This is a genomic window from Oceanobacillus timonensis, from assembly GCF_900166635.1.
Lineage (GTDB): Bacteria > Bacillota > Bacilli > Bacillales > Amphibacillaceae > Oceanobacillus > Oceanobacillus timonensis.
This window is the reverse complement of the sequence record NZ_LT800497.1, coordinates 472303-529973: the sequence shown is the minus strand read 5'-3', so window position 1 is coordinate 529973 and position 57671 is coordinate 472303. Positions and strand designations below refer to the sequence as shown.

Here is a 57671-nt window from a genome sequence, read left to right as displayed (position 1 = left end):
GAAGTTAACCGGGCTTCCATGCGTTAAATGCCCGCCATGGTTTAAATTCATTCCCAATACCGTATCTCCAGGCTCCAGAAAAGTGAAATATACTGCCATATTCGCTTGAGAACCGGAGTGAGGCTGTACATTGGCATGATCCGCGCCGAATATTTCCTTCGCACGGTCCCTAGCAATATCCTCTACAATATCCACATACTCACAACCGCCATAATAGCGTTTATCCGGGTAGCCTTCCGCATATTTATTGGTGAGTATGGACCCCATTGCATCCATAACCGCCTTGGACACAAAGTTTTCGGAAGCAATCAGCTCAATTTTATTATGCTGACGCTCCTTCTCTTGCATCATCGCCTGAAAAACTTCATTATCTGCTTGTTTTACATATTCCATCATTACTGCACAGCCTCCTATATAGGGTGAAAATTTATTATTATTTGTTGTTCAAACGAAAAGGAATGACTTATCTCGCTGGGTTTTCTCCGTAATATGCCCGATGACCGCCGATTAATTTCGGACGAGTACGAGCTGCCCTTACCCGGGCTTGGCCAATCGTGCGCTGTTCTAATTTCAGCGGAACAGCCACTGGTTTTAAATGCATACCAATCATTGTTTCGCCAATATCCAATCCGGCATGAGCGCTTATATTTTCCACAACAACTGGATGTTCTATTTGTCTATAAGCATAACTCGCCATGGATCCACCTGCTTCTGGAACAGGTACAGCAGCAACTTCTTCCAGTCCATATTGCACAGCTGTCTCCCGGTCTACAACAAGTGCACGATTCAAATGCTCACAGCATTGAAAAGCCAAATGCACACCTGTTTGCTTTTGAAAGTTCGTCATCTGCTCATAAAGGCTTTTGGCAATTTCCGTACTTCCGCTTGTTCCAATGGGCTGACCAGCTACTTCACTTGTTGAACAGCCAATAACAACAATCTCATTTTTTTGCGGGCTGCTTATCGCCAGCCATTGATTCATAACTTGTTCTAAATCTTTCGTTATCATCATGACACACCCTTACTCTTTATCAGCCTGTTTGAACACCTGCTTATCGTCCTTCTGTTGATTCGTTTGCCACAGCAACAAATAATAGAATCATTTATAGCATACCATGATTTTTTTAAAATTACGATACATCTTGATGCCTGTTTTCAACTAAACTGTCCCCATTGCTATCCGAGCGCCTTCCAGGCATTTCGCGGGCAGGTTCCGTCTCTTGCTTCACATTAAATTGGTTAATCTGTTCTCTTAGACTTCCAGCATGTTCTTCCATCTGCCCTGCTAATTGATCCACGTGTTCCATGGTACCGATTTGTTCTTGAATTGCGGCGTTGACTTCCTGCGTCCCTGCAGATGTTTCTTCCGCAATAGCCGCTACTTCCTGCGATTGATTTGCTGTATTTTGAATCGATTGCAGCTGCTGTTCTACCAGTTCGTAAATCTTATCTACCTGTGCAGCTGTCTCTGTTACCGTCGTCCCCATTTCCGTAATGGTATGGTTTGTATTTTCACCACGGCCAACTTCCTCCCGTGCAGATGTCGCATTGATATTAATTTTTTCGGCCAACTGTTTCACGTCTGTTTGAATCGAAAGCAGCAGCCCGGAAATATCATTTACTGCCTGCCCGCTTTGATCAGCCAGCTTCCGCACTTCTTCAGCCACGACTGCAAACCCTTTTCCATGTTCCCCTGCACGGGCTGCTTCAATGGAAGCATTCAATGCCAGTAAGTTGGTTTGTTCCGCAATCTCGCCGACTAAAGTGATAATCCCTTCCACTTCCATCGTACTTTGTCGTAAATGATTCACATCTTCCAAAGAGACTTCCTGCTCCACAGCGATACGCTCCATTCCGTCAACTAATTGTTTCACTACATTTTGTCCTTCTTCCAGCATATGGATCATGGCATGAGACTGCTCTTTCGATGTTTCTGCTTTATGTTGTACTTCATTAGCTAATTCTGTTGCGATTTCAATTGATCCGACCGTTTCCTGGGTTGCACGAGATGAATTTTCTGCTCCATCTGAGATTTCACCGACAGATTCACCAATAGCTGCCGCGTGTTTTGTCGCGGTATTCGAAGCTACTTTTAGTTCATGAACCGTTCGATTTGTTTCCTCGAAGTGCTGATCAATATTTGTCACCATTTTATTTAAACTTTCAAGCATACTGTTTACAGCAACAGACAAAGATTTAATCTCATCATCCGACTGCGGAATTTCTGCCCGCACTTCCAGATTTCCCTTTGCTGCTTCCCCGGTTATCTTTTCTAGTTTTTGCAATGGTTTTGTAATCCATCTTGCAGCAAAAAAAGCCAGGATGCCGGACCACATAACACCGGCCAGCAATGTCAAAATAACAAAAGTCTGCTGCGATACATTGATCCAGGAATGAATATAGTCAAATAAAATGTAAATAAAGAAAGCACTTGTTGAATATGTAATAAGTGCTAAAAAGGTGGTAAATACAACAAGCTTTAATCTAAGACTGAATCGATATCTTTTTCCCATTAAAATGCCCACTCCTCCATATTTTTCATATGTCTATTTTCAAAGGAAAGCACTAAGCAGCAGAAAAACCCTATTCTAAAAATGGGAAGACCCTGGAATGAGCGCTAATAACCAGGGTCTATTCTTCTCTTCAACTGTAAACATTCCATAGAATGCACAGGATGCAGTCATCTACTTCTTTTTTTAAAGACAAAAGCGCATGTTCTATACCCCTGTTTTTTTGTTTATGTTGGTTTTTGGAAATGTAAGAGTTAGTAACATGTTTTTAAGAGGATAACCATTGGTTCAGACATGCTTCAATTTCCTGCTCTGTCCTCAAGTAATCCATAGCCAATCCTCCAAACGGATCTGCGATATCCGAGTGTGTCAGCTGTTTTTTTAAATGTTGAATGGTTTCTATTTCTTCCCGGCAGGTTTCATACACGAATTCGCCTTGTTTTGCCGGGTTTATTTCGGAATCGTTATGCTCTAAATAGCGCCTTCTTTTTTCTTCCAAATCTGCATAGGCTTTTTCTAATTGGTCCCATATTTGTATATCGGCATGTAGGGCAAATTCTTTAAGTGTATATATTTTTTTTCTGTATTCAGGAAATTGGAACCAAAGTGTTTCTTTATGGGAAGCGGTCATGGTCAGAATCAAGTCTGCCCACTGAACGAGATGTTCATTGATTGGGGTGGCCTGGTGATCCATCTCAATCCCTTGTTGTCTTAATACTTCTTTTGTCTGGCTGCTCATCTGTCCTCCCGGCATAGCCGTAATTCCACAGGATTTCACTTGCATATCCGCTGGCGCACGATTCTTTAGCAACCCTTCCGCCATTGGACTGCGACATGTGTTTCCTGTACATACAAATAGCACATTCATAGGTATATCCTCCTGTTTATAACATGCTGGGTACATTTTTAATAATATATTTTCATTTATCATATCATAAAGTGAAACTTCCTTCAGTGGTGGGTTTCGACGCAGAGGGATGTGCCAGTGCAGACGTTACGTCTCAGGCTCCTTTGTGGCTTACGTCCTGTAGGCAGGAACGAATCGGGCCGTTACTGGCTGCTCTATCCCCAAGCTGCGATAAATGGAGAAAAACCCGCACCTCTTTGGAAATACAGGTTTTCTATATCACGCCGGGCTATGGCAGGAAATGCTTGCAAAGGGGATAGATTTTTCTTGATATTTTACGAATGACAACGGCGTCGCTCATCAGCTGAATAACATATAAATTCCAAAACAGGAAAGAATAAGCCCTCCAAACATTTCACTATAGCTGCCCAGAAAGCCTTGCAGGTGTCTTCCTAATAGCAAACCTGCCCACGTCAATAAACAACTTACGACTCCAAAAATAATAAGCGTAATAACGATGGTTACGCCTGAAATCCCAAGACTGAAACCTACTGTGAAACTGTCCAGACTGACACTGCCAGCTAATATCCATAATCCGATACCGGCTGGCTGCCAGCGATATTCATCCGATATACGAAAAGCAGAGAAAAACATATGGGCGCCAATAAAGAATAACAAGATTCCTGAAGCGAGTGCCGTCCACTGTCCTACCTGTTCGGATAATGCATGTCCAAGCAGCATGCCTGCCATCGGGAAAAGCATATGGAAGCTGCCAATTACCAGACCAATTATCGCAATCCGTTTCAAGCGTATCTTATTCATTCCCAAGCCTAAGCTGATGGAGAATGCGTCCATGCTTAAACCGATTGCGAGTAAGGCTAATGAAAGTAGTTCGATAGAAAAAAACATCCATACATCCCCCTTTAAAGCATGCTTGTACAACTTATGCTTTAAAAGGATGGAATATGAATGCTTTTCATGAATACTGTGTTTATTTATTCCTCTATAACACGGTCGGCTGCCTTTCGCAGACGGTTCATTACAGCTTGGCCGATTCCATTTTCAGAAAATGTTTCACAAATAATTTTATCCACATTTGCTTGTTTGAAAAAGCGTAAACCATCATATAATGAAGATGCAATTTCTTCTATCGTTCTTCCCAGCTTGTGGATATACACTTCTTCTGTAAACATAGCAGCTGTTTGATCAGACATCAGCACACCCACTCTGTTTCCTGCTTGCATTTCCTTATCCACATATTGCCGGAATGCCTGGCTGGTACCTGCGAATAAATAAAGCGGAACTTCAGGCGCATAGTGTTTATATTTCATCCCAGGCGCTTTCGGCCGATCTTCAGACGATTTAACAAGTCCCGGATCCATCATGACCGTACCTGTCACCCGCTCCAATTGTTCTTTCGTTACGCCGCCAGGACGCAAAATAACCGGGATTTCTCCCGTACAATCGATCACGGTTGATTCCAAACCAACGCCCGTCTGTCCACCATCAATCAAACCACTTATTCGTCCGTTTAAATCTTCATACACATGCTCTGCAGCAGTCGGACTAGGCTTTCCGGACACGTTAGCGCTTGGTGCTGCAACCGGTTTTCCCGCTGCTTGAATAAAAGCTAGGGCAATCGGATGACTGGGAATTCGTACACCAATTGTGGATAACCCTGCTTTAACATTATCTGCACAGTCATCACTTGCCGGTAAAATATATGTTAATGGGCCAGGAGAGAAGGCTTGGATTAACGTATACACATAGTCTGGAATACATGTCACAAGTTCTTTTAATTGATCTATAGAGGCCACATGGGCAATCAATGGATTATCTTGCGGCCGTCCCTTTGCCTCAAATATTTTACGGACAGCTGCTTCTTCCGTGGCATCTGCTCCCAGCCCATATACGGTTTCTGTAGGAAAAGCAACAACCTCTCCTGCTTTCAATATAGCTGCTGCTTCTTTTAAATCTTTATCCATTATATTTTCTGCGTCCATTCTCCATACTTTCGTGTGCATATCTTTCCCTCTTTTCTACGTTTCTATTTTAGTTGATACACAGCAGAAACGCAAAAAAGGTCAATCTCCGTCTATTTATACACATTATCCACGGATTTTATCCACAAATAAATAATTGCTCACATATATCCCCTAATTATACACAGACCCCTGTGAGTAGTGTGTATAATTTTTGCTTGACAAACAAAACAGAATGTCATTCTGCTTATAGCAAGGGTTGATCATTTTCAAATAGGCTAAGAAACTTGATATGCCCACCAATTCCCTGTTTTTTCTGAATTTATATTTTTAAAAGTGACATCGCTTTCTCTTTTGAATTGTAAAGACTCCAACAAGATATCCACAACTGGGCTCTGATTATGCACATATACACATTTTATATTATTTTCTCGGGAAATAACGAGCACAGATTCAAAAACAACAAACAATTTTTGAACGTGTTCTTTCGTTAAATATAATTGCTTCAGCCAATACGTTGAATCATCGACCATATACAGGTTAAAACAGCCTTCAATCTTTCCGTTAATCTCTACCACGTAACTATCTTTTGTCAATTTTTTGCCGGAAAGCCCTTCATTCTTTTGAATAAATTCCTCCATCAGCTCTATCTTCGCTTCTTTGACTTGGTAGATTTGCATGTTCCATCCTCCATTCTTGAGATATCAACCTGATTCACGCAATCCTCGTTCTGTGGATAAAATGTTCCGCTATATCAAGTTCCTCTTTACTACAAGCTTATGTCTCCGTGAACAAAACTATGACAACCCTAACCATTTAAATAGAAAGAATTCTACTTCGACTTCTTCTTCTTCCTCTTCTGCTTGCGCCTGTGCTTCTTCTCCCTCTGCTACTGATGTACCGTTAAAGAAATCTAAAAAGCATAACGGCGGAAACAGGACACACCACCAGTTCGCACCAGAACCTTCTCCTATCGTGACTAAAATCGCTTCATACTCTCCTTCTGGATAAAGATAGTTTCCATATAATTTTGCAGGAAAGGAAACATCCTCTCGATACTCCAGTTCGAAATCTTCGTCACTGTTTTCTTTTTTTAGTGTATCCTTAATCACTTCTTCTAATTCAGGGAGCCGGTCATTAATCAGCTGTCTCGCCTCTTCAATATCATCTATATCTTTCACCCATTCTGTAATAACTTCATTGACTTCATCACGTACCTTGTGTTTGACGTCCTGATCTTTCTCACTGTCACTGTTGGCCAGAATGCGCAGCCTGATTGCTTCGTCCGGGATAACTTGATAGTCGAGCTCTTTATTTTGCATTTCTTTTGCTACACTAATTACAGGAATAATAGATAATAATAAAAATAAAAGTCCAATAGCAAACCATACTTTTTTCATAAAAAAATCTCCCTTCCGCCTATTTATGAAATAGTTTGGACAAGGAGATTTCGGCTTATACAAGATTGATAGAAATATATATTTGAAATCAGAGTATATTATTTTATGATATGGGGCATGGAGATATCAGCTGAAATGCGTTGCCAATACGATGCGGTCTTTTCCATTTATATCCTGTTTGATTTCCACATGACTTCCCGGAAATGCTTGTTTGATATATTGTTCAACAAGTTCCCCCTGCGTATGGCCGATTTCCAGAGCAAGCAACGTATCCTGTTTCAAGGGCATCCGTTTCATTTGCTGGATAATCTTAAGGTACGCAGCCATGCCGTCCGCTTCTGCAAACAGAGCCAGTTCCGGATCAAAATCACGGACTGTATCGCTTAACGCCTGTGCTTCTGATTTTGCAATATAAGGCGGGTTGGAAACAATCACATCAAATGGGTTGGTATCATGCAATAGAGGGGCTAAAAAATCCCCTTGTAAAAAAGTAACATCCGCTTGTAACTGTATCGCATTTTGCTCGGCAATCTGAAGCGCTCCAGCCGAGATATCTGTAGCGAACACTGCGGCATGCTTCCATTCCAGCGCCAGTGTAATGGCAATAACACCACTGCCTGTACCAACATCTACAATGCGTACAGGTTCTGCTTTCACACCGAGGTATTCTTTTACCGCCAGCACAAGCTCTTCCGTTTCCGGACGCGGTATTAAAACATCCTTATTCACTTGAAAGGTACGCCCATAAAATGCTTCATGTCCAGTCAAGTGCTGTACAGGAATTCCTGTTTCCGCATGTTTTCTAATATCTGCAGCTATCTGCTTCTGTTTATCTTCCGGAATCGGATCACGTAAAGCAAGCAGCCATTCCTGTCTGGATAATCCTAAGTGATGCTGTATTAAGATTTCTGCTACTTTCGGTTCTCTGCCCGCTTTTTCTAAAAAAAGAGAAGCCCAGTTAAGGACTTCGTAAATTTTTGTCTGGGACATGCATTATTCCCCAATCTGTTCTAATTTTTGCGCCTGCTCTTCCATAACCAGCGCCTCGATAAATTCATCCAGCTTGCCTTGCATAATCTGATCCAATTTTTGAATCGTTAATCCAATACGATGATCCGTTACCCGGTTTTGCGGGAAGTTATACGTACGAATACGTTCCGAGCGATCCCCTGTACCAACCGCTGATTTACGGTTTTCATCATATTCTTCCTGTGCTTCCTGCTGAAACTTATCGTAAATACGGGCACGCAAAACTTTCATCGCTTTTTCTTTATTTTTAATTTGTGATTTTTCATCTTGAATAGAAACCACAATCCCGGTCGGCTCGTGCGTTAAACGTACCGCTGACATCGTTGTATTTACACTCTGTCCACCTGGTCCGCTGGAAGCAAACGTATCTACACGAATATCCTTTTCATGCACGTCTACTTCTACTTCTTCTGCTTCAGGGAGCACAGCAACCGTTGCCGTGGAAGTATGAATCCGTCCGCCTGACTCCGTTTCCGGGACACGCTGCACACGATGTGCACCATTTTCATACTTCAACTTCGAGTAAACGTCTGCACCATCAATCATAAAGATAATCTCTTTATAACCGCCTACACCTGTAGAACTGGCTTCCATCACGTCAATTTTCCAGCCCTGCGCTTCCGCATAACGTGAATACATCCGGTATAAATCCCCCGCAAATAAAGCAGCTTCATCTCCACCGGCTGCACCACGAATCTCCATGAAGACGTTTTTATCGTCATTCGGGTCTTTCGGAAGCAGGAGAACCCTCAGCCGTTCCTCCAGCTCTTCTTTTCTGGAGGATAATTCAGATACTTCCATCTTTGCCATTTCCAGCATTTCATCATCTGATTCATCTTCCAGCATTTCTTTCGCATCTGTCAGTTGAGATGTCACTTCCTTATACTCACGGTAGGCCTGGACAACGTCTTCCAGCCCAGCCTGTTCTTTCGAATACGCACGCAGTTTTTGTGTATCACTGATTACTTCCGGATCACTTAACATTTCATTTAATTTATTATACCGATCTTCCAGTGTCTGTAAACGATCTAACACGAGAATACACCTCTTTCTCTATAACAGTCTAATTATATTATAAGGGAGAATCAAGGTCAATTACACATTTGATACGAAAGAATTTGCACTTTCCGTATTCCTTTACTGATTCGACATACCTGTTCATTGTTCGCTATTTATCACCGCCTGATATTTGCTCCTTTTTCCATTAAAAAATGCTGACTTAGACAGAGTCAGCATTTTTTATATTATCGGTTCGTTTGTTTTTCTGCTTTGTTTGTTATCTTTACTTCCGGACGATTGGGTACTTCATGATGGTGACGGCAGCGCGGTTCATAAGATTCAGAAGCTCCAACCATAATAACAGGATCATCATAAGATGCCGGTTTACCATCAATGAGACGCTGGGTTCTGCTTGCCGGCGAACCGCAAATCGGGCAGATGGCGTTTAATTTGGTTACCGATTCCGATAAAGCCATGAGCTGCGGTACGGGCTCAAAAGGAACTCCCCGAAAATCCATATCCAAACCGGCAACAATGACCCGGATATCTCTATGAACAAGTTCTTCAATCACGTCAATCACATTGTTCTCAAAAAATTGCACTTCGTCAATAGCTACAATATCCATATCCGGTTCCATTTCCTCTAAAATTTCCGCCGCATCCCGTATGGACTTTGCAATAGTTGTTGTCCCATCATGAGAAACTACTGCCTTTTCATCATAACGCGTATCTATAGCCGGTTTAAATACACATACATTTAAATGTGCAAACGTTGCTCTTCTGACACGACGGATTAATTCCTCTGATTTTCCGGAAAACATACTTCCGCAGATTAGTTCAACCCACCCGTTCCGCTTCATTATATGCATTTGGAGAAACTCCTCTCACGAATTGATATATAAGTATATTCAAATAGAAACTCTTCTCAATGCGCAATATACAAGAAAGGACATTAAAAAGAGCAAGTATATGTTTTATTTCACTAAGAATCGAAACCATACTAAATAAATGGAAATTAACGTTTTACCTTCTGACATTCGCTCTGGAAAAACACTCCGCTAGTTAAAGTGTTTAACCTTGAAATAAATGAATTCATTTTTCAAATACAAAAGGTATATTTATTAATTCAATTTATATAAATCGTGTACCTATTATACACCTTCATGGGCTTTCATTGAAAGGAAAAGACAGGCAAAATGAGACATTCTGCCTGTCTTTTCCGGTTCCAATCCTTACAAAAATCTTTTCAACCGGCATTGCCCGGTCAATCAGATGATTAGCTAAGATTATATTTTTTCTTAAAGCGATCCACACGGCCGCCGACTTTGTCAGCTTTTTGCTTCCCAGTGTAGAATGGATGTGAATCAGAGCTGATTTCAACTTTTAATAGCGGGTACGTATTACCGTCTTCCCACTCAATTGTTTCGTCTGATTCTCTTGTTGATCCGCTTAAGAACTTGTAATTCGTACTAGTGTCCAGAAAAACGACTTTTCTGTACTCTGGATGAATATCTTGTTTCATGTTCTTCTACTCCTTTTTGCCCTGAGTCCCTTGGAAACAGAGTTATTCGAAGAGTCGTTCGTGATGCAGAAAGCACCCTACCTAAACTCACATAAAGAGATTATAACAGTGTATAGAGTGAATTGCAATAGCAGGTTTTCTCTTCTACTTTGCTTTATTTTCTTTTACACTGGTTTACGTCCTAACAAATATCATGCAGAAGACCAATCCGTTTTTGTTTCCAATTTTTAATAGGAAGTGTACACAGGGAACTCCATCGCAGTGTACATTTTCATTCTCCTTTACCTTTGCAAACACCTAATTCGTGAATCTTCATATGCCACTGTTCTATCTCCCACCGTACCTTCCCATTTTTTCAACCAAAGCGGAGCATCTAAATCAGCATAAATAATGTTCCGATGTCCGCAAGCAAGATGTGCAGCTGCTGAAACAGAAATCGGTGATTCCATCATGCTGCCGATCATGCAGGGTATACCGGCAGCCTCCGCAATATCTGCTATCACAATCGCTTCCCGGATTCCTCCGGACTTCATCAGTTTAATATTAAATAAATCACAGGCACTCATTTGAACCAACCTCAGTGCATCCGCTGGAGAAAAGAGACTTTCGTCTGCCATAATTGGTGTATGGACATGATTGGTTACATAAGCCAATCCTTTAAAATCAGCTGCCTTTACCGGCTGTTCAATAAATTCAACATCAAGCTGCTCCTCCTCAAGCATTCGGATAAATCGGACGGCAGTCTTCGCATCCCAGCTCTGATTTGCATCAATTCGTAACTGAATGGATTCACCAACTGTCTGACGCAATCGTCTCATACGTGATAAATCCTCTTGAAACGCACCCCCAAGTTTTATCTTCAATGCTTTAAATCCTTGTTGCACCAATGTCTTTGCTTTTACAGCCATATCATTTTCTTCTCCAATACTTAATGTCATATCTGTCGTAATCTCACTTTGATACCCACCTAGAAATTGGTACATAGGAAGTTGGTCTTTTCTGGAAAACAAATCATACAAAGCAATATCAACAGCTGCCTTTGCACTTGTATTACCAATACAGGCATCTCTTACTTTCGTAACTAAATGTTCCAAGGAACTTAGCGGCTCTCTGATGATTGCTTGTTTAATTGGACCCGTGATAGCACTCTGTATGCTTTCTAAGGAATCTCCTGTTATTTTTAAAGTTGGCGATGCTGCTCCAACTCCATAAAACCCATCATCGGTTTCCATTGTTATCGTGAGTGACTCTATTTCATCCACACTTCGAACGGCTGTAATGAATGGCTCTTTTAACTTATTTCTCGTATGTGTTACTGTTACATCTGTAATCATCGTTAACCTCCTGTAAAACACTTGGATTTAGATAGGGTAATTATTTTACGTTATATCATGGAAAGTATTTGGGAAACTAAAAGACCAATATATGTGCCAAGGAATGAACCCAATAAAGCCATGATGACACCAACGGGTATAAGGGCACGGTTATAGTAGCCTGCAAGCATTGGCGCAGATGCCATTCCACCAATATTGGCAAGGCTCGCAATCCCTAATGTAAATAAATCAAGCCTGAAGAGTTTTCCTAACAACACCATTACCACTAAATGAATAAATAAGATCAGAAATCCGCTGATAATATAAATTGGCGCTTGAAATAATTGACTAAAATCTGCATTGGATGCAATCAATGCAATGATGATGTATAACATTACATTAGCGATGTCCATAGAGCCAGCTATTTTTGAGAATCGTGTTGTTGCTAATACAAGTCCGATGACAGCAGCAATCGTAATGGTCCAAGTAGTAGCATTAATTACAGTACCTATTTCAGGTAAAGCCTCTCCAATTCTGGCACCAATAGCTGAAACAAGCAGCCCAAATGCGAGCATAACCATCATTTCCTTAAAACCCACGGACTGGTTCGTATCATCTTCTTCCAAATCAGCTTGAACCTGATCAAGATGTTCCGTTTTAGCACCTGTCCACTTATTAATTTTTGGTGCAAATGGGACAAGCCAGAATAAAAACATTACCCAAACAGAGTAATTGACTGTATCCATAATCAAAGCATATCCAAAGATATTTTCAGGAACATCCAATATACCTTGAATGGCGACCATATTTGCGGACCCGCCTGTCCAGCTGCCAGCCAACGCACCGAATGCCTGCCATGTATCCGGGGCATACCAATTGCTGAAAATGGTATAAACAGCCGTAAAACCTACTACAATACTGATAGCAGCCGTCGCATATCCAAGGAGCATCTTCCCTCCTACTTTACGAAGTTTTCGCAGGTCACAATTAATCAACATAAGAACAACCATAGCTGGAAGCAGGATGTCTCCGAGATTTGAATTCGCTTCACTCATCATCTCCGTATCCCCAAACACTCCAAATGTCCGAAACAGCGCAGCGGTCAAATAAAGTAGAACAATACCGGGAACATATTTGAAAAATTTACTCGACGTTGATTTCTCTATCCAAACAATCACTGCTGCTAATGCAATTAATACACTAATATATAAAAACGTATCCTGTATCATTTGCTTCATTCCTCCTTTTTAATTAAAAAAACCCAGTATATAACAAATGTCCACATTTGTTATATACTGGGTTTCACTTGTTTAATGTAGTGAAGCAGTATCGGAAATGATTTGTTTATATTTCTTCAATGCATCCTTATACGCCACGATGATTCCTTTTTGTGATGAGCCGAAATATCGGGATTCTATCTTGTTAATAATCGTGGAAGTATCTATCATTTTTTCTTTTATAAACAAAGATCTTAGAAAACGAACGGTTAATTCAATCGTAGCCGAGCAATCAAAATCAACAATTTCATGTGTTTCTTTATTAATGACCAGCCCGATAAAAAATCCATTATATTGTTTTGTAATAGGATTATTGGAGGGAGCCTTGGCGTCTCCAATAATATAAACCATATGATCCTCATACATATCATTCAACTCCATCTATGTATGCGTTTTCAATTATATTAATAATTTACCCTAGTCTGGAATAGTTGTCAAGAGACTTATTGGCTTAGCGTTACCCTTTTTACGTCTAAAAAAAGAGATTTTTCATATTTCTCAAGTTATTAGTGACAATCACCTTGTATTTTCTTTCAAATGATAAACTGTCATCATCGCGAATATCCTCTAATTCAAATTCTTTAACATGCGAAGCATTTTTACATTCTTTCTGAGTGTAAAACACAAAATAGCAACTAACATTCTCATTTCCGTATGAGAATGTTAGTTGCTATCTATTCTTCCATAAATAAATTGATGGCACGGGTAAGCATCATGTTTTTCCGTAGCGGTTGTTACTAACAATCGTATAACCATTTACCATCCATCGATTTGGGTAAAGAGCAGCGATTATTTATTTAGAGAAGCCAGACCCTTTCCAGTTTGACACAGCTCTCCATTTTCATTCCCTAACCTCTTCTATTGACGGTTCATTCCTTTTCGTTTCATTTCCTCATCCATCATCTGTAAAAACTCTTCGTTATTCTTCGAGTTTTTCATTCGTTTTAAGAAACGATCTAAGAAATCATTGGAGTCTTGCATCGTTTTCCGCAACAGCCACATTTTATCTAAATGTGCTTTATCTACTAAGAGCTCTTCTTTCCGGGTTCCAGAACGCAGAATATCGATAGCAGGGAAAATTCGGCGGTCTGCAAGGTGCCGGTTTAAATGCAATTCCATATTCCCGGTTCCTTTAAATTCTTCATAAATGACATCATCCATACGCGATCCTGTTTCTACCAATGCTGTAGCCAAGATGGTAAAGCTGCCGCCTTCTTCAATATTTCTAGCTGCTCCAAAGAAACGCTTCGGACGGTGGAAGGCTGCCGGGTCAATACCGCCGGACAGCGTACGTCCACTTGGCGGAATCACTAAGTTATACGCGCGAGCTAAGCGTGTAATACTATCCATCAGAACAATGACATCACGCTTGTGTTCAACAAGACGCATCGCACGTTCTAAGACAAGTTCAGATACTTTAATATGGCTTTCCGGAACTTCATCAAATGTAGAAGAAACCACATCGACATCGGATCCTACAGAACGCTCAATATCCGTTACTTCTTCCGGGCGTTCATCCACCAGCAGAATAATCAGCTTAGCATGCGGATGATTTTGGGAAATGCTGTTTGCAATTTCCTTAATTAACATCGTTTTACCGGCTTTTGGCGGTGCAACAATTAAACCGCGCTGTCCAAAACCGACTGGTGTCATCAAATCCATAATTCGGGTTGATAATTGCTTTGTTTCGGTTTCTAATTGAATGGGTCTATTTGGATAAAGTGCCGTTAAAGCGGGAAAATGGACACGCTCTTTGGAAGAATCCGGGTCTTCATCGTTCACTGCATCTACATGCAACAAACCGTAATAACGTTCATTCTCTTTCGGCGGACGTACCTTACCAGATACTTTATCTCCATTTCTTAAATCGAATCGCCGTATTTGCGAAGCGGAAATATAAATGTCTTCCGCACTTGGAGAATAATTAATTGGACGCAGGAACCCAAACCCTTCAGAAGGAATTATCTCTAAAATGCCATCCATAAATAGAAATCCATCTTTTTCTGCTTGCGCTTTTAATATTGCAAAAATTAGCTCTTTCTTTGTCAGCTTTGCATAATAAGAAATTTTATAATCTTTTGCAAGTGCATAAATTTCCTTTAATGTCATTGTCTCTAAGCTAGAGATTGTAAGTGTTGCCATTAAATCACCACGCCTGTTCTAGTTTCTTTAAAAATATTATTAACAGTATTTCAAACAGATGAACCCTATACATGGAAAAATACTGAGAAGACTTCCCTGTTTAAGAGAAGTAATTGGAAGCTATGGGAGAGGTCTGCAGGTAACAGACACTATCCTTATAAATAGAAAGTTCTTTTGGAGGATGTTTAAAAGCCCACATACGCTAACCAGCAAACCTTACCGTTGATGCGTTTTCCACCATAACAATGGCATGAGCCGTCTGCTTCTGAATGTGGTACTTCTGCAAAATGAACTTTCTTTTCTATTTCACTGTCAGTCTTTTAATGAAGTCATCAAGTTTATTAAACATCTATTATCATACTCTTTTACGAATCAAGATTCAATAGACTTTTTTGTCAAAATAGAGGAATTTTGTCGCATGATATGTATGGCTTATCCAGGTCGTTTAAAATGATAAGATATTATATCACGCAGGCCTTCCAGACTTATTGAAGTTATTTGAGGACAGATGATATCTTTTGGAAGAGGGAAAAAGATACATCCTTATAAAGCAGTTAACAGATCATCTTCCTATCCTCAAAAAACAGTATCATAAAAGAGAAAGAAGAGGTTTCTCTTTTATGATACGTGCCCCTCAAGAAGATCTCATTAAAAAGCATATAAAACAGTTGTCTTTTTACATTAGAGCTTGATTTTATAATGCTTTTTAATATCCTCTTCAGGTATTCTGGTCTTGATAAATTTCTGATTCCGTCATTTCTTCTCTCCAAATGTTTGCGCCAAGGGAAGAAAGTTTGTCCGTTAAATTCTCATAGCCGCGGTCAATGTGATCCAGACCGGTAATTTCGGTTACTCCGTCTGCCAGTAAACCGGCTACCACCAGGGATGCTCCGGCACGGAGGTCGCTCGCTTTTACTTTAGCACCTTCTAATTGAGTCGGACCGGACACAATAACAGAGCCGCCTTCCACCTTTATTTCCGCATTCATCCGGCGGAGTTCATCAATGTGTTTTAAACGTGCAGAATAAATGGTGTCAATAATCACCCCGGAATGTCCTGCCTGTGTTAATAATGTTGTAAATGGCTGCTGCAAGTCGGTTGGAAACCCGGGATAAACCAATGTCTTAATATCCACACTGTTTAATGTGTTTGCTCTGGCCACATATAACTGATCATTATGCGACTCGATATCAATATTCATTTCCCGTAATTTTGCAATCAATGATTCCATATGCTGCGGGATAACATTATCAATGACAACTTCCTTGCCCATTGCTGCAGCTGCAATTGCATACGTCCCTGCTTCAATACGGTCAGGAATAATGGTGTGCGTACAACCATGTAAGGAAGAAACCCCGTCAATACGGATAACATCTGTTCCAACACCTTTAATTTTGGCACCCATATTGGTTAGTAAAGTTGCCACGTCAATAATTTCGGGTTCTTTTGCAGCATTTTCAATGATTGTTTGTCCCTTTGCCTTTACCGCTGCAAGCATAATATTGATGGTGGCACCAACACTGACAACATCCAGATAAATTCGCGCGCCGCGAAGCTCATTCGCACGTAAATAGATAGCGCCCTGCTCATTTGTCACTTCGGCACCAAGTGCTTCAAAACCTTTAATATGCTGATCAATCGGCCGTGGGCCCAAGTAGCATCCTCCAGGTAAACCGATAACGGCTTTATTAAATTTCCCGAGCATGGCACCCATGAAGTAATAAGATGCACGTAATTTTTTTACTCTCCCGTTTGGTAATGGCATGGCAATCATTTTCTCCGGATGAATCGTCATATCCTGACCATCCCGGGATACACTCCCGCCAATTTCTTCCAATAGTTCACCTAACGTGTCTACATCAGAAATGTCCGGCAATCCTTCAATGGTCACTGTCGAATCTGCAAGAATCGCTGCTGGTAATAATGCAACTGCACTATTCTTTGCGCCGCTGATGTGTACTTCTCCGGATAGTTCATGCCCACCCTCAATTAATAACTTTTGCATGTAAAAACCTCGTTCCTGTGGAAGTGGAGTATCACTCTACAAGTTGTTTAGCAAATGAAGCCTGATGTAGCCGGGTTTTTCTTCCCTGCTGAATCTCAACTTCTGTTAATCAAGAAATACGGTGACCGTTTCTCCCCCGCAAAATGACTATCTTTTTTATGAATGCGGGGGAAAATGACGGGCACTTATACCATGAAAAAAGCTGGCTCATTTCTAAATGTTAACTCTGCTCTTATTGTCTGTCGTTTTTCCAATTCTATGCAATTATTTTTGATTTTCCCAATCTGACAGGAATTTTTCAATCCCTTGATCTGTTAATGGGTGTTTTACTAATGATGACAGCACATTGAATGGAATCGTTGCAATGTGAGCGCCATTTAATGCAGCATCGGTTACATGAATTGGATGGCGAATGGATGCAGCGATGATTTCTGTCTGGATATGATGGCGATCAAAAATCGCAGCAACATTTGCTATCAATTCCATACCATCTTGTCCGATATCATCCAGTCTTCCTAAGAACGGAGATACATAGGATGCTCCTGCTCTTGCTGCCAATAATGCCTGGTTCGCATTAAAAATCAACGTTACATTTGTTTTAATATTTAATTCACTAAATATTTTAACCGCTTTCAGACCTTCAAGTGTCATCGGTACTTTTACAGTAATATTCGGCGCAATTGCTGCTAATTCTTTTCCTTCTTCAACCATGCCTTCTGCTTCTTCTGAAACAACCTCTGCACTGACAGAACCGGAAACTTCTTCTGTGATTTCACGCAGACGGTCATGAAAAGAAACTCCTTCTTTGGCTACAAGGCTTGGATTCGTTGTCACGCCGGCCAGGATTCCCAGTTTATTTGCCTCTTTAATGTTTTCAAGATTAGCTGTATCGACGAAAAATTTCATGATGATTACCTCCCTGAGATTTTTGTAGTAAAAGCTGCACCCCTGGTACAGCTTTTACTAAATATATCTTTTTTATATCTTTATATATGCTTTTATCATTTCACCTGAAAATATCGGTGAAATCTTCTTAATTATATAAATTGAAATTAAAATTTTACCTTCTGACATTCACTCCGGAAAAACACGACGCTTTCCCACAGGAGTCTCCGTGTTTTTCCTCCGTTGGTTAAGGTGTTTAACCTTGAAATAAATGAATTTCAAATACAAAAGGTAGATTTATTAATTCAATTATATAGCCTTTTTTAACACATATTATTCATAAAATCAATTATGCCTTATTGGAAGAACCAAATTCGCGCATTTTACCGATTACGGTTTCTTTAATAGCTGCGGTTCCTGGTCCTAAATATTTACGTGGATCATATAAATCCGGCTTTTGAGCCAATGTTTCACGAATGGCTTTTGTTTGTGAGATCTGGTTCTCTGTATTCACGTTAATTTTAGCAGTTCCTAAAGAAATTGCTTTTTGAATATCATTTACAGGAATACCAGTACCGCCGTGCAGTACTAATGGTACATCGACTAAATCGAGAATTTCTTTCATTTCCGTGAATCCTAAGTTCGGCTCTCCTTGATATTGACCATGAACAGAACCCAATGCAGGAGCTAAACAATCTACTCCGGCTTCTTTAGCAAGACGCTCACATTCCACTTTATCGGCATAGTTAATCCCACCGATAACGCCGTCTTCTTCTCCACCTACAGTACCAACTTCTGCCTCGACAGATACACCATGGATATGAGCCAGTTCCACTACTTTCTCTGTTACTGCAATATTTTCTTCAATCGGTGAATGCGATCCATCAATCATGACAGAAGTGAATCCTGCATGAATCGCTTCTGCACAGTTTTGGAAGCTGGATCCGTGATCCAAATGAATAGCAACAGGCACTGTTGTCCCATATGAATCCATTAGAGATGTCACCATAGCAACGACGACATTGTAGCCGCCCATATATTTCCCAGCTCCCTCAGAGACACCAAGAATAACTGGTGATTGTTCTTCCTGAGCTGCTTGGAGAATACCTTGGATATATTCCAGGTTATTTATATTAAACTGACCTACTGCATATCCATTTTCTTTCCCTTTTTCGAGCATTTCTTTCATTGATACTAAAGGCATACCGTGTTCCTCCTTCAATTAATCCGCATGAATCTCTGACACAATATTCATTACAATCGACGTTCAAAAAATCCGCAAATGGTAAGCAGGGAAATCATTCGTTCATCTTCTGCTTCTTTTTTTGTTTTTTTGAACACATACTTACAATATAAGAATACCAATTTCATGACTTTATCGCAACAAAGTAACAGCGATTCATTCTGCTTTCTTTAAAATTTCTTCCACGGTATGGCGTAGTTTTACCACATTAAAAGGTTTCGAAATGATTTCTTCGGGTAAGTTTTCTCCCATTTCTTTTTTGGCAACTTCCGGTAACCCGGTAATAACGATAGCTTTTGTATCTATCCGCATTTGTTTCATCTTTTGCATAACTATATTTCCATTGTAAATAGGAATGTGATAATCCAGAACTACTAAATCGCAGGGGGATTCTGATAAATATTCAACCGCTTCTTTTCCGTTCTGCGCAAGAGAAGTAGAGTAACCTGCCGTCTCAAAGACTTCTTGAAGCAACATACGAATTCCTATTTGGTCATCAACAATCAGGATTGATTGATTCATAATCTGCCCTCCGATATAAATAAATTTAAATTTTTGTCTAATGTTTAAAATTCGATAGTATTCATTTAAACTCCTGCTTTAAAATGACAAATCCTTCATTTTCTTCATAGAAGAAAAAAAGAATATTCACCTGCACGACGAATATTCCTTTCCTTTTTTTGATTTATGATTTTTGATTTTCCACTGCAGCTCCAATAAATCCTTTGAACAAACCTTGAGATCTTGTTGGACGGGATGTGAATTCCGGATGAAATTGACATGCAACAAACCAAGGATGATCTTTGATTTCAATGGTTTCAACAAGACGTCCATCCGGGCTTGTACCTGAGAAAATAAGTCCATTATCAGCCATTTGGTCCCGATACACATTATTGAATTCATAACGATGACGGTGTCTCTCTTCAACGACATCCGCTTCGTCATAAGCTGCTTTTGTTTTTGTTCCTTCTGTTAAATGACATGGATACAATCCCAAACGCAACGTGCCTCCCAAGTCTTCAATATCTTTTTGCTCCGGCAGCAGGTCAATAATTGGATATGGTGTTCCAGGATTAATTTCTGCAGAATGCGCGCCTTCCAGACCGACAACATTTCTTGCAAATTCAACAGTTGCCAGCTGCATCCCTAAGCAGATGCCAAAGAATGGAATATTGTTTTCACGGGCGTAACCAATCGCTTGAATTTTCCCATCAATACCACGGTCACCGAATCCACCGGGAACAATAACACCATCTACTTCAGCTAACGCTGCTTTGATTTCTTCTTCAGACAGCTGTTCTGAGTTGATCCAATGCACATTGACGTTGGCATCAAAATCATAGCCAGCGTGTTTTAATGATTCGACAACCGAAAGATAAGCATCTGGAAGTTCAACGTATTTACCAACCAAGCCAATTTCTACTGTCTTAGATAGATTACGAACTCGGTTTATAAGCTCCTTCCAATCACCCATATCTGCATCCTGGCAGTCTAGTCCAAAGTGATCGCAGACAATTTGGTCCATATTTTGTTCTTGTAAAGCAATCGGAACTTGATAAAGTGTATCTGCATCCATCATTTCAATAACGGATTTTTCATTGATGTCACAGAATAAAGCAATCTTTTCTTTCATTTCTTTCGTAATAGCCATTTCGGTACGTAAAACAATCACGTCCGGCTGGATACCAAGAGAACGTAATTCTTTCACACTATGCTGTGTCGGCTTTGTTTTTACTTCACCTGCAGCTTTAATGTAAGGAACAAGTGTACAATGAATGTACATCACGCTATCCCGGCCTACATCACTTTTAATTTGGCGGATAGCTTCCAAAAATGGCAACGATTCGATATCCCCGACAGTTCCGCCAATTTCTGTAATAACCACATCTGCACCAGTGGCCTCTCCGGCACGGAATACCTGGTCTTTAATTTCATTTGTAATATGCGGGATAACCTGTACCGTTCCACCAAGGTAATCGCCGTGACGCTCTTTGCGGATAACGCTGGAGTATACTTTCCCCGTCGTAATATTGCTGTATTTATTCAAGTTAATATCAATAAAGCGTTCATAGTGCCCTAAGTCTAAATCTGTTTCCGCACCATCTTCTGTCACGAATACTTCCCCATGCTGATAAGGACTCATTGTGCCAGGGTCTACGTTGATATACGGATCAAATTTTTGGATGGTTACTTTTAATCCCCGATTTTTTAATAAACGTCCTAATGATGCTGCTGTAATCCCTTTTCCAAGCGATGATACCACGCCGCCAGTTACAAAAATATACTTTGTCACTTGTTCTCATCCTTCTTTCTTTATATTATGTTGTCCATTGATTTATTAGATTGTGTTGATATTATTTTCTGCACAAATCATAAAAGTTATCACACCAAGACAGCTTTCCTGTTATTTGCTTATCTAATAAGAAAAGCGTTTCCCCTCTTATCTCTCAGGGGAAACGCTTTGTGATTATATTCAAAGAGCCCAATAAAAATTCTACTGTTAGTCTATGTAAATGTCAAGCACTGAAATAAAGTAAAACTTCATTCAGCGAGGTACTTTTCATTCCCCGCTGAATGGGAAGGGAGTCCGCGATTACTCGGCTCCACTGGAAATCGTTGTGATGACCAATGGTGTCCGTTTCATCAGGCGAAAAACTCCAACTCCCGCTTTTTTACATGCTCATCATTGACGGTCGTTATCATCATCATAATCTAATTCGTCCAGGTCATCTTTACCGATAACGCCATCTACTTCATCTTCAATTTCTTCCAAGTCCGTATCTTCGGCTTCAGCTTTATCATCATCGAAATCATCCATCAGACCATCAATATCTTCATCTGTAACATCTAAATCCTCATGGATATCTTCTGTTTCTTCCACTGGTGCTTTTTTCTTCTTTTTCTTCCGTTTTTTCGGTTCTTCTGTTATTTCTTCTTCAGCCTGTTCTACCGGATACCAGCTTTTTAATCCCCAGACACCAGAGCCTAAAGTTAAATAACGTCCATCCACATTCATATCTGTATAAAATTGTGCAATCAAATTTTCTTTTTGTTGTTCCGAGAAGTTTTTTAAATCTGCTATTTTAGAAAACAAATCCTGAAAGGGAATTGCTTTATTTTCTTCTTGTAAAATGATAGAACCTAATTCGATCATGGATATCTCGTCGATTTGTTCTTGTGTCATCTCTTTCACGTTCACGTACATGCACTCCTTTTAAAAATATAATCATACTATCTATGCTTACAGTAAGGAAGATATATCTTATTTCGTCACAATAAGTCTATTTTACATTATAAACATATTTAAATGCAATTATCCAGTAAAAGTTTATGATGCATCTGATGCGTGCACAAGTATGGCACTTCTCATTTTCCAAGGAATGTGAGCTTCTATTCCATCGTCTCTGTTAATTCCAGCCTATTACATATTCCGCCGGTATTGTCCGCCGACTTCATACAATGCTTTGGTGATTTCTCCCAGACTTGCATAACGGACCGTGTGTAATAATTCCACGAAGATATTCCCATCTGTTACGGCTGTCTGCTTTAAACGTTTTAAAGCATCCTCAACATGGTCTTGATGCTCGGATTGAAAACGGCGCAGTTCTTTGATTTGATGCATTTTTTCTTCTTCCGTTGCCCGGGCAAGTTCCATGGAATCAATGTCTTCTTCTGATGGCGGATTGGGATTTAAATACGTATTTACCCCGACAATCGGCAGTGCTCCCGAGTGCTTTTTGCCTTCATAATAAAGGGATTCCTCCTGAATTTTCCCGCGCTGGTATTGTCGTTCCATCGCACCCAATACACCGCCGCGGTCGTTCATTTGTTCAAACTCTTGTAAAACGGCTTCCTGCACAAGGTCCGTTAATTCTTCCACAATGAAGGCACCCTGCATCGAATTTTCATTTTTTGCCAGTCCAAATTCTTTATTAATAATCATTTGAATGGCCATCGCCCGACGCACTGATTCTTCTGTCGGTGTCGTGATTGCTTCATCATACGCATTAGTGTGCAAGGAGTTCGTATTATCCTGGATGGCCAATAAAGCCTGCAACGTGGTACGGATATCATTAAAATCAATCTCCTGCGCGTGCAGGGACCGTCCGGAAGTCTGTACATGGTACTTCAACTTTTGACTGCGCGCATTGGCCCCATATTTTTCTTTCATCGTAATGGCCCAAATCCTTCTTGCTATCCTTCCAATCACGGTGTATTCCGGATCTAAACCATTCGAGAAGAAGAAAGACAGATTGGGTGCAAATTTATCAACATCCATTCCCCGGCTTAAATAATATTCTACATAAGTAAACCCATTTGCTAAGGTGAAGGCAAGCTGCGTAATCGGATTCGCTCCTGCTTCGGCAATATGATAACCGGATATCGATACAGAATAATAATTGCGTACTTGATTCTCTATAAAATATGCTTGAATATCCCCCATCATCCGCAGGGCAAATTCGGTGGAAAAAATACATGTATTCTGTCCCTGATCCTCTTTTAAAATATCCGCCTGTACGGTCCCCCTGATAACAGAAACCGTGTCTGTCTGAATTAGATGGCATTCCTCCCTTGTCGGCGGGCGCCCATTTTCTTCTGTGAATCGGTCCACCTGCTGGTCAATGGCTGTATTAAAATACATCGCCAGAATGATTGGTGCCGGTCCATTGATCGTCATGGAAACCGATGTTAATGGATTGGTTAAATCAAAACCGCTATATAGCTTTTTCATATCATCAAGTGTACAAATATTTACACCGCTGTTTCCCACTTTTCCGTAAATATCCGGACGTTCTGCGGGGTCTTCTCCATATAAAGTAACGGAATCAAACGCTGTAGAGAGGCGTTTCGCTTCTTCCCCTTTCGAAAGATAATGAAAGCGGCGATTGGTCCGCTCCGGCGTTCCTTCGCCGGCAAATTGTCTTGTCGGGTCCTCCCCTTTCCGTTTAAAGGGAAATACGCCTGCTGTATAAGGAAAAGAGCCAGGAACATTTTCCCGCATCAACCAGTAGAGACGATCTCCCCAGTCCTGGTATTTAGGCAACATGACTTTGGGAATCTTTAACCCGGATAAAGATTCTGTCGTTAAATCCATTGTAATCGCTTTATCTCTTACTTTAAATGTAAATGTATCGCCGAGATAGCTGTCTTTGAGCTGCTCCCAATTTTCCAATAACTGTCTCGCATCCCCATCTAATTGCTGCTCATAAGCTGTCATAGCCTGTTGTAATGAAGCTGCCACTTCTTCCTTCACTTCCTCCTCCGCTCCTTTTAAACGGTAAAGCTTCGAGGCAATTTCCCGCTGTTTCCCGGCACGCTTATCATAATTCCGAACATAAGAAGCAATTTCCTGTAAATAATGCCTGCGCTCATTGGTGATGATTTGATTTTTCTTTTCAGAAATCACATGACGTGTAAACGGAACCTCTGCTTCCCATTGATAATCCGTATTGATCCGGTCCATCAACGAAGCAAATAATGCATTGGTTCCTTCATCATTAAATTGACTTGCTATCGTACCGAAGACAGGAAATTTGCTTTTATCTTCATGGAATAACATATGGCTGCGCTCATATTGCTTTCGGACTTGATTCAGCGCATCATCCGACCCTTTTTGCTCAAATTTATTAATCACAATAAAATCAGCATAATCGATCATATCTATCTTCTCTAATTGCGTCGGCGCTCCAAACTCCGCTGTCATCACATACATAGATAAATCCGTAATATCTGTAACGGCTGCATCTCCCTGCCCAATTCCGCTCGTCTCGATAATAATCAAATCATAGTCTGATGCACGAACGACATCTATCGCATCCTGAATAGAATCGGAAAGCTCTGTTCCTGAATCTCTGGTAGCAAGCGAACGCATATAGACCCGATCAGAAAAAATAGCATTCATACGGATGCGGTCTCCAAGCAACGCTCCGCCTGTTTTTCGTTTGGATGGGTCGATAGATAGGATAGCTACTTTCCGCTCCGGAATTTCATTCAAAAACCTGCGAATCAATTCATCGGTCAGCGAGCTTTTTCCAGCTCCGCCTGTTCCCGTTATTCCAAGGACTGGCGTTTTCTGTTTTTGCTGTGCAGCGATTTTTTCTAATACTTGTTTCTTCGCTTCTTCCTCTCCATTTTCCATGAGCGTAATGAATTTACCGATTGCTAACCGATTTCCTTCTCTTAACCGTGCAAAATCTTTTTCGATGTCAATCGGCGGCAGAAAATCACATTTTTCCAGCATCCGGTCAATCATCCCCTGCAGACCATACTTCCTCCCATCTTCCGGAGAAAACAGCCAAGCTACGCCGTAATCATGAAGCTCTTTGATTTCACGGGGAAGAATCGTTCCTCCCCCTCCTCCTAATACTTGGATATGTGATGCATCTAGTTTTTTTAATAGGTCAATCATATATTTAAAATATTCCACATGGCCGCCTTGATAAGATGAGATAGCAATTCCCTGCGCATCTTCCTGAATAGCGGCATAGACTACTTCTTCTACCGAACGGTTATGCCCAAGGTGAATCACCTCTGCACCACTGGCTTGCAGAATGCGCCGCATAATATTTATCGAAGCATCATGTCCGTCGAACAGGCTGGATGCGGTTACAAAACGAATTGGATGCTTCCTCGAATAACGTTCTTCTGTCATACTGATCCCCCTCTTTTCGCTCGCTTTCAAAATAACGAATCCCTTTCATCCCCCTATGTTTACAGCCAACAATCCACTTGTTTCATTTGCAGTTCTACATATTCATCAAGGGTGAATTCTTTTTGGATAAGCCAGCGGCGGAAACACCACATATGCCCGCTGACGACAATATGATTGGCCAGAAAATGAATTTCTTTTGAGCTCCGTTTTCCTTTTAAACAAACGTTCAACAACTCTTCCATCATACTGACAACCTTCTTTTCCTGCTCCAGTACAAATTCACGTTTTTCTTTCTTTAAGGATTTCGTCTCTTGATAGAGCATTAAAATTTCCGGCTGTATGGTATCCATGAAATATAGATATTGCCGGATCGCCTGGCGCAGGCTTTCTTTGGTCGGATTTTCTACAGAAATCGTTTCTGTTAACTGGTCGCGCACTTGATCATGTACGAACTCACAAACAAGAAAAAGCACATCCTCTTTCGTTCGGATATATTCATATAATGTACCAATACTGAAGCCGGATTCTTTTGCCATTTCTCTGGTTGTTGTACGGTGGAAGCCTTTCTCTTTAAAAAGCCGCATGGCGCCTTCAATAATTTGATTCCTGCGCCGCATGACGAGCTCCTGGTCTTTGACAGAAGAACGGATCTGCTCTTCACTCATCTCCTAACCTCCTCTTCTAACCATTTTACTTTGTTACCGTCCGGCCAATAACAAGCCGCTGAATTTCATTCGTGCCTTCATAAATCTGCGTAATTTTGGCATCACGCATGTAACGTTCCACCGGATAATCTTTTGTGTACCCATAGCCGCCAAAGATTTGCACTGCTTCTACAGTAATGCGCATGGCTGCGTCGCCTGCAAATAGTTTGGACATCGCTGATGCATTTCCGTAGGGTTTCCCTGCTGACTCCAGCCATGCTGCCTGATAGGTTAATAGACGGGCTGCTTCAATTTCGGTTGCCATGTCTGCCAGTTTAAATGAGATGCCCTGGTTCGCTGCTATCGGCTTGCCAAACTGCTCTCTTTCCTTTGCATAAGCCGCTGCAGCATCTAATGCGCCCTGCGCAATTCCTAAAGCTTGTGCAGCAATGCCATTTCTGCCTCCATCCAGGGTAGTCATAGCAATTTTGAAGCCATCCCCTTCTTTCCCCAGGACGTTGTCAGCTGGAATTCTGCAATTTTCAAAGATTAACTCTGTCGTTGGAGAGGAACGAATGCCAAGCTTTTTTTCTTTTTTACCAAATGTGAATCCTTCTGTTCCTTTTTCAACGATAAATGCAGTGATACCTTTATGTTTCCTGTCCGCATCTGTTTTCGCAAATATGATATAAATATCAGCTACACCGCCATTGGTAATCCATACCTTGCTGCCATTCAATAGATAATCATCGCCATCTTTTTTAGCAGTTGTTTTCATGGAAACAACATCGCTTCCTGCACCCGGCTCTGATAAGGCATAGGCTCCCAATGCTTCTCCTGTTGCAAGGCGCTTAAGGAAATATTGCTTCTGCGCTTCATTTCCATATTTATAAATCGGCCAGCTTGCTAAAGATAAATGTGCAGAAAGGGTCACTCCAGTAGAAGCACAGACACGTGATAATTCCTCTACGGCAATCACATAGCTGAGATAATCTGAGCCAATTCCGCCATATTCTTCCGGCCAGGGAATTCCTGTTAAACCCAATTCTGCCATCTGATTAAAAATCGCTCGATCAAACCGCTCTTCTTCATCTCTTTCTGCCGCTGTCGGTTCTACTTCATTTTCGGCAAAATCCCGAACCATTTTCCGAAGCATTTCCTGCTCTTCCGTTAATTGAAAATCCATCTCTATCTCTCCTTCAAAAGCTCTTTGGATATCACGATATGCTGTATTTCATTGGTTCCTTCATAGATTTCCGTCACTTTTGCGTCTCGAAACAGCCTCTCTACAGGATACTCCTTGGTGTAGCCATAACCGCCGTAAATCTGAACAGCCTCAATCGCATTTTGCATCGCTGTTTTGGTTGCTGTCAGTTTTGCCATAGAAGTTTCCTTGATGCAGGATTGATCCATTTCAATCCGTTTAGCCGCCTGATAGGTTAATAGTTTTGCTGCCTCTACATTCGTTGCCATTTCTGCCAGCTTAAAAGCAATTCCCTGATTTGCCGCAATCGGCTTGCCAAATTGTTCCCTTTCCTTTGCATAAGCAACAGCATAGTCTAAGGCTGCTTCGGCAATGCCAAGTCCTTGCGCGGCAATCCCGATTCTTCCGATATTTAAGTTAGCCATCGCAATTTTAAAGCCTTGCCCTTCTTCCCCAAGTATGTTTTCTTTAGGGACCCGGCATTGCTCAAAGGTCAGTTCCACCGTACTTGAACCTTTTAACCCCATTTTCTTTTCATTTTTTCCAATCATCAGCCCCGGACTGTCTCTTTCGACAATAAAAGCGCTGATTCCATCCCTGTCTTCGCTTGTTCTGGCAAACGTTATAAACGTATCTGCATACTCCCCGTTCGTAATAAACACTTTGGAGCCATTCAATACATACATATCATCTACCAGCTTGGCAGTAGTTTTTAAGCCGCTTGCATCGGAGCCTGAATTCGATTCTGTTAAAGCAAAAGCACCTAAATATTCTCCGGAAGCGAGCTTCGGGATGTACTTCTTTTTCTGATCTTCTGTCCCGAAGTAAAGAATTGGATTCGTGCCGACAGAAGTGTGTACCGATAAAATAACGCCGACGGTTGCGCTGACCTTTGACAATTCATGAATCACCCGGATGTAGGAACTGAAATCCATGCCGGCTCCTCCGTATTCCTCCGGGATGGGGATTCCCATTAAACCGAGTTCCCCCATCTTCTGGATGATTTCTTCCGGAAACCGGTCCTGTTCCTCCATCCGCTCGACTTCTCCGGCAATCTCATCTCGAGCAAAGTCTTGCACCATTTTCACTAACATTTTTTGTTCTTCTGTTTGTGCGGTAATCAATTTGCACACCCCTTTAGACGCTGTATGTGTAAAAGCCTCTGCCTGTCTTCTTCCCAAGTCTCCCTGCTTGCACATACTGTCTCAAGAGCGGACATGGCCGATATTTGCTGTCTCCAAAACCTTCATGAAGAATTTCCATAATCGATAAACACGTATCCAGACCAATAAAATCGGCAAGTTGAAGCGGGCCCATCGGATGATTCATTCCCAGTTTCATAACCTGATCTACATCCTCGATACTGGAAATCCCTTCAAAAACGGTATAAACGGCTTCGTTAATCATTGGCATTAATATCCGATTGGAAACAAAGCCAGGAAAATCTTTCACTTCAACATCCTGCTTCCCTAATGCTTTTGTCAATTCCTGCACTGTTTGATACGTTGCTTCACTCGTTTCCAAGCCCCGGATAATTTCAACCAGCTCCATGACCGGAACAGGGTTCATAAAATGCATGCCGATACATTGTTCTGCTCTATCTGTAACAGCTGCAATTTCCGTAATTGGCAAAGAGGATGTATTTGTCGCAAATACGGTATGTGCTGGTGCGAGTTCATCCAGTTTACGAAACACTTCCTTTTTTACTTCCAGCTTCTCCACCACTGCTTCTATCATAAAATCAGCGGTAATCGGATCGGCTTCCAGATCCACAACAGGCTGCAGACGATTTAACGCCTCCCTTTTTGTATCCGCTTCCATTTTACCTTTCGCCATATCCTTCTCGAATATCTTTTCAATATACTGTCTTTCTCTTTTCAATGCTTCAATATCTGAATCGTATAATTTCACCTGATAACCGGAACGGGCAAAAACGAGTGCAATTCCTGCACCCATTTGCCCGGCTCCAATAACCATTACTTCTTTTATAGTCATGATAATACGCTCCTTTTCAAGGTTGTTTCATCATACCCAATCAGTTGGCCGGTACTTCAATCAACATAGCGTCCCCTTGACCGCCGCCGCTGCAAATTGCTGCAATGCCTTTTCCACCGCCGCGGCGTTTTAATTCATGAATCAATGTTAAGATAATGCGATTACCGCTTGCGCCAATCGGGTGACCCAGCGCCACTGCGCCTCCATTGACATTGATTTTTTCCTCATCAATATCTGCAATTTGTCCGCTTGCCAGCGCAACCACCGCAAAGGCTTCATTGATTTCATAAAGATCGATTTCTTCTTTGGATACACCTGTTTTTTCTAACAGACGATTGATGACTAACCCCGGTGTTTGCGGAAAGTCTTTTGCTTCCACTGCTACTTCCGCGTGACCTAAAATTGTTGCCAGCGGGGTTTTATTTAATTCCCTCGCTTTTTCATCGGACATCACAACAACGGCACTTGCGCCATCGTTCACACCTGGCGCATTTCCTGCTGTAATGGTGCCGTCTTTATCAAATGCAGGCTTCAGTGCAGCCAGTTTCTCAACCGTCGTTCCTTTCCTCGGTGTTTCATCATCGCTGACAACCATCGGATCCCCTTTACGTACCGGAATTTCTACAGGAACAATTTCATCCGCAAACTTTCCTGATTCAATCGCATCTACCGCCAGCTGCTGACTCCGGGCCGCCCATTCATCTTGACGTTCCCGTGTTACTTCAAAGGAAGCAGCGGTATCATTTCCATAGCTCCCCATGTGGTTGCCTGTAAAGGTGCAGGTAAGCCCGTCATGAATCATTAAATCTTTTACCGTTTTATCGCCCATCCGGTTTCCCCATCTGGCATCCGGCAAGAAATATGGCGCGTTACTCATGCTTTCCATTCCGCCAGCTACAATGACATCTTCTTCCCCTAAACGAATCAATTGATCTGCTAACGTCACACTGCGCAATCCAGAAGCACAAACTTTATTAATCGTTTCTGTTTTTACTTCCCAGGGAAGACCAGCTTCTACAGCTGCCTGCCTGGATGGGATTTGCCCCTGTCCGCCCTGCAAGACGCTCCCCATAATCACTTCATCGATATCTGCGCCAGCAAGATCAGCCCGCTCTAATGCTGCCTTGATAGCTTTTGCTCCCAGGTTTACTGCTGTTAATGGGGTTAATGCACCTCCGAATTTTCCAAAAGGGGTACGTGCGCCTGATACAATCACTGATTTTCTCATAAGTATTCGCCTCCTTTAGGCTTTGAACGAGCGTTCGTTCAATGAACAGCAGAACGTATAGAGAGGTATCCAGCCCTCTCTATACGTTTATGCCGTTTTTTCCTCATTTTGTTCCAAAACAGATAACGCCAGAATCTCAGCAACATCCATTGTCCCAATATCCTCTTCCACTTCTTTTGCTTTTGTTCCGTCACTCAGCATCGTTAAACAATATGGACATGCGCTGGAAATCATTGATGGCTGCACTTGCATGGCCTGCTCGGTACGTGTCACATTAATCCGGTTTCCTGTTGTTTCTTCCGTCCACATTAAGCCGCCGCCTGCACCACAGCACATCCCATTTTCACGGCTGCGATCCATTTCCACCAGTTCCAGACCTGGAATAGCCTTCAAAATTTCCCTTGGCGGATCGTAAACGCCATTATATCTTCCTAAATAACAGGAATCATGGTAGGTCAATCTTTCATTGATTGCTTTTTGCGGCTGCAGTTTCCCTGACATAACAAGGTCATACAGCAGTTGTGTATGATGATATACCTCTGCTTCAAAACCAAAATCAGGATATTCATTCTTAAATATATTGTACGCGTGCGGGTCAATCGTGACAATTTTCGTGACGTCATTCTTTGTAAATTGCTTGATGTTTTTCTCAGCAATTTCCTGGAACAAAAATTCATTTCCAATCCGTCTGGCTGTATCGCCAGAATTCGCTTCGGTATTTCCTAAAATGGCAAAGCTGACGCCAGCCTGGTTCATTAATTTCGCAAAGCTGCGTGCAATTTTCTGACTGCGGCTGTCAAAGGATCCCATGGAGCTGACCCAGAATAAATACTCAAAGGATTTATCCTCCTTCTTCAGCTCTTTCACTGTCGGAATATAAGCCGATTCATCCTCATCACGCCATTTGATCCGGTCCTTCTTCGATAATCCCCATGGATTGCCCTGACGTTCAATATTCATGACAGCACGTTGAATTTCAGAATCCATTTTTCCCTCGGTCATCACCAAATAACGCCGCATATCGATAATCGTACCGACATGTTCATTATTGACAGGACAAGCATCCTCACAGTTTCGGCACGTTGTACATCCTGCTAATTCTTCTTCGGTAATAACATCACCAATCAAACTCATGCTTTGCACCGACGCAGCTGCTTCCTTATTTGCAGAAGCTTGGTTGCCAGCAGTTCCGGAAAAGGCATAGGAAGGGACCCAAGCGGATTTTCCAGTAACCGCTGCGCCTTTTTCGGTTAAATGATCCCGAACCTTAATCATAATATCCATCGGCGAAAGCATTTTTCCTGTTCCAGATGCCGGGCAAACATCCGTACAGCGACCACATTCCACACAAGCATAGAAATCGACCATTTGATGCTGCTTGAAATCTTCTACTTTTCCGACGCCAAAAGCGATTTCTTCTTCCCTTTCTTCGTCCATCTCTTCTAAATCAAAATCAATCTTTTCTAATTTACCAGGTACTTTCTTCGTCAAGAATACATTAATCGGTGCAGCAATTAAGTGCGCGTGTTTGGACTGCGGCACATACACTAAGAAAGTAAGCAACGTTATCGTATGTACCCACCAGGCAATATAGAATAAGACCATGGCTGTATTCGCAGAAGCCCAGCCGAATAATCCGGCAACAACGCTGGCAACCGGCTCTGTCCATGTGAGTTCATGTCCCTGCCAAACAAGAGCCATTCCATTTCCAAACAACACAGAAACCATCAATGTTCCGATAAAAATAAGGACAAGCCCTGCTTTCAGGCCTCTTTTCAATCGGACGAGCTTCTCCATGTAACGGCGGTAAAAAGCCCATACTACAGCCACCAGAATCATTAATGTCACAAGTTCTTGAAAAAAGACAAAACCAGGATAAAACATCCCAAATGGTAAATGATTCCCCGGTGAGAGCCCTTTGATAAACATATCAATCGCTCCAAATTGCACCAGGATAAAGCCATAAAACATCATGACGTGAATCGTACCGGATTTTTTATCTTTTAACAGCTTGGATTGCCCAAATACATTTTTTATAATGCGCTGGATTCTTAACTTTATCTCGCCATCAAACTCTGATTTTTTACCAAGTCTGATATAAGCAACCCGTGTTGCAATCACTTTCGCAAACAGGAACAGCGCATAGATTGTTACGACTAAAAATGCAATCCAATTAATCATCAGAAATGTATCCAAGACGTTTTCCCCCTCTTTATATATTATAGTATAAATTGATAGCGTTTTCATGTGTGTGTAAAAAATAATTCTATCTCTACTTTAAACATGAATGAACATTCAGTCAACCTGTTTGGAGAAAATAATACCCATTTTTAAAAAGAACCCTCAACATCCAGTCAAGCGTTCTTTTTTACTATACTATTCTTCTAACGCAGCTTCCAAAAACGTCTGATTAACTAACCCTTCGATATCGTCTGATTGCATATACCCAGCTTCATAACTGATGGTCGCCATTTCTTGCAGCACTTCCTCATTGATTTCATACGTCGGGTTGAGACGGTTACTTGCTTCCAGTGTCTCTTCATAATCGAGCTCGTTACCTGTCGTTTCTTCGATATGATTCACAAACAATTCAACTGCTTCTTCCTGATTTTCTTCAATAAATTCAACCGCTCGAGCGTGAGCGCGCAAATAGGCCTGCGTTAAATCCTCATTGCCTTCTGTGAATGATTTACGGGCAGTAACAACGGTTGTCGTTGATTCTGTTCCCCATGCAAATTCTTCTTCATCAAGAAGAATGTCGGCATCTACCTGATTTTCTAAATATACACCCCAAGGTTCTTGAGTGGCCGCAGCATCGACATCGCCCTGCAAGAACAGCGTTGATGTATCAGCAGGTGCTTGCGGTACCATACTTACTGTTCCCCCCTCGTCTTCCACTGCCAGGCCAACCTCATCTAATGTTGCTCGTAACATGATATCCTGTGTGGAACCGATGGTAGGAATTGCTACACGCGTTCCATCCAGATCTTCGACACTTTCAATACCTGAATCTTCACGTGTTGCAAGGACAGCTCCACCATTCACAGCTCCAGCAATAATCTCATGCTCTGGGTTTCTTAAATAGGTTGTTGTCGCCGGAGACGGGCCAACGGTGCCAATGTCAATATCTTCTGTGGACATAGCCTCCATAAAGGCACTGCCATCCGGGAACGTAGATGTTTCAATGTTGACATCTTCCCCAAGCTCTTCTTCAAAATAACCATTTTCTAAGGCAACCACTGTGGTGATATGTGTGAAGTTTGGAAAATACCCAATGTGTATTTCATCTGCACTTTCTTCGGATCCGCAACCTGCAATCCCCAATAACAGTAATATACCTAAACCAACAAATCGTTTTTTCATATTTTTCATCCTCCCCATCAAGTTCCAATTCCCCATTTTCTTGCGACGGACCGCTCCATTCTAAGAAATACCTGGTTATCCATAATCGTACCGATCACACCTATCACAATCATAATAGAGAGTACAAGGTCCATCGATTGCAAAGAGCGTCCCATATCTAAAAGGTACCCCAGACCACCATCACTACCGAGCAGCTCTCCAGCCATAATCGCTCTCCAGGCGAAGGCCCAGGCAACACGAAGACCGGAAATGATATGCGGTACAGATGCCGGGAGAATCACGGTTCGTACAAGGTGAACTCCTGATGATCCCAGTGTCCGTGCTGCATTTAAATAAATATTGGGAACATTTTTAAATCCCGTGCTCGCATTCACTGTCATCGTCCATGTCGCGCCAATGGTGACAATAAATAAAATGGCTATATTCCCAAGTCCAAACCAGACGATAGCCAGCGGGAACCAGACAATACTCGGGATTGACTGCAAAGCAGTTACAAAAAAACCAAGTGTGTCATCCACCCATTTATAACGGGCAATTAAAAAACCAAAAATAAGACCTAAAACTACTGCTATGGAAAAGCCAAGCAATAGCCTTCCCAGTGTCATTCCCGTGGCTCCAAGTATTTGTCCCGAGATCAGACCATTCACTAATGTACTTAATACAGTGACTCCACCTGGGTCATTCGGAATCAATAACGGCGGAAACATAAAAGTAGGGAATAGATTGGACTTAGATATGATCTCCCATATAGTCACGATCACGATCACGAATATCACTCGTCTTAAGGCGGTAATCATCTCCGAACTCCTCCTTCAACACTTTCTCCATCTCTTCTTCCAATTCGCTCATCACACGTTTCTCCAAGTCTACAATCACACTGTCAGAAGGGTTTCGAGGTCGTGCCGCCTGTACTCTGAATGATTTTTTGATTGCTCCTGGTCTCGTACTCATAAGCAATACCCGTTCCGAAAGCGTGAGTGCTTCACGGATATTATGGGTAATAAACAAAATAGTTTTTCCCGTTTTCTGCCAAATTTCCTGAAGTTCCTGGTGCAAAATAATCCGTGTTTGTTCATCGAGAGCTGCAAATGGTTCATCCATTAAAAGAACATCTGGATCCATCACCAGAGCACGCGCAATAGCAACGCGCTGCTTCATGCCTCCAGATAACTCATGAGGGAACGCCTGCGCAAAATTACCGAGATGTACCATCCGAAGCCCTTCCATTGCTTTTTCTTCAGCTTCTTTTTTGCTCATTTTTTTCAAAAGCAGTCCATATGTAACGTTATCCATCACGTTCATCCATGGAAATAAACCACCCTGCTGAAAAACAACGACACGATCTGTGCCCGGCCCTTTCACCTTTTTATCATTCACATACACTTCTCCGGATGTTGGACTGTCCAAACCAGCAATTAAATTCAAAATGGTGGACTTTCCGCAGCCGGAAGGTCCAAGCAAAGAAACAAATTCGCCTGCTTCAATCTTGAGATCGATATCATCCAGTACATGGAGCGAATCATTTTTTCCTTTGGGAAAGCTTTTATTTACCTGCTCCAAATTTACTTTCATAGGGAACCTCCCCTTCTATTTAAATTAATTACAACTAAACTTATAAGGATTATATAGTATATGAGGTAGAGCGTCAAGGGTGCGTAAAATTCTGTAAATTAGAGAAAAAGAAAATATAAAAATGAATATATTCAGGGTTGGACAGAGGGCGCAGCTATATAAAAAGATGGAAAGCACGAAAAAAACCTGCAGAGAAAGCTGATTTCTCTGCAGGTTTTTTCGATTCTTTTTCTATATTACATTTTTACAGGAGCGTCTACACCTAAAATATCCAGCCCATTTGCCAATGTTTGACGCACTGCTTTCATCAAAGCAATTCGAGCTCCTGTACGCGGAAGATCATCTGCATCCAACACTTTCTCTGCATTGTAGAAGCTGTGCAGGGTCGTCGCCAAGTCGAATACATACTGTGTGACTTTATGCGGCATCTGTTTATCTGCCGCTTCTGCAATCACCTGCGGTAGCTCTCCTACTTTTTTAAGCAGGTCCAGTTCCTTTTCCGCTGTCAGTAAGGACGCATCAAAAACATCGTCTGTTGCAAAGCCTCTGCTTTTCGCCTGTTCAAGCATCGTGCAGATACGTGCGTGCGCATACTGCACATAATAAACCGGATTATCATTCGATTGTGATTTCGCAAGGTCCATATCGAAATCTAACTGAGAATCATTCGAACGCGCTACGAAATAATAACGGACAGCGTCAATGCCTACTTCATCCATCAACTCTCTTAAGGATACGGCTTTACCGGTACGTTTACTCATTTTCACTTTTTCGCCGCCTTCAAACAGATTCACCATTTGAATAATTTTCACGGAAAATTTATCAACTGGATATCCTAAAGCCTCGAGAGCAGCACGCATTCTCGGGATATATCCATGGTGATCCGCGCCCCAGACGTTAATAATTTGATCAAATCCGCGGTCTAATTTATTTTTATGATAGGCAATATCTGGTGTTAAATACGTATATGCTCCGTCCTGCTTGATAAGTACGCGATCCTTATCATCACCAAAGGCCGTCGTCTTAAACCATAGTGCACCGTCTTTTTCATACGTATAGCCGCCATCTTCCAGGACTTGCAGAGCATCGCCAATCTGATTGTTTTCATAAAGAGAACGCTCCGAAAACCAGCTGTCAAATGCCACGCGAAAATCTTTTAAATCATTTTCAATATTACGCAAAGAAGCCTTTAAACCATATTCTTTAAAGTAATCCAGGCGCTTTTCATGCGTTTCCTCTGTCCAGACGCTTCCTTCTTCTTTCACAAGCTTTTTAGCGATGTCAATAATAGCCTGTCCATGATAGCCGTCTTTCGGCATATCGACAGACTGTCCTACTTCCTGCAGATAACGCGCTTCTACCGATAAGCCCAGGTTATTAATCTGATTTCCGGCATCGTTGATATAATATTCTCTTTCCACTTCATAACCGGCAGCTGCAAAAAGATTACATAAGACATCTCCAAAAGCAGCATTTCGAGCATGGCCTAAGTGCAGGTCACCGGTCGGGTTAACAGAAACAAATTCCACTTGTACTTTTTCGCCGTTACCGTCGCGGGAAGTTCCGTAAGCATCTCCTGCTTGCAGTACTGTTTCAATCACTTCTCCCAGGAAATCCTGCTTCATATAGAAATTAATAAAACCTGGTCCGGCAATATCGACTGTTTCCACAGATGCTGCCTGCTTATCTAATTTTGCTGTAATATCATCCGCAATCTGGCGCGGGGCTTTTTTTGCAATCCGTGCCAGCTGCATGGCAATATTGGTGGCAAAGTCGCCGTGTGCTTTATCTTTTGGTTTTTCTAAAATAATTGACGGGATCGTATCCTCTGTCGCAAGTCCTGCAGCAAGCACCGCTGTATGAATTTGCTGCTTTAGTGTCTCTTCTGTTTGTGCTAATACGTTCATTATGTTATTTCCTCCTTGTTTATTTCAATCCACACAGGTAGTTTAAGGAACATGGAATATAGGCTGATTACTCTTATGTCAGAAAGAGGTACCACCCTTCCTGCCACGGAGTTACTTCTTGGCAATTCCTCCACGCATATGCGCTTCGCACTCCTTGAAGGTGGGAAAATCCTTGCTTATTTTGTTGAAAATTGCAGCCGGAGCTTATGTTTGCGCTCCATTTGGCCATTTATGATCATCGTATATTTTATCTCAAGCACACGCGGCATAGTATCTTCTTGAAATGTGATGGATTCCGAATAAGTTTCCATATGCATATTCCCATGCATATGCTGATAGATATTTTCCGTTTTTTGGCCTGATTGAAATTGCTGATTCATTCGGATAGCTCCTGTACGCTTGATAGAAACACGTTCTGGACGAATCATCACGACATTTTGAATCGTTCCTGCTTCTTCCATCATTTCCTCATATTTGAGAACATCGATATTACCTTTTTTCGTCCATTCTCCTGTAAAGGATTGTTCCTGCGTTTCCTGCTCACCTGAGTCCACATCATAAATCGATGTCTCAAGCTTTATATTGACTGGTTCCGATTGCTGTGACATAAGTACTCCTTTAATGATTCATTCCATTTTATAATTATAGTCTACTTATTATATCTATAAAACACCCTGATAAGCAATACTCTTGCTGCCTAAAAACTTATACGTTTATAAAAGCCTTTCTTTTTCCATAATAAATAAAGAGAAGAAAGCTCCAGTAACATCATTTTGACAAGACATATTTATTTTGGAGAAGATAAAGGATGAAATCATTAAAAGAGATGCGTCTAATCTATAAAATCATCGGCGGTATCATTTTGTTGATTATTGCCGGCATTTTAGCTATTTATTTATTAGCCTATCTCATGGGTCCCCCAAACCTCAGCAATCAATCTCCTGCAGTCTATTATGACCGGGAAGGCGAAGTAATAGAAGATACGTTTGGGGATTCTTATGAATGGGTTTCTTTAGAAGATATCGATGCTTCGGCGATTCAAGCAACGATGGTCATTGAAGATAATCGATTTTTTGATCATAACGGACTGGATTTCTTTCGTATTGCGAAATCACTATGGAATAATTTTGTTACCGGCTCTTTAAAAGAGGGAGCCAGTACCATTACCCAGCAATACGCCAGGAATCTTTATTTATCTGCAGAGAAAACATGGTCTCGTAAACTGCAAGAAGCTTTCTATGCGATTCGTTTGGAAATGTTTTATTCCAAGGAAGAAATTTTGGAAGGATATATGAATACCATTTATTACGGACATGGGGCTCACGGTATTGAAGCAGCGAGCAACTATTTTTTTGGAAAACCTGCTTACCAGTTATCTTTGGCAGAAGCGAGTATGCTGGCAGGAATTCCAAAGGGGCCAACCTATTATTCGCCGCTTAATCATTTAGAAAATGCCACGGACAGGCAGCATCTCATTCTCAGGCGAATGCTTGAAAATGAACTGATTACGGAGGCAGAATATACAGAGGCAATAAATGAAGCATTATCGTATCAGCAGGAAGAACCAGTTGAAGATGAAGCATCCTTTTTTAAGGAAGAAGCGTTAAAAGAAGCAGCGGCCATTTTGGATAAGGATGTAGAAGAAATAAAGCTTGGCGGTTATCAATTGCATACGACGTTGAATAGCGATTACCAGCAAGAGATGGAACTTGCAGCTTCCGAGACCATCGATGAAGAAAGTGATTTGGAAGCAGCCGGTATTTCCATTGTTCCACAGACCGGTGAAATTGCAGCGATGCTGGGCGGTACGGATTATAAAGAGAGCAGTTACAACCGGGCTATGGACGCTAAACGGATGCCCGGGTCAACTTTCAAGCCCATTTTATATTATGCTGCCTTGGAAAACGGTTATACAGCCAGCACGACGTTAACCAGTGAAGCAACGACTTTTGAACTTGCAGATGGTTCTACTTATAAGCCGAGCAATTTCAACGGTTATTATGCAGATGCGCCCATTACCCTTGCTGAAGCTATTGCTTTATCGGATAATATTTATGCTGTGAAAACGGCCCTTTATGTTGGTGGAGAGCGATTTTTAAAAACAGCTGAAAAATTTGGGATCGAAAGTGATTTACAGAATGTCCCTTCTCTGGCGCTCGGGACTTCTTCTGTTTCCGTCATGGAGCTTACCAACGCTTATGCCCGACTTGCGAACGGCGGAAAAGCAGTCACACCATATCTTATTGAAAAAATTACGGATGCTGATGGAAAAACGCTTTACACGCATGCAAAGCAAGAAGGAGAATCCGTCCTGGACGAAAAGAAAGCTTTTATACTGACCCAGCTTCTCACCGGTATGTTTGATGAAACATTAAACAACTATACCAGTGTAACCGGGGCCAGTCTGCAAAGTCAGCTGACGGATATTTATGCCGGCAAATCCGGCACAACAGATTTTGACAGCTGGATGATGGGCTACAGCCCAGTTGTATCTACCGGAATCTGGGTCGGATATGATGATCACCGGGAAATGACAAATGTATCCGAAACTGCTTTTTCGAAAGAAATATGGGCAAAGTACATGGAAAATATTGACGAAGACGGCAAAAATGTTTTCCCAATGCCTTCCGGGGTGGTCGGCCTTCCTATCGACCCAGTCAGTGGTTTACGAGCAGACACCAACTGTGAAAAAAGCAGGATTATGTTTTATGAAAAAGGAACGGAGCCGCTTGGGTACTGCCATAATGGAGATATTGACCAGCGGGACGAGGATATAGAAGATACCGAAGATCCAGGGATTCTGGAAAAGTGGTTTGATTCATTATTTTAGCTGGGCAAAAAAGCGGTCCGTATCGACCAATTCGATACGGACCGCTTTTTTGTCCTAGTAAACATGAGTTCAGCCCATGTACTCATAGTTTACAAAGGATTTGCGAAAAGTACAAGAAATTCTAAATATGTTCATAATTCATTCACAATTCATGTCATTATCCATTAGATATCTAATTGCTCTTTCAGCTCTTGTGTCGAGTTTTCCCACATTTCCGGTTTGAATTCTTTTAAGAAATCACCTAATAACTTTTTAGAATGCTCATCCATATGCTCCACGATAATTTTTCCTTTTAATGATTTCTCCATATGTTTTACATGCTCTGCCATGGATTTATAAGCTCGTTTGATTTCCCGGTTCACGCGGATTTCACTGCCGGCAACTCCAGCATAGTAAGGACCGTTTTCTCCTTTTTCCACTGTTACCCAGACAATCCAATAAAGCTTTCCGCCCTGTACTTCCTCACGATCTCTTATCCATTTCACACGGCGTTCGACGGAACTCCTTGCATGCATCGCATCCATATCAACATATGCTTTATCTTCATTCGGATCTACAATAATCGATGACATATTTTCAAGGCTGACTGTCCCAGCTCCATAACCGCCATGCCCATCAGTGGAGTCATCTTTTATAATCGTAAATGAATTCTTCTTTTTATTTCCATCTGTCATTGTATTCCCCTCCTGGCTTCATTTAGGCTTTTGTTTTATTTTATCACGTTCTAAACAGCATTTTTAGTGAGAAGACTTGTCCGGCAATTCCTCAACAAATTGGAATGCTTCATTCATTTCTTCCTCTGTATATTTCAATTTTGCCTTTACAGTATGCACCTTATCAATGATTTCTTCTTTTGACAAATACGAAAAATATAACATGGTCGAGACAAGCTCTAAAAAGCGGGCACTGCAATTTTGTAAATGATTGATTTGGCCCTGTAGATCTGGCATATTCACTTCAAATTGGTTTAAAAAGGTTTGTCCATCCTCTGTAATAGTGTAGTGATATTGGTGGTAGTTACTTTTCTCTTCCTTTTCCTCATCTAAAAAGTGTAAGTTACAAAGTTCCTCCACCCGCAAAGTTAATTCCTCTGAATAAGGTCCATAAAAATGGAATTGATATTTTTCTTCAAAGGGAACACGGTTTTGCTGCAAAATATAAATCATTTTTTGTAATTTCTTTCTTCCTGTCACTTGTTTGGCTTGAGAGAAAAAATAGAGCAGTTTCGCATGATTGTCTAACACAAATGGTCATTCCTTCCCGTACAATATATCTAAAATCCGTTTTTTCAAATCCGTATCTTCTATTCGCTGAATACTATCTTTAGGAAAATATAATTTATGATCCGTTCTTTTTTTACCAGAAATGGCCTCGACAATATCCGAATGACGGGATAATTCCTTCAAACCGCCATCTGGCATTAAAAGATGGATTGGCAGACGTTCTTCCTCTTCACCCGGCCGGTAGAAATCATATGGCAAATCAGACGAAGAATCGACTACTAAATAATAATCTGGATTAATACCCGCTTGTTTAAACAACTGGTAAAGCTCCATCCCTGCATTGATTTGCGGGTCAGGATTATATTCCACATATTTAAATAAATGCCGATTAATAAACCGATAGCTTAAATCTGCCAATATGTCATCTTTTTCTTCCTGCCATTGCTGAAAATAATAGTATACAATCATATCATCCAGTTTTAAATAGTCTGAGAGCTTCACTTTTTCTTCAAAAAAGGAAATAAAGTGTGTCGGCTCCAGTTGAAATTCGTAGGTATCATCTTCATATAATATCTTTGCCCGTTGAAATATTTTTGACAAGATAACCTCTGCACTTCTTGTTACAGGGTGAAAATAAACCTGCCAATACATTTGATAACGGCTCATAATATAGTCCTCGACCGCATGCATGCCGGTTGATTTAATGACTACCTGATCGTCCATCGGCCGCATCACTCGCAAAATACGTTCCATATCAAAATGGCCATAGCTTACCCCGGTAAAATAAGCATCCCGCTGCAGATAATCCATCCGGTCGGCATCAATTTGACTGGATATCAGACTTACCACAAGCTTGTCCGAATACGTTTTAGCAATCACATCTGCTACTTTCTCAGGAAAATCAGGAGATACGCTTGTTAACACCGCATTGACCTTCGTATCCCCTAAGATAATCTGCTGGGTAAACTGTTCATGATCCAGTTTAAATACCTTCTCAAAAGAATGGGAAAACGGACCGTGCCCTAAATCGTGCAATAATGCAGCACAAAGACACAGCACACGCTGCTCCCTGTCCCATCTTTCCCGGTCTGCAAAATTAGTCGTAATCCTTCTGACAATTTCATAGACCCCTAAGGAATGACTAAAACGGCTGTGCTCTGCTCCATGAAAAGTCAGATTGGTCGTACCCAGCTGTTTCACCCGGCGCAGTCTCTGAAATTCCGGTGTAGCAATCAAATCCCAGATGACCCGATCACGTACATGAATGTACCGGTGAACCGGATCTTTAAATACCTTTTCTTCTGTTAATTGTTCATCTTTATATGCCATTTCTTTATCTCCATCCGTGCTTTCCGAAAAATGCCAGCGTCCTTTTCCGGAAAAGATTCCATCTATTTCTGTCTATCTTTGATGAAACTTTTTATAGTGCGTGTTCAAAAAGTCCGATAAATAGGACCAAGTCGGCTAAGTTCGCGACGTCCTGGGGTTGCGATTACTCGCCCCATCGGAAACATTTGTGCGTCGAAAGTTCAAGGCGACCTGCTTTTTCCGAACGGACTTCTCGCGTGTTGTGGTGACTTCTACGTTGCCCACACGACGTGGGCGTTCTTAGTAGAAGTTCCTTTTCCCGCCATGTCATTTTTATTGGACTTTTTGAACATCCTCTTATACTTTTTTTCCATATATGCTTTGAATATATTATAATACAGTTAGGAAACTGATGAAAGGTTTAGGATAAAACACGATGAAAAATTGGAAAGAAATTATTCGTCATAATACATTTCGATATATAGATCACTCGGCAGAAAATACGGTCGCAGGCAAACCAAATACCGCACTTGCTTCCTTCGCTATAGATGATGCATTGGCTATTTCTGTCAGCGAAGAAACATCTCCACCTGTTATTCGTTTATGGGTGCATGCAGACACCATTGTATTGGGTATTCCTGATTCTCGTCTTCCCTATATTACAGAGGGGATAGCATTTCTTGAGGAGAATCATTACCAGGGAATTGTTCGTAATTCAGGAGGGCTTGCTGTTGCGCTGGATGAGGGTGTGCTCAATATTTCCCTTATTATCCCTGGAGCAACTAGTTTGTCTATCTATGATTGTTACGAAGCGATGGTTCGCTTTGTCCAGGCCATGTTTGCGGATTTAACCGACGCCATTGAAGCTTATGAAATTGTTGGTTCTTACTGTCCCGGCGATTATGATTTAAGTATTGATGGGAAAAAATTTGCAGGTATTTCACAACGCCGTGTCAAAAAAGGGATTTCCGTGCAAATTTATTTAGATATCGAAGGAAACAGCCAAGCACGCGCTTCTTTGATCCGGGAATTTTACCATATTGCAAAGCAAAATAAAGAAACAACCTTTACTTATCCCGAAGTGAATCCGGAAGTGATGGCTTCCCTCTCTGAATTATTGGGAGTATCTTTAACCGTAGAAGAAACCAAACAACGGGTAGTACATACGTTAAAGGGTTTAACGGAAGAAATGGTTACGATCCCAATGCAGGATACAGAGCAAAAGAATTTTGATAAAAGGTATCAGCAAATGATAAAACGGAATGAACATGTATAAGTAAGGAATCAACCCACATAAAAACAGCCTGACGCAGATGAATTCATCTGCGTCAGGCTGTTTTTATCGTTGTATTATTCTGCTGTTGCTTGCGCTGCTGTAATCAGTGCAAGGTTGTATACATCTTCCGCACTGCAGCCTCTGGATAAGTCATTTACCGGTTTATTCAGCCCTTGCAGAATCGGACCGACTGCTTCAAAACCGCCCAGGCGCTGTGCAATTTTATAGCCAATATTACCAGCTTCCAAACTTGGGAATATAAATACATTAGCATCCCCTTTAATCACGGAATCCGGTGCTTTTTTCTCTGCCACACTTGGTACAAATGCTGCATCAAATTGAAATTCCCCGTCAATAACAAGGGATGTATCTTTTTCCTTTGCAAGGCTTAATGCATCCGTCACCTTTTCTGTCTCCGGTGATTTCGCAGAACCGGCAGTTGAAAAGCTGAGCATAGCGACACGGGGATCAACATCAAATAAAGCACCTGTTTTGGCACTTTCTACCGCAATTTCTGCCAAGTCATTGCTGTCTGGTGTAATATTAATGGCGCAATCAGCAAAGACATATTTTTCTTCCCCTTTTACCATAATGAAGACGCCGGAAGTTTTCTGTACGCCTTCTTTCGTCTTAATAATCTGTAATGCCGGGCGCACTGTATCCGCTGTGGAATGCGCCGCACCACTTACAAGACCATCTGCTTTATTTAAATAAACGAGCATCGTACCAAAATAATTTTCATCTAACAATATTTTTTTCGCATCTTCTTCGGTGGCTTTTCCTTTTCTTCTTTCTACAAAAGCCTCCACCATTTCTTGAAATCCTTCGTCGGTTGCAGGGTCGACGATTTCAAGTCCAGCTGTCTGTATATTTAAATCTGCGCACTTTTGTTCCACCTCTTGTTTATTGCCAATGACAACAGGTGTAAGCACGCCGTCTTCAGCCAGTCGGCTTGCCGCTGTCAGTATCCGTTCATCTAAACCTTCAGGGAATACAATACGTTTGTTATTTCCTTTTACTTTCTCGGTTAATTGTTCAAATAAACCCATGATGAAACCTCCTCATATCGTTACCACGTTCATTGAATCGTTGTTAATTTTTTCACTTGAAAAAACGGTCTAATTTACCTTCATATTCTCTTTCATGATATATCATTTAACCGTACAAATAAAGCCTTGAACCCTGGAAAATCAGTGAAAAGGATTACATCCGTTTTCTTTTGTCCAACGGCGATATCTGCTGATTTTTTAGATTTTTCTACCAATGATATACACCCTTTCCAATTTTGACAAACCCTTGACAATACACGAGATAACATGATTTTATGCCTTTTTTTATATGATTCTCCCCTTCTGGTTATGCTATAGTTAATATAGAATCAGTATTTTCATTTATGAAGGAGTGTATAAACGATGGCAGAACCCGTAGTAACTGTAGATGGCTGGTCCGCATTACATGACACGCGTCATTTTGACTGGACAGCTTGGAAATCCATCTCTGAAGACGAAAGAAATCAAGCGATCAATGAGTTTAAAGAACTTATTAAACAATGGGAAACCGTAGAAGAAAATAAAGAAGGCAGTCACAATATCTTTAAAGTTGTTGGAAATAAGGCCGACCTGATGTTTATTTTCTTACGTGAAACCATGGACGAGCTGGAAGAAATTAAAACAGCTATCAATAAAACGATACTAGGTGATTTCTTAATCCCGGGCTATTCCTATGTGTCTATTATCGAAATGACGATGCATGACCCAATGAAAGCCGGTGATGACCGGGAGCTTTCCCCATACGTGAAAGAACGCTTAAAACCAACGATGCCGAAATGGGAACATGCTTGTTTCTATCCAATGGCACGACGCCGTAATTCGGACGCAAACTGGTTCACAATTGATAAAGATGAACGTACGAAATTACTTTATGAGCATGGCATGACTGGACGTAAATATGCCGGTAAAGTCAAAGAAATCATCACTGGATCGATTGGTCTGGATGAGTGGGAATGGGGCGTTACCTTATTTGCTCATGATCCATTACAATTTAAAAAAATCGTTTATGAAATGCGTTTTGATGAAGTAACAACGAAATATGCTGAGTTTGGTGACTTCATCATGGGTAATTACTTAGCAACGGATGAACTCGCTGATTATCTTGCATTATCATAATGTATATTAAAAAAGAGACTGTAAAAGGTCTCTTTTTTTATACAAAAATGTATCATGAAGATATCCTTTCCTACATACATATCATTAATGAGCTGACACTGAAGATTTTTTCAAGAAATGAGGTTGATCTATGGCAATTATTGCTCATTATGAAGCGGGCGTTGATTAACTTACCCGGCGAATGCATGCAGAAGCAGCGTGCTTCCAGGTGAAATACAGTACCCGGCTTTGAATTCGCTTTGGTTTTTATGCCTGAAGATGCTTGCCCTGACCAGTGATATGGTCAATGGAATACAGAAAGATACAAAGAACATTATTTTTATGTGCCTCTGAAGGTGAATGTCCTGATGTATACCGGAAGAAAGATTTTTGGTAAATAGAATGCAATTTCTTTATCGAAAAGGAGAGTGGAATAATGAGTGATCAAATAAACCCGAATCAGCCAATAAATAATCCACAGCCTGCCTATCCGAACCCATACTATTACTATCCTGCAGCGACGGGAAGTTTTTACCCAACTTATCCATATAGACAATATGCCCAACCCAGTAACGGAAATGGAAATGGCAACGGGCAGCTGACCAATCAGCAATCTTATATTGAAAATATTTTACGACTGAACCGCGGAAAACTGGGTACCTTTTATCTGACGTTTGAAGGTCAAGAACCCACCGCATTCCGTGGATATCTCGAAGAAGCCGGACGGGATCACATTCTCATCCGGGAGGAAAATTCCAACCGGCGTTTCTTATTATTAATGGTCTATTTAGATTATGTGCTGTTTGATGAAGAAATTAATTATGCTTACCCATTTAGTGATCAGCAGTAATTATCCAACGGCCAATCCAGATCATGCATTGAGGCAATGAATAAAGCGTAGACATCACTTGTTGTCTACGCTTTTCCTTACGTAACTCATTAACCGCATTGTGAGGAGATGACCATGAAACATCCTCTGGAAAAATTAATACGTATGGAAGTAATGACGATTATTGCCGGTTTGTTTATCGGTATTTTTGCCTGGATAACAGGGTGGGTGTTCTTTTTATTCCTTGCTTGTTATCTTTTTATCGGCAGCATGCTTAGTCACGCTTTGATTCTGCTTCATACCCGCAGAGGGTCAGACGGAATAAAACAAGCCATCCGGGCAATGTTGCTGTTTTTATTTATTACTTCGCTTTTCTTCTATCTAAATTAAAAACGTTTTAACCTTTAAACGTGCAAAGGCTAAAACGCATAAATTTATAGTAATTTCATCGCTCCGATTCCTAATAAAACCCAACCCACTAAAAAGGACAGTCCTCCAATTGGTGTAATCATCGCAAGTGTTTTGACTCCGGTTAAAGCATATAGGTATAAACTTCCTGAAAATAGCACAATACCTGCTAAAAACAGCCAGCCGCTTGATGCAAACAGATTACTTCCCTCGAATCTTCCTAAAAGAAGCGCTACAGCAACAATGGCCACGGTATGGAACATTTGATAATCTACTGCTTTCCCCCAATTTGTTAAGGCTTTTTCGGATAATCTTCCTTCCAGGCCGTGGGCTCCAAATGCTCCAAGAGCTACTGCTAAAAAGCCTAAGACAGCTCCAATGATTATAAATAGTTTCATCTTATTCATCTCCAATCATAATTACATCTTATATAGATAAATTAAAATTTTACCTTCTGACATTTGCTCCGGAAAAACACTGCGCTATTAAAGTGTTTAGCCTTGAAATAAATGGACTCATTTTTCAAATACAAAAGGTAGATTTATTAATTCAATTTATATAGATGTTTGTATTCAAAAGAAATGCTATCTTTTGAACCCTTGTATAGCCTAAAAATCGAATAACGAATCTCCATTGGCGTCCCCTTCATGTAACTTCTTCTCAGATGGGACTGTTTTTCCGGTTGACTGCTTGCCAAGCATTGCTTTCATTTCCGCTTCTGAAATATGCTCTTCTGTTTCTTCCATGTTTACCTGCACCTGTTCCATTCTCTGGTCCGTCATATTGGAATCTGTACTGCCTGAAATAAATAGTTCACTTAATAAATGGATATTCTCCATATGTTTTTTTACCTGATCTTGCTGATGGGCTTTTGTTTTGGCTTCTTCCAGCTCACCAATCATTTTATTAATGATTATTTCATTGCTTACAGCCATGGAACCCCTCCTTTATGTAACATCCACTATGCATTATAGCATATTCACGGGTCAGTTAAACTTTTCAAAATGGAAAACATAAAAAAAGAGCTTTAGACGGTATTCGCCTTTCTGCTCTTTATCTTGATATACGATTTTCCACTAACTTTCTTCTTGATATTTCCTCCACCGTATAGCGTTCATACATCCATTTCAAAAACGTAACCTCGGTTTCTTCCAGTTCCCTTCCTAGTTGTGTAGACGTTTGATGATAAAGATGAAAAAAGTTTTTCATTCTTGAAAACTCCTCCTATACCTATACTGTGCAGTAAATGATAGAGATATTATAGCATTGTCTTTTTTTATCTTCAATAGGAGAATATTTCAAATTTTCGATTCTATAGTAGATTGTAATGCATACAGTTTTTCATTCATTACTTCCATCATCTCGTCCATTGCCTCTTTTCGAGGGATATCTTCAGACAAATAGATTGGATCACCAAAAATAATTTTTGGTTTCTTAAATTGGAGGAGTTCTTTAAAATTATTCGGTCCGATATAAGCTGCCGGCACAATAGGCGCCTTGCTGTATGCAGCAATTGTGACTGCTCCCCTTTTCAATGGAACCTGATTGGTTGTCCTTGTACCACTAGGAAAAATGCCAATAACTTTTCCATCTTTTAAAAGTTTTCGCGGTACTTTAATCGTGCTGGGACCTGGGTTATCCCGATCGACTGGAAAAGCATTCAATTTTTTCATGAGCCATCTTAAAGGACCTGATTGAAATAATTCCTTTTTTGCCATGTAATGGACTTTTGTCGGCAACAGACTGACGCCTAACCACAAAATATCAACCCATCCTGAGTGGGTACATGCAATAATGTACCCGTCTGATTCGGGAAGTTTTTCTTTCTGAAATACATTGACACGTCCAAATATATTTAATATTACTTTTAATAGATATGCAGCTGTGTAATACATGTTTCTCTTCCTTTATTCATAATTAGTACCAGGTACTTACATAAGATACTAACGGAAAAATGATAAAATGACAAGACGTTTGTATAAAATAAAACGTCTTCCTTATTGTTTACCATTAGCAGCGGTATAATCAAAATACAAATGATAGTGGTTTTGACAGCCTTCATTAAACAGGGATTTACAATGCAAACATGTATTTGTGTTCAAATATTGGTTTATCGTATGTTCTGTTTTACAAACGCCGCACACTATCGCCAATGTATCAAATTCATGTTTTCCCCATACAGCGATGTTATGATTTTCAAATTCTTGATGGCACTGATAGCATGGATAATATTTGCCACAGCATTTAAATTTAATCGCAATAATATCATGAAGCTGGTGGTAATGTGTACACCTTGTCTGATTATCGATAACTGCTCCGTGAATTTCAGTCATTGGGATGCTCCTTTCCAATTTTAAAAAGAGCAACACGCTTCCTTGATAGGATAAGCGTCTTGCTCTTTCGTCTATTTTTATTCTTTTTCTTCAGATGCTTCTGTCTCATCTTCTTGTGAAGAAACTCCCAGCTTTTCTTCTAGGACATTCACTCTGGCTCGCAATTCATCGATTTCCTCTGTTGTTGCAATGCCGGTTTCTCTTGCCAAATCTCTCTTCTTCTCTCTGCTTTTTTCATCCCACTCATCTTTTTTGCTGCTGCCTTTTTCCATAAAATTATCTAAAACAGTTCTTGCCTGCTCCTGTGTTAACTCGTTTTTTTCCACTAATTCTTTTACTTTTTGTTCAAATTTTTCTTTCCCGCTTACTGCAGCGCCTAATCCCAGTAAAAATCCTTTACGTAAATAATCACTCATCATTTATACCTCCTATAGTATGCCTTTATGATGGTTCGTTGAACATGGGATGAACCTTTCACCTTTACAATGCGTGAAACAGGGTCGTTCTATTCATTATTTGTATTACATAGAATAAAACGATCCTTCCTGTTATTTTATTATATAAAATATATTATTGCCACGTAAATGATTTTGGTATCTATTTTTTACTGCTATAATTTTATATACCCGATGCATACTATATTCAATCATGGTCTCACATTTTCTATTGAATAAAGTTACGTTCGAGTGTATAATCATACAGTCATATATTTTAAGTTTATTTCAAGGAGGAAAATAAATGCAATCTTATTCCTTTCGCCATATTATGAAATTTATTATTCCGTCTCTCATCGGTTTATTTCTTTTCCTATATCCATTACCGACAGAGGACGGCTTTACCATACCAATTGCCTTTTTAGCAGGACTGTTTCAAGATATTTTGGAAAATCATCTATCTCTTATTATGATGATTGTCATTATAATAACCGCCGCGGGCACCATCTTCGCTAAATTAGCTGGCGCATCATATTTCCAGAAATTCCCGTTTCTGCATCATTTATTTTTTACAACATGGTTCTGGACAATTACACGTATTTTAGCCGCTGTTTTTGCCATTATGGTTTATTTCCAGGTTGGACCGGAATTTGTTTATAACGAAGATACTGGCGGAATGCTGCTGGACAGCCTGCTGCACACATTGTTTGCCACATTCCTGTTTGCCGGTCTGTTCCTGCCGTTCTTAACCAATTTTGGACTGTTGGAGTTTTTTGGCGGTATTATGCAAAAAGTAATGCGGCCTTTATTCCGCCTCCCGGGCAGGGCTTCTGTAGATAGTTTAGCTTCCTGGGTTGGCGATGCTACGATTGGTGTATTGCTGACAAATAAACAGTATGAAGAAGGATATTATACAAAACGGGAAGCTGCTATTATCAGTACAACCTTCTCTGTTGTATCGATTACGTTTACGTTAGTTATTTTACAAGAAGTAAATTTAGATTACATGTTTTTACCGTTTTATTTCACTATCCTGTTTGCAGGGGGAGTTGCAGCTTTTATTATGCCGCGGATTCCACCGCTTTCCAGAATGTCAAATACTTATATAAACGGAAAAGAAAGAAGCAGTGATGAAAAAATTCCTGCCTCTGATAATGTGTTTACGTACGGATTTAAAAATGCTGTCAAACGGGCAGAGAAAGAAACGAGTCTCCGTACCTTCTTTGTAGATGGCGGAAAAAATATTTTGGATATGTGGTTTGCTGTCACCCCGGTTGTGATGGCATTCGGGACAATTGCCGTTATCATTGCGGAATACACACCTTTATTCCAATGGCTTGGGATGCCGTTTGTTCCTATTTTAGAGCTGATGCAAATTCCATTTGCTCAAGAAGCATCTGAAACACTGCTGATCGGTTTTGCAGACATGTTCCTCCCTGCTATCTTAATTACAGGTGTGGAAGCAGAGATAACAAGGTTTATTATTGCCGCACTATCGGTAACACAGCTTATTTTCATGTCTGAAGTTGGTGGACTGATTCTGGGTACAAAAATCCCCGTATCCTTCCGTCACCTGGTTATTATCTTTTTAATGCGTACTGTAATTACACTTCCGATTATTACGATTATTGCTCATCTGTTATTTTAAATAAAGCATGAAAAATGCAGAGCCCGAAAAGGAGCTCCGCATTTTTTTATAACAGCTGTTTTTAAGAAGATGTTCCCTTATGCTGATGGTTAAATAAAGATTTGATTTTCGCTAAACTACCCTCAATAAATGGCTGTGAGATAGTTAAAACGGGTTTGCTGGACAATGTAATGACAATCAGCGCTGCCAGGCCGGCAATGCCGACAACATCAAACCAGTGATTTACTGCTAATAAATCAAATTCACGCAGAAATTGGATAATGAAACCATGCAGCAGGTAAACATATAATGTTCTTGTGCCAAGTTTGGTCACCCAGCCCATATTTCTTTTCGGAATCCATGCTAATATACAGGTTGTCATAATAGCTGCAATGACATAAACAAGTAATCGGACCAAGCCTCCCAAGCTTTCCAAGCCTAAGCTGCTGTAAGACTGGGAAGCAAGCAGCCAGCCGGTGTCTATGACCGGAAATACATAAATGAGCACAAACATCGTGGCCATCACAGCAATAGAAGCTGTCTTTACCTTCCGGGTTTTCACCAGCATCACCTGATCGACGGTTAACCAGTAGCCGATTAAAAAGAATGGGAAAAACACAAATGTTCTCGATAAACTGAACGAATGCCCAATTTCTCCAAAATAACCGACAATGATTCCTATAAATATCGATAAGGTAATACTCCAGCCTGCCGGAATTTTTTTAAACAGTACCAGCAGGATATGCCAACTGAATAAACTGAACAGGAACCAGAGAGACCATTGCGGATAGAAAACCCCTGTCTGCCAATCTGCTTTACCTATGAAAAAATAATATATTGTATATAATGTTTGAAAAATAAAATATGGAATGATTAATTTCTTCATGAGATTCCATATATATTTTTTGTTTCCTGAACCTTTCGCAAAGAAACCAGCCAATAAAATAAATGCCGGCATATGAAAGGTGTATATCCAGATATAAATTGCTTCCGTCGACTTTGAATCACTGATAAAAGGCTGAATCATATGACCAAAAACAACGAGGAAAATCAAAAATACTTTCGCATTATCAAAGAATGCATTTCGTCCCATCGTTTATCCCTCTTATCTGTACACATGTTTTCATAAGCATAAATGGCTATTCCATATAAAATCCTGTACTAAAATGGGTAGAAACAAACGCTGTCCCCCAAATGAAATGACATGGAATTCAATCTCATTTTATGCCACATACTCTACTTTACCCATTTCTATTTAAAAAATCTCCCTAAAAGACTAATTTTCATCGTTTTGTAATCATTTTGTTAGTGTCACGAAAAAATGTAACATAACGAAATCATTTTCCACATAAATGTCAAATACATTGGATTACCATCATTTAGTTTAATCCGATTTATTCTTCTACTCGAACAACAGGGGCAATCTCTATTTGAACATTTCCTTCTATAGCTCTTGAAATCATGCACGTTTTCTCTGCCTTTTCTATAAGCTTGTTGGTTAAACGTGTTTGCTTTTCAGTTGTTTCTTTTTTCAAAGTTATATGAGGACGATGGATAATTTTTTCATATGTGAAGATTCCCTCCGTTACATCAACCATCCCCTCGGAGGTTATGCCTATATCGGCAACGGGGATATGGGACCGTTCAAGCATAGCTGCCAATGAAATGATATAACATGTTGCAGCTGCTCCAAGCAGCATTTCGTCTGGATTTGTACCAATACCCGGCCCATCCATTTCTGGCGGGATAGATATTTTCGTTTGCAAATTTCCAGCATCTATATAACCTTCACTATTACGTCCACCTTGCCATTCGCCTTTTAAATGAAAGTGGTGTAATGTCATTCGAATCACTCCTGACACTCATTTTTCTTTCCCTTCATTATGACGTATTGACAGTGTTTTTACAAAAAATTGCATCTTTTAGTTGAGAAACAAGAAAGTCGTGCTGACCATTTGAGAATGCAGCACGACTTTCTTGCTCCCTATATAACGCTTTAGTTGGATGGTTCTTTATTTCTTTTGATTTTCGGGCTGGACGCGAACCAGCCGAAAAGCGCAATTCCTACAAGGATGACATAGAAAGAAACCTTCCATGCAGTAGCATGCGGGAAGTATTCTGGAAGAATGGCTAAATCCGGGTTGGCTAATACCATTACAGCCAGTTTTACTCCGACCCAGCCAACTATAAGGAATGCGGCAATTTCCAAGGTTGGCCGTTTATGCAAGAGAGTGACAAAAACATTAGCAGCGAACCGCATGATAATTAAGCCAATCATTCCCCCGGCAAATACAACAGCAAATTGGCCGGTATCCAAGCTTCCCATGTGGCCAAAGCCGGTTGGAGGTAATGCTACTGCTAAAGCAACAGCTGCTAAAATCGAATCTACAGCAAAGGCGATATCTGCAAGCTCTACCTTCAAAACAGTCAGCCAAAATTGCTTTGGTGAAGCCTGTTCGAGCGCTTGATTTTTTTCTGGAGATGATTTTTCTTTGGTTTGCTTCTGTGTCTCCGGTTTATCCGGTTCTTTCTTTTTAAATCGATCGTATAGATTTTTCCCTGATATAGCTAAAAGGTAGATGGCTCCAAATGCCTGTACTAACCAAAAATCAACCAGCAGCGAAATAACAAACAGCGAAGCAAAACGAAATACAAATGCCCCTGCTAATCCATAAAATAATGCTTTCTTCCTTTGTTTTTCCGGAAGATGTCTTACCATAATTGCCAGCACAAGCGCATTATCAGCTGCTAATAATCCTTCTAACGCAACTAAAACCAGCAAGACCCATAAATATTCCAGTAATAATTCTGTTCCCATGATGTTTTCTCCTTTTCTACATGTGTTTTGCAGAAAAGGCCATAAAAATAGACCTCTACCTGCAATCGGTAAAGGTCTCGCTAACAACATCGCGGTTGCCACCTAAAGCCGGAGATAAGAATATCCCGTAATGACGACTTTACGTGTACAGCTACTCCCCTTCAGGAAATATACTATTCCGTTAATAAAGTATACTTTATTAAAACCTTATTTATGAACTTTGTCAATACTTTTTTCAAGCAGCTTCCTTTCTATCGCAGGGCAACTTGCTGGAAGAACCCCGCTTCAAGTATAGTGGAAGTATCCTTCAAAAATCAGCTAAAGATGTTTATAGCTTTCTTATTTCGGTTAATGTAAAATAAAGCATATCAATAGAAAGAAAGTAGTGTGATCGAATGACGCAAAAACGCTGGTTTCAATTTTTTATTTTTTTCATCTGTTTATTTACATTAATTTTTCTTATATCAATCACTCATTTTATTTTCACACCCGTTCTGCAATTAATTGGTGCCGTGGCGCTCCCAATCATTGGTGCAGGTATTATTTATTACTTAACCAGGCCGCTTTTTAATCTGTTCGTAAAAATAAAAGTGCCGAAGATTTTATCTATCTTCCTTGTGTTTCTGGTTATTATCGGTGCGATTGCCTTATTTATTTTATTTATTTGGCCGATTGCCCGCGACCAGTTTGAACGCCTGATGGAAAGTATTCCCGGAATGGTCAATATGGTTGAAGGCTGGATTAATTATTGGCAAGATAATATTGCGCTCGTTCCTGATCAAGTCATCGATGCCATCAATAATTTTGCGAATGATATTCCCGGACATATTGAGAATGTGCTAAATAACGTATTTGGATTTTTAGGCAGCTTTATTGGTCAATTAGTCAGCATTGTTGCCGGTATTATCCTGATTCCTTTCTTTCTCTTCTTTATGTTAAAAGACGGTAAGAAACTTGTCCCATTTTTACTGCAATTTTTCGATAAGAAAAAAGCAGATAATCTGCATACTTTATTAAGTAAAATTGATCATGTCCTGTCATCCTTCATTCAGGGACAGCTATTAGTCAGTTTTGCTGTCGGTGTTTTATTATTAATCGGTTATTTAATCATCGGTTTAGAATACGCCGTTGTGCTTGCATTATTTGGTATGATGATGAATGTAATTCCATTCTTAGGGCCTTATATTGCTGTTATACCAGCTCTATTGGTTGGCGGCTTTCAAGAACCGATGAACTTAATCTGGGTTTCTATCATTATGCTTGTTGCCCAGCAGATTGAAAGCAACCTGATTACTCCAAATGTCATGGGGCAGACACTCAGTCTGCATCCATTAACAGTCATTACCGCTATTCTGGCAGCAGGAAGTATCGCCGGATTTTTAGGAATTTTATTCGCTATTCCTGTATACGCTGTTATCCGGACCATTGTAGTTCATTTTTATCAGACCTATGTAGATTCCAAAAAGAATAAGGATGATGCTTTAATTTAAGGAGGGATTTTCTTGCAAACAAAGATAGAACTGGAACAAAAATTAGATGAATTAAAGTCAGATTATACACGAATTCAAGGTGATTTAGACAAACTGGAATTCGTCAAAGGACGCGTCTCCTCTGCCGAAGAACAATTAGTCCGTTTAGAAGGGGAAATTGCTGAAGTAAGAAAAGAGCTGGAGCAATATAATTAATTACTTAACTTTTGCACTAAAAAAAGTAACTTTCATTCTATAGAAACAAGGTTGATTGTTTCTTCCGTATAGCTGTTGACAAAGATTTGAAGGTAAAGTGTAAGGCGACCGCTACGGAAAAACACTACGCTTTCCGCGGGCTTGAGCTCAGCCTCCCCGGTAAAGGAGACTTAGCGATTGGCAAGCCGAAAGGCGCAGACAAAGCTAAAGTCGCTCTTATGCCCCGCGGGTAAAAAAAGAAGTTCGCTTTTTTCCTGCGGGGTCTTCCCACTGGGGCTGCGCTTACTCATCCCATCGAAAACACTTGTACGTTGGAAAGCGGAGTGGTTGGCCGGAGCGGAGCTATACAGCCTATCCTGTTCAAAAAATAGAAGGATGATTGAACCAAAAGCAAGCATGACAATAGAGATCATGTTCATCCTGGAACAACAAGGTTTATATGCTTATTCTTAGGGACGAAAGTTGAGTTAAGAACAAAATCGCTAACGCGACTAAATCACGTCCCAAGTAGATGCTAATCACTTGGGACGTTTTTCGCTTCAATCATAGTGCCATTACAATGCGGACAATGAAGTTCTACTTCATCTCTATTATTTTTATCCACACTAAATTCACCAATGATATACTCCGGGACTTCATCGGTTCCATGGCAATCTAAACATTGAAATAATATGATCTTCATTTCTTCTTTTAAGCCAAAAGGATCCTCTTCGTCCAGCCAGTCTGGAAAAAATTCATCTGATTTATCCGGCTCTTTTGGGTTTGTCAATTCCGTATCTCCTCCTTCTTTCTTTCTCTACATCCTCCATGTAATGATAAATCCACCCATAGTCAGCATGCCATATTCCAATGAGCTCCATCTGTTTACGGCAACACGGACATTCCAAAGGGTCCTGTTCAAATGATTCTATCATACGTTGACGGTATGTTTTTTTCTTACGTTTTGCTTCCAAAAGAAACGAAATCTGCTTCGTTCTCATGAACGCATATAAACTCAATATTTGTTGCGCTTTACGATGAGCCCTTCTACTATACAG

56 protein-coding genes and 1 pseudogene (1 of these 57 running past the window's edge) are annotated in these 57671 nt (G+C 40.7%); 8 read left to right on the top strand and 49 right to left on the bottom strand.

The window, feature by feature from the left end:
- The 34 genes from B7E05_RS02915 to B7E05_RS02750 form a co-directional block, all read right to left on the bottom strand.
- Positions 1-393: the start of a serine hydroxymethyltransferase gene (locus B7E05_RS02915; RefSeq protein ID WP_080876194.1), read on the bottom strand. It extends 843 nt beyond the left edge of the window; 393 of the gene's 1236 nt are visible here — the first part of the coding sequence; the start codon lies at positions 391-393; its stop codon lies off the left edge, out of view.
- A gap of 70 nt (positions 394-463) precedes the next feature.
- A complete protein-coding gene (locus tag B7E05_RS02910; protein WP_080872364.1) occupies positions 464-1012 on the bottom strand; it encodes a TIGR01440 family protein in 549 nt (182 codons plus the stop codon).
- A gap of 118 nt (positions 1013-1130) precedes the next feature.
- A complete protein-coding gene (locus tag B7E05_RS02905; protein WP_080872362.1) occupies positions 1131-2513 on the bottom strand; it encodes a methyl-accepting chemotaxis protein in 1383 nt (460 codons plus the stop codon).
- Between the two features lie 265 nt (positions 2514-2778).
- A complete protein-coding gene (locus B7E05_RS02900; protein WP_179134436.1) occupies positions 2779-3378 on the bottom strand; it encodes a low molecular weight protein arginine phosphatase in 600 nt (199 codons plus the stop codon).
- 339 nt (positions 3379-3717) lie between these two features.
- On the bottom strand, positions 3718-4266 hold the full coding sequence (locus tag B7E05_RS02895) for a manganese efflux pump MntP (RefSeq protein WP_080872359.1): 549 nt from the start codon (positions 4264-4266) through the stop codon (positions 3718-3720).
- A gap of 86 nt (positions 4267-4352) precedes the next feature.
- Positions 4353-5381: an L-threonylcarbamoyladenylate synthase gene (locus tag B7E05_RS02890; protein WP_080872357.1), complete on the bottom strand. Its 1029-nt coding sequence runs from the start codon at positions 5379-5381 to the stop codon at positions 4353-4355.
- A 236-nt stretch (positions 5382-5617) separates the two neighbouring features.
- Positions 5618-6019: a hypothetical protein gene (locus tag B7E05_RS02885; RefSeq protein WP_080872354.1), complete on the bottom strand. Its 402-nt coding sequence runs from the start codon at positions 6017-6019 to the stop codon at positions 5618-5620.
- Positions 6020-6136: 117 nt separating this feature from the next.
- Positions 6137-6739 (bottom strand): stage II sporulation protein R, encoded by a 603-nt coding sequence (gene spoIIR / locus B7E05_RS02880; protein ID WP_080872351.1) that lies wholly within the window; start codon positions 6737-6739, stop codon positions 6137-6139.
- Positions 6740-6865: 126 nt separating this feature from the next.
- Positions 6866-7729: a peptide chain release factor N(5)-glutamine methyltransferase gene (gene prmC / locus B7E05_RS02875; protein ID WP_080872348.1), complete on the bottom strand. Its 864-nt coding sequence runs from the start codon at positions 7727-7729 to the stop codon at positions 6866-6868.
- A gap of 3 nt (positions 7730-7732) precedes the next feature.
- Complete coding sequence (prfA, locus tag B7E05_RS02870) at positions 7733-8803, bottom strand: peptide chain release factor 1 (RefSeq protein ID WP_080872345.1); 1071 nt, start codon at positions 8801-8803, stop codon at positions 7733-7735.
- 209 nt (positions 8804-9012) lie between these two features.
- Positions 9013-9636, bottom strand: coding sequence for a thymidine kinase (locus B7E05_RS02865; RefSeq protein WP_080872343.1), 624 nt, complete (start codon positions 9634-9636; stop codon positions 9013-9015).
- A 407-nt stretch (positions 9637-10043) separates the two neighbouring features.
- Positions 10044-10289, bottom strand: coding sequence for a type B 50S ribosomal protein L31 (locus B7E05_RS02860; protein ID WP_080872341.1), 246 nt, complete (start codon positions 10287-10289; stop codon positions 10044-10046).
- Positions 10290-10570: 281 nt separating this feature from the next.
- Positions 10571-11623 carry a dipeptide epimerase gene (locus B7E05_RS02855; RefSeq protein WP_080872339.1) on the bottom strand — a complete coding sequence of 351 codons (1053 nt, stop codon included), beginning with the start codon at positions 11621-11623 and terminating at the stop codon, positions 10571-10573.
- A gap of 50 nt (positions 11624-11673) precedes the next feature.
- The gene (locus B7E05_RS02850) at positions 11674-12831 is read right to left on the bottom strand and encodes a DUF819 family protein (protein ID WP_080872337.1); all 1158 of its coding nucleotides are present in this window, start codon (positions 12829-12831) and stop codon (positions 11674-11676) included.
- An 81-nt stretch (positions 12832-12912) separates the two neighbouring features.
- The gene (locus B7E05_RS02845) at positions 12913-13245 is read right to left on the bottom strand and encodes a DUF3870 domain-containing protein (RefSeq protein ID WP_080872335.1); all 333 of its coding nucleotides are present in this window, start codon (positions 13243-13245) and stop codon (positions 12913-12915) included.
- A 492-nt stretch (positions 13246-13737) separates the two neighbouring features.
- On the bottom strand, positions 13738-15021 hold the full coding sequence (rho, locus tag B7E05_RS02840; RefSeq protein ID WP_080872334.1) for a transcription termination factor Rho: 1284 nt from the start codon (positions 15019-15021) through the stop codon (positions 13738-13740).
- Between the two features lie 718 nt (positions 15022-15739).
- Positions 15740-17026: a UDP-N-acetylglucosamine 1-carboxyvinyltransferase gene (locus tag B7E05_RS02835; RefSeq protein ID WP_080872333.1), complete on the bottom strand. Its 1287-nt coding sequence runs from the start codon at positions 17024-17026 to the stop codon at positions 15740-15742.
- A gap of 264 nt (positions 17027-17290) precedes the next feature.
- The gene (gene fsa / locus B7E05_RS02830; protein WP_080872331.1) at positions 17291-17932 is read right to left on the bottom strand and encodes a fructose-6-phosphate aldolase; all 642 of its coding nucleotides are present in this window, start codon (positions 17930-17932) and stop codon (positions 17291-17293) included.
- A 328-nt stretch (positions 17933-18260) separates the two neighbouring features.
- Positions 18261-19115, bottom strand: coding sequence for a class II fructose-1,6-bisphosphate aldolase (gene fba / locus B7E05_RS02825; RefSeq protein ID WP_080872330.1), 855 nt, complete (start codon positions 19113-19115; stop codon positions 18261-18263).
- A 195-nt stretch (positions 19116-19310) separates the two neighbouring features.
- Positions 19311-19676, bottom strand: a complete 366-nt coding sequence (locus B7E05_RS02820) for a response regulator (RefSeq protein ID WP_080872329.1) — start codon at positions 19674-19676, stop codon at positions 19311-19313.
- A gap of 163 nt (positions 19677-19839) precedes the next feature.
- Entirely contained in the window at positions 19840-21447 is a 1608-nt protein-coding gene (locus B7E05_RS02815) for a CTP synthase (protein WP_080872328.1), read from the bottom strand.
- Positions 21448-21837: 390 nt separating this feature from the next.
- Positions 21838-22353, bottom strand: a complete 516-nt coding sequence (gene rpoE / locus B7E05_RS02810) for a DNA-directed RNA polymerase subunit delta (protein ID WP_080872327.1) — start codon at positions 22351-22353, stop codon at positions 21838-21840.
- A gap of 222 nt (positions 22354-22575) precedes the next feature.
- Positions 22576-25806 (bottom strand): fused isobutyryl-CoA mutase/GTPase IcmF, encoded by a 3231-nt coding sequence (icmF, locus tag B7E05_RS02805; protein WP_080872325.1) that lies wholly within the window; start codon positions 25804-25806, stop codon positions 22576-22578.
- A gap of 59 nt (positions 25807-25865) precedes the next feature.
- Positions 25866-26471, bottom strand: a complete 606-nt coding sequence (locus B7E05_RS02800; protein ID WP_080872324.1) for a TetR/AcrR family transcriptional regulator — start codon at positions 26469-26471, stop codon at positions 25866-25868.
- 25 nt (positions 26472-26496) lie between these two features.
- Positions 26497-27636: an acyl-CoA dehydrogenase gene (locus B7E05_RS02795; protein ID WP_080872322.1), complete on the bottom strand. Its 1140-nt coding sequence runs from the start codon at positions 27634-27636 to the stop codon at positions 26497-26499.
- A 2-nt stretch (positions 27637-27638) separates the two neighbouring features.
- On the bottom strand, positions 27639-28778 hold the full coding sequence (locus B7E05_RS02790; RefSeq protein ID WP_425435081.1) for an acyl-CoA dehydrogenase: 1140 nt from the start codon (positions 28776-28778) through the stop codon (positions 27639-27641).
- A 13-nt stretch (positions 28779-28791) separates the two neighbouring features.
- Entirely contained in the window at positions 28792-29649 is an 858-nt protein-coding gene (locus B7E05_RS02785) for a 3-hydroxybutyryl-CoA dehydrogenase (protein WP_080872321.1), read from the bottom strand.
- A 40-nt stretch (positions 29650-29689) separates the two neighbouring features.
- Positions 29690-30877: an acetyl-CoA C-acetyltransferase gene (locus B7E05_RS02780; protein WP_080872320.1), complete on the bottom strand. Its 1188-nt coding sequence runs from the start codon at positions 30875-30877 to the stop codon at positions 29690-29692.
- A gap of 87 nt (positions 30878-30964) precedes the next feature.
- Entirely contained in the window at positions 30965-33073 is a 2109-nt protein-coding gene (locus B7E05_RS02775; RefSeq protein WP_080872318.1) for a (Fe-S)-binding protein, read from the bottom strand.
- A 180-nt stretch (positions 33074-33253) separates the two neighbouring features.
- On the bottom strand, positions 33254-34240 hold the full coding sequence (locus B7E05_RS02770) for an ABC transporter substrate-binding protein (protein ID WP_080872317.1): 987 nt from the start codon (positions 34238-34240) through the stop codon (positions 33254-33256).
- 17 nt (positions 34241-34257) lie between these two features.
- The gene (locus tag B7E05_RS02765) at positions 34258-35037 is read right to left on the bottom strand and encodes an ABC transporter permease (RefSeq protein WP_080872316.1); all 780 of its coding nucleotides are present in this window, start codon (positions 35035-35037) and stop codon (positions 34258-34260) included.
- Positions 34970-35812 (bottom strand): ABC transporter ATP-binding protein, encoded by an 843-nt coding sequence (locus B7E05_RS02760; protein WP_080872315.1) that lies wholly within the window; start codon positions 35810-35812, stop codon positions 34970-34972. Before B7E05_RS02760 ends, B7E05_RS02765 begins: the two co-directional genes overlap by 68 nt.
- Positions 35813-36048: 236 nt before the next feature.
- The gene (gene argS, locus B7E05_RS02755) at positions 36049-37719 is read right to left on the bottom strand and encodes an arginine--tRNA ligase (protein WP_080872313.1); all 1671 of its coding nucleotides are present in this window, start codon (positions 37717-37719) and stop codon (positions 36049-36051) included.
- A gap of 176 nt (positions 37720-37895) precedes the next feature.
- A complete protein-coding gene (locus B7E05_RS02750; protein ID WP_080872312.1) occupies positions 37896-38327 on the bottom strand; it encodes a YwiB family protein in 432 nt (143 codons plus the stop codon).
- Positions 38328-38527: 200 nt separating this feature from the next.
- Between B7E05_RS02750 and B7E05_RS02745 the strand changes: the two genes are divergently transcribed.
- Positions 38528-40549: a transglycosylase domain-containing protein gene (locus B7E05_RS02745; RefSeq protein WP_080872311.1), complete on the top strand. Its 2022-nt coding sequence runs from the start codon at positions 38528-38530 to the stop codon at positions 40547-40549.
- Between the two features lie 164 nt (positions 40550-40713).
- Here the strand turns inward: B7E05_RS02745 and B7E05_RS02740 are convergent, their stop codons facing one another.
- The 3 genes from B7E05_RS02740 to B7E05_RS02730 form a co-directional block, all read right to left on the bottom strand.
- Positions 40714-41223, bottom strand: a complete 510-nt coding sequence (locus tag B7E05_RS02740; RefSeq protein ID WP_080872309.1) for a YwhD family protein — start codon at positions 41221-41223, stop codon at positions 40714-40716.
- Positions 41224-41286: 63 nt separating this feature from the next.
- Entirely contained in the window at positions 41287-41793 is a 507-nt protein-coding gene (locus tag B7E05_RS02735; RefSeq protein ID WP_080872308.1) for a YwgA family protein, read from the bottom strand.
- 6 nt (positions 41794-41799) lie between these two features.
- The gene (locus B7E05_RS02730) at positions 41800-43101 is read right to left on the bottom strand and encodes an HD domain-containing protein (protein WP_080872307.1); all 1302 of its coding nucleotides are present in this window, start codon (positions 43099-43101) and stop codon (positions 41800-41802) included.
- 415 nt (positions 43102-43516) lie between these two features.
- On the opposite strand from B7E05_RS02730, the gene B7E05_RS02725 reads away from it, so the two are divergent.
- Positions 43517-44356, top strand: a complete 840-nt coding sequence (locus tag B7E05_RS02725) for a lipoate--protein ligase family protein (protein ID WP_080872306.1) — start codon at positions 43517-43519, stop codon at positions 44354-44356.
- Positions 44357-44430: 74 nt separating this feature from the next.
- Here B7E05_RS02725 and pta read toward each other — a convergent pair whose 3' ends face one another.
- Positions 44431-45405 carry a phosphate acetyltransferase gene (gene pta / locus B7E05_RS02720; protein WP_080872304.1) on the bottom strand — a complete coding sequence of 325 codons (975 nt, stop codon included), beginning with the start codon at positions 45403-45405 and terminating at the stop codon, positions 44431-44433.
- Positions 45406-45768: 363 nt separating this feature from the next.
- On the opposite strand from pta, the gene hemQ reads away from it, so the two are divergent.
- The 3 genes from hemQ to B7E05_RS02700 all read left to right on the top strand — a co-directional run bounded on the left by hemQ (position 45769) and on the right by B7E05_RS02700 (position 47719).
- Positions 45769-46521, top strand: coding sequence for a hydrogen peroxide-dependent heme synthase (gene hemQ / locus B7E05_RS02715; protein ID WP_080872303.1), 753 nt, complete (start codon positions 45769-45771; stop codon positions 46519-46521).
- 415 nt (positions 46522-46936) lie between these two features.
- The gene (gerQ, locus tag B7E05_RS02705; RefSeq protein ID WP_080872300.1) at positions 46937-47350 is read left to right on the top strand and encodes a spore coat protein GerQ; all 414 of its coding nucleotides are present in this window, start codon (positions 46937-46939) and stop codon (positions 47348-47350) included.
- Positions 47351-47464: 114 nt separating this feature from the next.
- Positions 47465-47719 (top strand): hypothetical protein, encoded by a 255-nt coding sequence (locus B7E05_RS02700; RefSeq protein WP_080872299.1) that lies wholly within the window; start codon positions 47465-47467, stop codon positions 47717-47719.
- Positions 47720-47763: 44 nt separating this feature from the next.
- Here the strand turns inward: B7E05_RS02700 and B7E05_RS02695 are convergent, their stop codons facing one another.
- From B7E05_RS02695 to B7E05_RS02675, 6 genes are all read right to left on the bottom strand, one after another.
- The gene (locus tag B7E05_RS02695) at positions 47764-48135 is read right to left on the bottom strand and encodes a DUF423 domain-containing protein (protein ID WP_080872298.1); all 372 of its coding nucleotides are present in this window, start codon (positions 48133-48135) and stop codon (positions 47764-47766) included.
- A 210-nt stretch (positions 48136-48345) separates the two neighbouring features.
- Entirely contained in the window at positions 48346-48672 is a 327-nt protein-coding gene (locus B7E05_RS02690) for a YwdI family protein (RefSeq protein ID WP_080872297.1), read from the bottom strand.
- Positions 48673-48790: 118 nt separating this feature from the next.
- A complete protein-coding gene (locus B7E05_RS22020) occupies positions 48791-48946 on the bottom strand; it encodes a hypothetical protein (RefSeq protein ID WP_179134434.1) in 156 nt (51 codons plus the stop codon).
- A gap of 89 nt (positions 48947-49035) precedes the next feature.
- Positions 49036-49632, bottom strand: a complete 597-nt coding sequence (locus tag B7E05_RS02685) for a lysophospholipid acyltransferase family protein (protein WP_080872295.1) — start codon at positions 49630-49632, stop codon at positions 49036-49038.
- A gap of 102 nt (positions 49633-49734) precedes the next feature.
- Positions 49735-50070 (bottom strand): CHY zinc finger protein, encoded by a 336-nt coding sequence (locus B7E05_RS02680; RefSeq protein ID WP_080872294.1) that lies wholly within the window; start codon positions 50068-50070, stop codon positions 49735-49737.
- Positions 50071-50147: 77 nt separating this feature from the next.
- Entirely contained in the window at positions 50148-50486 is a 339-nt protein-coding gene (locus tag B7E05_RS02675) for a phasin family protein (protein WP_080872293.1), read from the bottom strand.
- Positions 50487-50808: 322 nt separating this feature from the next.
- Here B7E05_RS02675 and B7E05_RS02670 point away from each other — a divergent pair, with 322 nt between their 5' ends.
- Entirely contained in the window at positions 50809-52152 is a 1344-nt protein-coding gene (locus tag B7E05_RS02670) for a YjiH family protein (RefSeq protein ID WP_080872292.1), read from the top strand.
- Positions 52153-52213: 61 nt separating this feature from the next.
- Here the strand turns inward: B7E05_RS02670 and B7E05_RS02665 are convergent, their stop codons facing one another.
- The 3 genes from B7E05_RS02665 to B7E05_RS02655 form a co-directional block, all read right to left on the bottom strand.
- The gene (locus B7E05_RS02665) at positions 52214-53224 is read right to left on the bottom strand and encodes an acyltransferase family protein (protein ID WP_080872290.1); all 1011 of its coding nucleotides are present in this window, start codon (positions 53222-53224) and stop codon (positions 52214-52216) included.
- 301 nt (positions 53225-53525) lie between these two features.
- A complete protein-coding gene (locus tag B7E05_RS02660; protein WP_080872288.1) occupies positions 53526-53975 on the bottom strand; it encodes an OsmC family protein in 450 nt (149 codons plus the stop codon).
- Positions 53976-54127: 152 nt separating this feature from the next.
- Positions 54128-54949: a TerC family protein gene (locus B7E05_RS02655; RefSeq protein WP_080876192.1), complete on the bottom strand. Its 822-nt coding sequence runs from the start codon at positions 54947-54949 to the stop codon at positions 54128-54130.
- Positions 54950-55344: 395 nt separating this feature from the next.
- On the opposite strand from B7E05_RS02655, the gene B7E05_RS02650 reads away from it, so the two are divergent.
- A complete protein-coding gene (locus B7E05_RS02650; RefSeq protein ID WP_080872286.1) occupies positions 55345-56439 on the top strand; it encodes an AI-2E family transporter in 1095 nt (364 codons plus the stop codon).
- Between the two features lie 12 nt (positions 56440-56451).
- Entirely contained in the window at positions 56452-56634 is a 183-nt protein-coding gene (locus tag B7E05_RS02645; RefSeq protein WP_080872284.1) for an SE1832 family protein, read from the top strand.
- Between the two features lie 514 nt (positions 56635-57148).
- Here B7E05_RS02645 and B7E05_RS02635 read toward each other — a convergent pair.
- Both B7E05_RS02635 and B7E05_RS02630 read right to left on the bottom strand, forming a co-directional pair.
- Positions 57149-57403, bottom strand: a complete 255-nt coding sequence (locus B7E05_RS02635) for a hypothetical protein (protein WP_245832918.1) — start codon at positions 57401-57403, stop codon at positions 57149-57151.
- Positions 57378-57671 (bottom strand): annotated as a pseudogene (locus B7E05_RS02630) (IS91 family transposase); the annotation flags it as partial. The gene B7E05_RS02635 and the pseudogene B7E05_RS02630, both read right to left, overlap by 26 nt.

Excerpts from the sequence above, each read along its gene's own strand:
- B7E05_RS02910 (WP_080872364.1), bottom strand. The coding sequence starts at position 1,012 with ATGATGATAACGAAAGATTTAGAACAAGTTATGAATCAATGGCTGGCG.
- B7E05_RS02905 (WP_080872362.1), bottom strand. The coding sequence starts at position 2,513 with ATGGGAAAAAGATATCGATTCAGTCTTAGATTAAAGCTTGTTGTATTT.
- B7E05_RS02900 (WP_179134436.1), bottom strand. The coding sequence starts at position 3,378 with ATGAATGTGCTATTTGTATGTACAGGAAACACATGTCGCAGTCCAATG.
- B7E05_RS02895 (WP_080872359.1), bottom strand. The coding sequence starts at position 4,266 with ATGTTTTTTTCTATCGAACTACTTTCATTAGCCTTACTCGCAATCGGT.
- B7E05_RS02890 (WP_080872357.1), bottom strand. The coding sequence starts at position 5,381 with ATGCACACGAAAGTATGGAGAATGGACGCAGAAAATATAATGGATAAA.
- B7E05_RS02885 (WP_080872354.1), bottom strand. The coding sequence starts at position 6,019 with ATGCAAATCTACCAAGTCAAAGAAGCGAAGATAGAGCTGATGGAGGAA.
- spoIIR (WP_080872351.1), bottom strand. The coding sequence starts at position 6,739 with ATGAAAAAAGTATGGTTTGCTATTGGACTTTTATTTTTATTATTATCT.
- prmC (WP_080872348.1), bottom strand. The coding sequence starts at position 7,729 with ATGTCCCAGACAAAAATTTACGAAGTCCTTAACTGGGCTTCTCTTTTT.
- B7E05_RS02865 (WP_080872343.1), bottom strand. The coding sequence starts at position 9,636 with ATGCATATAATGAAGCGGAACGGGTGGGTTGAACTAATCTGCGGAAGT.
- B7E05_RS02860 (WP_080872341.1), bottom strand. The coding sequence starts at position 10,289 with ATGAAACAAGATATTCATCCAGAGTACAGAAAAGTCGTTTTTCTGGAC.
- B7E05_RS02855 (WP_080872339.1), bottom strand. The coding sequence starts at position 11,623 with ATGATTACAGATGTAACAGTAACACATACGAGAAATAAGTTAAAAGAG.
- B7E05_RS02850 (WP_080872337.1), bottom strand. The coding sequence starts at position 12,831 with ATGATACAGGATACGTTTTTATATATTAGTGTATTAATTGCATTAGCA.
- B7E05_RS02845 (WP_080872335.1), bottom strand. The coding sequence starts at position 13,245 with ATGTATGAGGATCATATGGTTTATATTATTGGAGACGCCAAGGCTCCC.
- rho (WP_080872334.1), bottom strand. The coding sequence starts at position 15,021 with ATGGCAACACTTACAATCTCTAGCTTAGAGACAATGACATTAAAGGAA.
- B7E05_RS02835 (WP_080872333.1), bottom strand. The coding sequence starts at position 17,026 with ATGCAAAAGTTATTAATTGAGGGTGGGCATGAACTATCCGGAGAAGTA.
- fsa (WP_080872331.1), bottom strand. The coding sequence starts at position 17,932 with ATGAAATTTTTCGTCGATACAGCTAATCTTGAAAACATTAAAGAGGCA.
- fba (WP_080872330.1), bottom strand. The coding sequence starts at position 19,115 with ATGCCTTTAGTATCAATGAAAGAAATGCTCGAAAAAGGGAAAGAAAAT.
- B7E05_RS02820 (WP_080872329.1), bottom strand. The coding sequence starts at position 19,676 with ATGAATCAATCAATCCTGATTGTTGATGACCAAATAGGAATTCGTATG.
- icmF (WP_080872325.1), bottom strand. The coding sequence starts at position 25,806 with ATGACAGAAGAACGTTATTCGAGGAAGCATCCAATTCGTTTTGTAACC.
- B7E05_RS02800 (WP_080872324.1), bottom strand. The coding sequence starts at position 26,471 with ATGAGTGAAGAGCAGATCCGTTCTTCTGTCAAAGACCAGGAGCTCGTC.
- B7E05_RS02795 (WP_080872322.1), bottom strand. The coding sequence starts at position 27,636 with ATGGATTTTCAATTAACGGAAGAGCAGGAAATGCTTCGGAAAATGGTT.
- B7E05_RS02785 (WP_080872321.1), bottom strand. The coding sequence starts at position 29,649 with ATGACTATAAAAGAAGTAATGGTTATTGGAGCCGGGCAAATGGGTGCA.
- B7E05_RS02780 (WP_080872320.1), bottom strand. The coding sequence starts at position 30,877 with ATGAGAAAATCAGTGATTGTATCAGGCGCACGTACCCCTTTTGGAAAA.
- B7E05_RS02770 (WP_080872317.1), bottom strand. The coding sequence starts at position 34,240 with ATGAAAAAACGATTTGTTGGTTTAGGTATATTACTGTTATTGGGGATT.
- B7E05_RS02765 (WP_080872316.1), bottom strand. The coding sequence starts at position 35,037 with ATGATTACCGCCTTAAGACGAGTGATATTCGTGATCGTGATCGTGACT.
- B7E05_RS02760 (WP_080872315.1), bottom strand. The coding sequence starts at position 35,812 with ATGAAAGTAAATTTGGAGCAGGTAAATAAAAGCTTTCCCAAAGGAAAA.
- argS (WP_080872313.1), bottom strand. The coding sequence starts at position 37,719 with ATGAACGTATTAGCACAAACAGAAGAGACACTAAAGCAGCAAATTCAT.
- B7E05_RS02750 (WP_080872312.1), bottom strand. The coding sequence starts at position 38,327 with ATGTCACAGCAATCGGAACCAGTCAATATAAAGCTTGAGACATCGATT.
- B7E05_RS02745 (WP_080872311.1), top strand. The coding sequence starts at position 38,528 with ATGAAATCATTAAAAGAGATGCGTCTAATCTATAAAATCATCGGCGGT.
- B7E05_RS02740 (WP_080872309.1), bottom strand. The coding sequence starts at position 41,223 with ATGACAGATGGAAATAAAAAGAAGAATTCATTTACGATTATAAAAGAT.
- B7E05_RS02730 (WP_080872307.1), bottom strand. The coding sequence starts at position 43,101 with ATGGCATATAAAGATGAACAATTAACAGAAGAAAAGGTATTTAAAGAT.
- B7E05_RS02725 (WP_080872306.1), top strand. The coding sequence starts at position 43,517 with ATGAAAAATTGGAAAGAAATTATTCGTCATAATACATTTCGATATATA.
- pta (WP_080872304.1), bottom strand. The coding sequence starts at position 45,405 with ATGGGTTTATTTGAACAATTAACCGAGAAAGTAAAAGGAAATAACAAA.
- hemQ (WP_080872303.1), top strand. The coding sequence starts at position 45,769 with ATGGCAGAACCCGTAGTAACTGTAGATGGCTGGTCCGCATTACATGAC.
- gerQ (WP_080872300.1), top strand. The coding sequence starts at position 46,937 with ATGAGTGATCAAATAAACCCGAATCAGCCAATAAATAATCCACAGCCT.
- B7E05_RS02700 (WP_080872299.1), top strand. The coding sequence starts at position 47,465 with ATGAAACATCCTCTGGAAAAATTAATACGTATGGAAGTAATGACGATT.
- B7E05_RS02695 (WP_080872298.1), bottom strand. The coding sequence starts at position 48,135 with ATGAAACTATTTATAATCATTGGAGCTGTCTTAGGCTTTTTAGCAGTA.
- B7E05_RS02690 (WP_080872297.1), bottom strand. The coding sequence starts at position 48,672 with ATGGCTGTAAGCAATGAAATAATCATTAATAAAATGATTGGTGAGCTG.
- B7E05_RS22020 (WP_179134434.1), bottom strand. The coding sequence starts at position 48,946 with ATGAAAAACTTTTTTCATCTTTATCATCAAACGTCTACACAACTAGGA.
- B7E05_RS02685 (WP_080872295.1), bottom strand. The coding sequence starts at position 49,632 with ATGTATTACACAGCTGCATATCTATTAAAAGTAATATTAAATATATTT.
- B7E05_RS02680 (WP_080872294.1), bottom strand. The coding sequence starts at position 50,070 with ATGACTGAAATTCACGGAGCAGTTATCGATAATCAGACAAGGTGTACA.
- B7E05_RS02675 (WP_080872293.1), bottom strand. The coding sequence starts at position 50,486 with ATGAGTGATTATTTACGTAAAGGATTTTTACTGGGATTAGGCGCTGCA.
- B7E05_RS02670 (WP_080872292.1), top strand. The coding sequence starts at position 50,809 with ATGCAATCTTATTCCTTTCGCCATATTATGAAATTTATTATTCCGTCT.
- B7E05_RS02665 (WP_080872290.1), bottom strand. The coding sequence starts at position 53,224 with ATGGGACGAAATGCATTCTTTGATAATGCGAAAGTATTTTTGATTTTC.
- B7E05_RS02660 (WP_080872288.1), bottom strand. The coding sequence starts at position 53,975 with ATGACATTACACCACTTTCATTTAAAAGGCGAATGGCAAGGTGGACGT.
- B7E05_RS02655 (WP_080876192.1), bottom strand. The coding sequence starts at position 54,949 with ATGGGAACAGAATTATTACTGGAATATTTATGGGTCTTGCTGGTTTTA.
- B7E05_RS02650 (WP_080872286.1), top strand. The coding sequence starts at position 55,345 with ATGACGCAAAAACGCTGGTTTCAATTTTTTATTTTTTTCATCTGTTTA.